The 57,671-nt window shown below is 70.4% G+C and carries 44 protein-coding genes, 1 tRNA gene and 1 pseudogene (2 of these 46 cut by a window edge); 32 read left to right on the top strand and 14 right to left on the bottom strand.

The genetic code is table 11. The features are described from left to right. The 14 genes from ACIQI8_RS06155 to ACIQI8_RS06090 form a co-directional block, all read left to right on the top strand. Nucleotides 1-425: the 3' end of an ABC transporter permease gene (locus tag ACIQI8_RS06155; protein ID WP_402345399.1), read on the top strand. Its footprint begins 595 nt before the window's first position; only the last 425 of its 1,020 coding nucleotides appear in the window; the start codon falls outside the window, past its left edge; it ends in the stop codon at nucleotides 423-425. A 17-nt stretch (nucleotides 426-442) separates the two neighbouring features. After that, a complete protein-coding gene (locus ACIQI8_RS06150) occupies nucleotides 443-1,492 on the top strand; it encodes a substrate-binding domain-containing protein (protein ID WP_124001823.1) in 1,050 nt (349 codons plus the stop codon). A 59-nt stretch (nucleotides 1,493-1,551) separates the two neighbouring features. Then, the gene (locus ACIQI8_RS06145; protein ID WP_402345397.1) at nucleotides 1,552-2,760 is read left to right on the top strand and encodes a Gfo/Idh/MocA family protein; all 1,209 of its coding nucleotides are present in this window, start codon (nucleotides 1,552-1,554) and stop codon (nucleotides 2,758-2,760) included. 36 nt (nucleotides 2,761-2,796) lie between these two features. Continuing rightward, a complete protein-coding gene (locus tag ACIQI8_RS06140) occupies nucleotides 2,797-3,795 on the top strand; it encodes a sugar phosphate isomerase/epimerase family protein (protein WP_402345396.1) in 999 nt (332 codons plus the stop codon). A 133-nt stretch (nucleotides 3,796-3,928) separates the two neighbouring features. Next, nucleotides 3,929-6,436 carry a carbohydrate-binding protein gene (locus ACIQI8_RS06135; protein ID WP_402346723.1) on the top strand — a complete coding sequence of 836 codons (2,508 nt, stop codon included), beginning with the start codon at nucleotides 3,929-3,931 and terminating at the stop codon, nucleotides 6,434-6,436. Nucleotides 6,437-6,450: 14 nt separating this feature from the next. After that, entirely contained in the window at nucleotides 6,451-7,815 is a 1,365-nt protein-coding gene (locus ACIQI8_RS06130) for a ThuA domain-containing protein (protein WP_402346721.1), read from the top strand. Nucleotides 7,816-7,950: 135 nt separating this feature from the next. Continuing rightward, entirely contained in the window at nucleotides 7,951-9,312 is a 1,362-nt protein-coding gene (locus ACIQI8_RS06125; RefSeq protein WP_402345394.1) for an inositol-3-phosphate synthase, read from the top strand. Nucleotides 9,313-9,365: 53 nt separating this feature from the next. Further along, the gene (locus ACIQI8_RS06120) at nucleotides 9,366-10,373 is read left to right on the top strand and encodes an SCO3242 family prenyltransferase (RefSeq protein WP_402346719.1); all 1,008 of its coding nucleotides are present in this window, start codon (nucleotides 9,366-9,368) and stop codon (nucleotides 10,371-10,373) included. Beyond that, complete coding sequence (locus ACIQI8_RS06115) at nucleotides 10,370-11,527, top strand: sugar phosphate isomerase/epimerase family protein (RefSeq protein WP_402345392.1); 1,158 nt, start codon at nucleotides 10,370-10,372, stop codon at nucleotides 11,525-11,527. Before ACIQI8_RS06120 ends, ACIQI8_RS06115 begins: the two co-directional genes overlap by 4 nt. Before the next feature lie 281 nt (nucleotides 11,528-11,808). After that, nucleotides 11,809-12,513, top strand: a complete 705-nt coding sequence (locus tag ACIQI8_RS06110; protein ID WP_402346717.1) for an EboA domain-containing protein — start codon at nucleotides 11,809-11,811, stop codon at nucleotides 12,511-12,513. Further along, entirely contained in the window at nucleotides 12,513-13,367 is an 855-nt protein-coding gene (locus ACIQI8_RS06105) for a TatD family hydrolase (protein ID WP_402345389.1), read from the top strand. The genes ACIQI8_RS06110 and ACIQI8_RS06105 overlap by 1 nt, the downstream gene beginning before the upstream one ends. Before the next feature lie 3 nt (nucleotides 13,368-13,370). Next, entirely contained in the window at nucleotides 13,371-14,540 is a 1,170-nt protein-coding gene (gene eboE, locus ACIQI8_RS06100; RefSeq protein ID WP_402345387.1) for a metabolite traffic protein EboE, read from the top strand. Continuing rightward, the gene (locus ACIQI8_RS06095; protein WP_402345385.1) at nucleotides 14,537-16,030 is read left to right on the top strand and encodes a nucleotide pyrophosphatase/phosphodiesterase family protein; all 1,494 of its coding nucleotides are present in this window, start codon (nucleotides 14,537-14,539) and stop codon (nucleotides 16,028-16,030) included. Before eboE ends, ACIQI8_RS06095 begins: the two co-directional genes overlap by 4 nt. 100 nt (nucleotides 16,031-16,130) lie before the next feature. Next, nucleotides 16,131-17,180: a sugar phosphate isomerase/epimerase family protein gene (locus ACIQI8_RS06090; protein WP_402345383.1), complete on the top strand. Its 1,050-nt coding sequence runs from the start codon at nucleotides 16,131-16,133 to the stop codon at nucleotides 17,178-17,180. Nucleotides 17,181-17,250: 70 nt separating this feature from the next. Here the strand turns inward: ACIQI8_RS06090 and ACIQI8_RS06085 are convergent, their stop codons facing one another. From ACIQI8_RS06085 to ACIQI8_RS06065, 5 genes are all read right to left on the bottom strand, one after another. Beyond that, nucleotides 17,251-18,657: an OFA family MFS transporter gene (locus ACIQI8_RS06085; protein WP_402345382.1), complete on the bottom strand. Its 1,407-nt coding sequence runs from the start codon at nucleotides 18,655-18,657 to the stop codon at nucleotides 17,251-17,253. 1 nt (nucleotide 18,658) lies between these two features. After that, on the bottom strand, nucleotides 18,659-20,047 hold the full coding sequence (locus ACIQI8_RS06080) for an OFA family MFS transporter (protein ID WP_402345380.1): 1,389 nt from the start codon (nucleotides 20,045-20,047) through the stop codon (nucleotides 18,659-18,661). Nucleotides 20,048-20,167: 120 nt separating this feature from the next. Next, nucleotides 20,168-22,312 (bottom strand): acetate--CoA ligase family protein, encoded by a 2,145-nt coding sequence (locus ACIQI8_RS06075; protein WP_402346715.1) that lies wholly within the window; start codon nucleotides 22,310-22,312, stop codon nucleotides 20,168-20,170. Nucleotides 22,313-22,316: 4 nt separating this feature from the next. After that, nucleotides 22,317-23,546, bottom strand: coding sequence for a formyl-CoA transferase (gene frc, locus ACIQI8_RS06070; RefSeq protein WP_124001835.1), 1,230 nt, complete (start codon nucleotides 23,544-23,546; stop codon nucleotides 22,317-22,319). A gap of 12 nt (nucleotides 23,547-23,558) precedes the next feature. Further along, nucleotides 23,559-25,241, bottom strand: a complete 1,683-nt coding sequence (locus ACIQI8_RS06065; RefSeq protein ID WP_402345377.1) for a thiamine pyrophosphate-binding protein — start codon at nucleotides 25,239-25,241, stop codon at nucleotides 23,559-23,561. A 144-nt stretch (nucleotides 25,242-25,385) separates the two neighbouring features. Between ACIQI8_RS06065 and sucC the strand changes: the two genes are divergently transcribed. The 3 genes from sucC (at nucleotide 25,386) to ACIQI8_RS06050 (ending at nucleotide 29,108) form a co-directional block, all read left to right on the top strand. Continuing rightward, nucleotides 25,386-26,516 (top strand): ADP-forming succinate--CoA ligase subunit beta, encoded by a 1,131-nt coding sequence (gene sucC / locus ACIQI8_RS06060; protein WP_402345376.1) that lies wholly within the window; start codon nucleotides 25,386-25,388, stop codon nucleotides 26,514-26,516. An 11-nt stretch (nucleotides 26,517-26,527) separates the two neighbouring features. After that, nucleotides 26,528-27,427 carry a succinate--CoA ligase subunit alpha gene (gene sucD / locus ACIQI8_RS06055; protein ID WP_402345374.1) on the top strand — a complete coding sequence of 300 codons (900 nt, stop codon included), beginning with the start codon at nucleotides 26,528-26,530 and terminating at the stop codon, nucleotides 27,425-27,427. 112 nt (nucleotides 27,428-27,539) lie between these two features. Further along, complete coding sequence (locus ACIQI8_RS06050; RefSeq protein ID WP_402345372.1) at nucleotides 27,540-29,108, top strand: aldehyde dehydrogenase family protein; 1,569 nt, start codon at nucleotides 27,540-27,542, stop codon at nucleotides 29,106-29,108. Between the two features lie 34 nt (nucleotides 29,109-29,142). On the opposite strand, the gene ACIQI8_RS06045 is transcribed toward ACIQI8_RS06050, so the two are convergent. Next, nucleotides 29,143-30,036, bottom strand: coding sequence for an LLM class flavin-dependent oxidoreductase (locus ACIQI8_RS06045; protein WP_402345370.1), 894 nt, complete (start codon nucleotides 30,034-30,036; stop codon nucleotides 29,143-29,145). A 71-nt stretch (nucleotides 30,037-30,107) separates the two neighbouring features. On the opposite strand from ACIQI8_RS06045, the gene ACIQI8_RS06040 reads away from it, so the two are divergent. From ACIQI8_RS06040 to ACIQI8_RS06015, 6 genes are all read left to right on the top strand, one after another. Further along, nucleotides 30,108-30,584: a MarR family winged helix-turn-helix transcriptional regulator gene (locus ACIQI8_RS06040; RefSeq protein WP_402345368.1), complete on the top strand. Its 477-nt coding sequence runs from the start codon at nucleotides 30,108-30,110 to the stop codon at nucleotides 30,582-30,584. A gap of 157 nt (nucleotides 30,585-30,741) precedes the next feature. Continuing rightward, nucleotides 30,742-30,826: transfer RNA gene (locus ACIQI8_RS06035), tRNA-Leu, on the top strand. Between the two features lie 280 nt (nucleotides 30,827-31,106). After that, on the top strand, nucleotides 31,107-31,610 hold the full coding sequence (locus ACIQI8_RS06030) for a DUF4365 domain-containing protein (protein ID WP_402345366.1): 504 nt from the start codon (nucleotides 31,107-31,109) through the stop codon (nucleotides 31,608-31,610). Nucleotides 31,611-31,618: 8 nt separating this feature from the next. Further along, nucleotides 31,619-32,704, top strand: a complete 1,086-nt coding sequence (locus ACIQI8_RS06025; RefSeq protein ID WP_402345364.1) for a hypothetical protein — start codon at nucleotides 31,619-31,621, stop codon at nucleotides 32,702-32,704. A gap of 42 nt (nucleotides 32,705-32,746) precedes the next feature. After that, nucleotides 32,747-33,346, top strand: a complete 600-nt coding sequence (locus ACIQI8_RS06020; protein WP_402345362.1) for a hypothetical protein — start codon at nucleotides 32,747-32,749, stop codon at nucleotides 33,344-33,346. Further along, nucleotides 33,343-36,462, top strand: coding sequence for an ATP-binding protein (locus ACIQI8_RS06015; RefSeq protein WP_402345360.1), 3,120 nt, complete (start codon nucleotides 33,343-33,345; stop codon nucleotides 36,460-36,462). The genes ACIQI8_RS06020 and ACIQI8_RS06015 overlap by 4 nt, the downstream gene beginning before the upstream one ends. 194 nt (nucleotides 36,463-36,656) lie before the next feature. Here the strand turns inward: ACIQI8_RS06015 and ACIQI8_RS06010 are convergent, their stop codons facing one another. The 4 genes from ACIQI8_RS06010 to ACIQI8_RS05995 all read right to left on the bottom strand — a co-directional run bounded on the left by ACIQI8_RS06010 (nucleotide 36,657) and on the right by ACIQI8_RS05995 (nucleotide 43,405). Further along, the gene (locus tag ACIQI8_RS06010; RefSeq protein WP_402345359.1) at nucleotides 36,657-38,279 is read right to left on the bottom strand and encodes a cellulose binding domain-containing protein; all 1,623 of its coding nucleotides are present in this window, start codon (nucleotides 38,277-38,279) and stop codon (nucleotides 36,657-36,659) included. A gap of 170 nt (nucleotides 38,280-38,449) precedes the next feature. Next, complete coding sequence (locus tag ACIQI8_RS06005) at nucleotides 38,450-39,604, bottom strand: acyl-CoA dehydrogenase family protein (RefSeq protein WP_402345357.1); 1,155 nt, start codon at nucleotides 39,602-39,604, stop codon at nucleotides 38,450-38,452. Beyond that, entirely contained in the window at nucleotides 39,588-41,756 is a 2,169-nt protein-coding gene (locus ACIQI8_RS06000; RefSeq protein ID WP_402345355.1) for an acetate--CoA ligase family protein, read from the bottom strand. Before ACIQI8_RS06000 ends, ACIQI8_RS06005 begins: the two co-directional genes overlap by 17 nt. Nucleotides 41,757-41,866: 110 nt before the next feature. Further along, the gene (locus tag ACIQI8_RS05995) at nucleotides 41,867-43,405 is read right to left on the bottom strand and encodes an APC family permease (protein ID WP_402345353.1); all 1,539 of its coding nucleotides are present in this window, start codon (nucleotides 43,403-43,405) and stop codon (nucleotides 41,867-41,869) included. A 149-nt stretch (nucleotides 43,406-43,554) separates the two neighbouring features. Between ACIQI8_RS05995 and ACIQI8_RS05990 the strand changes: the two genes are divergently transcribed. The 3 genes from ACIQI8_RS05990 to ACIQI8_RS05980 all read left to right on the top strand — a co-directional run bounded on the left by ACIQI8_RS05990 (nucleotide 43,555) and on the right by ACIQI8_RS05980 (nucleotide 46,768). Then, on the top strand, nucleotides 43,555-44,958 hold the full coding sequence (locus ACIQI8_RS05990) for a flavin monoamine oxidase family protein (protein WP_402345351.1): 1,404 nt from the start codon (nucleotides 43,555-43,557) through the stop codon (nucleotides 44,956-44,958). A 29-nt stretch (nucleotides 44,959-44,987) separates the two neighbouring features. Then, nucleotides 44,988-45,902 (top strand): TetR family transcriptional regulator C-terminal domain-containing protein, encoded by a 915-nt coding sequence (locus ACIQI8_RS05985; protein WP_402345349.1) that lies wholly within the window; start codon nucleotides 44,988-44,990, stop codon nucleotides 45,900-45,902. A 68-nt stretch (nucleotides 45,903-45,970) separates the two neighbouring features. Further along, on the top strand, nucleotides 45,971-46,768 hold the full coding sequence (locus tag ACIQI8_RS05980) for an SAM-dependent methyltransferase (protein ID WP_402345348.1): 798 nt from the start codon (nucleotides 45,971-45,973) through the stop codon (nucleotides 46,766-46,768). Nucleotides 46,769-46,822: 54 nt separating this feature from the next. Here ACIQI8_RS05980 and ACIQI8_RS05975 read toward each other — a convergent pair whose 3' ends face one another. After that, complete coding sequence (locus tag ACIQI8_RS05975) at nucleotides 46,823-48,124, bottom strand: MFS transporter (protein ID WP_402345347.1); 1,302 nt, start codon at nucleotides 48,122-48,124, stop codon at nucleotides 46,823-46,825. 127 nt (nucleotides 48,125-48,251) lie between these two features. Between ACIQI8_RS05975 and ACIQI8_RS05970 the strand changes: the two genes are divergently transcribed. Then, a complete protein-coding gene (locus tag ACIQI8_RS05970; RefSeq protein ID WP_402345345.1) occupies nucleotides 48,252-48,611 on the top strand; it encodes an ArsR/SmtB family transcription factor in 360 nt (119 codons plus the stop codon). 17 nt (nucleotides 48,612-48,628) lie between these two features. Here ACIQI8_RS05970 and ACIQI8_RS05965 read toward each other — a convergent pair whose 3' ends face one another. Continuing rightward, nucleotides 48,629-49,744: an acyltransferase family protein gene (locus ACIQI8_RS05965; RefSeq protein WP_402345343.1), complete on the bottom strand. Its 1,116-nt coding sequence runs from the start codon at nucleotides 49,742-49,744 to the stop codon at nucleotides 48,629-48,631. A 129-nt stretch (nucleotides 49,745-49,873) separates the two neighbouring features. Next, nucleotides 49,874-50,329, bottom strand: coding sequence for a TerB family tellurite resistance protein (locus ACIQI8_RS05960; protein WP_124002293.1), 456 nt, complete (start codon nucleotides 50,327-50,329; stop codon nucleotides 49,874-49,876). Between the two features lie 186 nt (nucleotides 50,330-50,515). Between ACIQI8_RS05960 and ACIQI8_RS05955 the strand changes: the two genes are divergently transcribed. From ACIQI8_RS05955 to ACIQI8_RS05945, 3 genes and pseudogenes are all read left to right on the top strand, one after another. After that, the gene (locus ACIQI8_RS05955; protein WP_402345341.1) at nucleotides 50,516-51,262 is read left to right on the top strand and encodes an alpha/beta hydrolase family protein; all 747 of its coding nucleotides are present in this window, start codon (nucleotides 50,516-50,518) and stop codon (nucleotides 51,260-51,262) included. Nucleotides 51,263-51,578: 316 nt separating this feature from the next. Beyond that, nucleotides 51,579-53,633 carry an elongation factor G gene (fusA, locus tag ACIQI8_RS05950; protein ID WP_402345339.1) on the top strand — a complete coding sequence of 685 codons (2,055 nt, stop codon included), beginning with the start codon at nucleotides 51,579-51,581 and terminating at the stop codon, nucleotides 53,631-53,633. Between the two features lie 257 nt (nucleotides 53,634-53,890). Then, nucleotides 53,891-54,087: pseudogene (locus ACIQI8_RS05945) on the top strand (hypothetical protein); the annotation flags it as partial. Nucleotides 54,088-54,201: 114 nt separating this feature from the next. Here the strand turns inward: ACIQI8_RS05945 and ACIQI8_RS05940 are convergent. Continuing rightward, nucleotides 54,202-55,992: a coagulation factor 5/8 type domain-containing protein gene (locus ACIQI8_RS05940; protein WP_402345337.1), complete on the bottom strand. Its 1,791-nt coding sequence runs from the start codon at nucleotides 55,990-55,992 to the stop codon at nucleotides 54,202-54,204. Nucleotides 55,993-56,203: 211 nt separating this feature from the next. On the opposite strand from ACIQI8_RS05940, the gene ACIQI8_RS05935 reads away from it, so the two are divergent. Together ACIQI8_RS05935 and ACIQI8_RS05930 are read left to right on the top strand one after the other, a co-directional pair. Further along, nucleotides 56,204-57,520 (top strand): ABC transporter substrate-binding protein, encoded by a 1,317-nt coding sequence (locus ACIQI8_RS05935; protein WP_402345335.1) that lies wholly within the window; start codon nucleotides 56,204-56,206, stop codon nucleotides 57,518-57,520. Between the two features lie 8 nt (nucleotides 57,521-57,528). Further along, nucleotides 57,529-57,671 carry the 5' end (the start) of a carbohydrate ABC transporter permease gene (locus tag ACIQI8_RS05930; RefSeq protein ID WP_402345333.1) on the top strand. It continues 850 nt past the right edge of the window, so the window shows 143 of its 993 coding nt (coding positions 1-143); it begins with the start codon at nucleotides 57,529-57,531; its stop codon lies beyond the right edge, outside the window.

The raw sequence follows: 57,671 nt of genomic DNA, 5'->3' as shown, positions 1-57,671 counted from the left end.
TCATCGGCTGGCTGATCCTCAACCGCACCACCTTCGGCCGCCGCACGGTCGCCGTCGGCGGCAACTCGGAGGCCGCCCGCCTTGCCGGCATCGACGTCCGCAGGCAGCGCCTCTACCTGTACCTGCTGTCCGGACTGTGCTGCGGCATCGCCGCGTTCCTGCTGATCATCCTGTCCGGCTCGGGCCAGAACACCAACGGCAACCTCTACGAACTCGACGCCATCGCCGCCGCGATCATCGGCGGCACGCTGCTCAGCGGCGGCCGGGGCACCATCACCGGCTCCGTGCTCGGCGTCCTCATCTTCACCACGATCACCAACATCTTCGCCCTGAACAACCTGCAGAGCGACGTCCAGCAGATCGCCAAGGGCGCGATCATCGTCGCCGCCGTGCTGGTCCAGCGCCGTACCGCGAGCACGACCTGAGGAAAGGGTTCACCGCCATGCCAGAGCCGACGCCTTTCACGAGCCGCAGAGGACTCCTCTTCGGGGCCGCCGCCGTATCCACCGGTGCCCTCCTCGTGGGCTGCACGAGCAACGATCCCAAGGACGAGGCCGCCGCCTCCGACAACCAGCCGGCCGCCTCGGACACCCCCGGCAAGCACGTCACCATCGGCTTCGCCGGACCGCAGGCCGACCACGGCTGGCTCAACGCGATCAACGACAACGCCAAGAGCCGCGCGAAGAAGTACTCGGACGTCTCCCTGGAGATCACCGAGGGCTCCAACGACACCGCCCAGCAGATCGGGCAGATCGAGACCCTCATCAACAAGAAGGTCGACGTCCTGGTGGTGCTGCCCGCCGACGGCAAGGCGCTCACCCAGGTCGGGCTCAAGGCGATGCGCGCGGGCATCCCGGTGGTCAACCTCGACCGGATCTTCAACTCCCCGCAGGCCTACCGCTGCTGGATCGGCGGCGACAACTACGGCATGGGCCTCAACGCCGGCACCTACATCGGCGAGCAGCTCAAGGACACCAAGAACGCCCGGGTCATCGAACTCGCCGGTCTCGACAACCTGGAGCTGACCAAGCAGCGCACCCAGGGCTTCGACGACGCCCTGAAGAACTACCCCAACGTCAAGAAGGTGGCCCGCCAGGCCGCCGAGTTCACGGTCGAGTCGGGCCAGGCCAAGATGGCCCAACTCCTGCAGGCGCAGCCCAAGTTCGACGCCCTGTGGAACCACGACGACGACCAGGGCGTGGGCGCGCTGCGCGCCATCGAGCAGGCCGGGCGCGACGACTTCCTGATGGTCGGCGGCGCGGGCGCGCTCTCCGCGTTCCAGGCCATCAAGCAGGACAACGGCGTCCTCAAGGCGACGGTCCTGTACCCGCCGACGATGGCCTCCTCCGCGATCGACCTGGCCCGCGCGCTCGGTCAGGGCAAGGGCATCGGCGGTCTCTCCGAGTTCGAGATCCCGGCCTCGCTGACGCTCTACTCCGCCGTCGTCGACAAGGACAACGTCGACCAGTACATGTCCACCGGCTTCCGCTGACCGTGCCCACCCCGCACCCCCCACGGCGCATTCACCACGAGGACGAGGAGGACATCCGTATGGGACAGCCGCAGCAGTCGGACGGGTCACCGGGAGAACAGCCGCCGCTACGGGTCGGCATGGTCGGCTACGCCTTCATGGGTGCCGCCCACTCCCAGGGCTGGCGCACCGTGGGCCGGGTCTTCGACCTGCCGCGCCGCCCGGTCCTGGCCGCCATCTGCGGGCGCGACGCCGCCGCCGTACGGGCGGCGGCCGACCGGCACGGCTGGGCGGCGGCCGAGACCGACTGGCGGGACCTGGTCGCGCGGGACGACGTCGACCTCGTCGACATCTGCACGCCGGGCGACAGCCATGCCGAGATCGCCCTCGCGGCCCTCGCCGCCGGCAAGCACGTGCTGTGCGAGAAGCCCCTCGCCAACACCGTCGAGGAGGCCGAGTCGATGACGGCGGCGGCCGAAGCAGCCTACGCACGCGGGCAGTTGGCGATGGTCGGCTTCAACTACCGCCGGGTGCCGGCCACCGCACTCGCCCGGAACATGGTGGCGGAGGGCCGGCTCGGCGCACTGCGGCACGTGCGGGTGACGTACCTTCAGGACTGGCTGGTGGACCCCGAGTTCCCGCTCACCTGGCGGCTGCGCAAGGAGACGGCGGGCTCCGGATCGCTCGGCGACCTGGGCGCGCACATCATCGACCTCGCGCAGTACCTCGCGGGCGAGCCGCTGGCCGGGGTCTCGGCCCTGACCGAGACCTTCGTACGACAACGACCGCTGCCCGGCGGTCCCACCAGCGGCCTGTCCGCCGTGTCGACCACGGGCACCGGCACGGTCACCGTCGACGACGCCGCCCTGTTCACCGGCCGCTTCGCCTCCGGCGCCCTCGCCTCCTTCGAGGCCACCCGCTACGCGACCGGCCGCAAGAACGCCCTGCGCATCGAACTCAACGGCGAGCACGGCTCGTTGGCCTTCGACCTGGAGCGCCTGAACGAACTCTCGTACCACGACGGTACGGAGCCCGGAGCGCACGCAGGCTTCCGCCGCATCCTCGTCACCGAACCCGACCATCCCTACCTGGAGGCCTGGTGGCCGCCGGGGCACGGACTCGGCTACGAGCACACGTTCATCCATCAAGCCCGCGACCTCGTCCACGCGATCGCCGAGGGACGACAGCCCCGGCCCTCGTTCGCCGACGGGCTGCAGGTGCAGCGGGTGCTGGCGGCGGTCGAGGAGAGCGCCGAGAAGAACTCCGTCTTCACGCCCATCGCCGTCTGACACACGCTCGTCGCAGTCCGAGGAGGATTGAGGGAAATGCCGCGTCAGTTCACGCTCTTCACCGGTCAGTGGGCCGACCTTCCGCTGGAGGAGGTCTGCCGCCTCGCCCGCGACTTCGGCTACGACGGGCTCGAACTCGCCTGCTGGGGAGACCACTTCGAGGTCGACAAGGCGCTCGCCGACTCGTCGTACATCGAGTCCAGGAAGCAACTCCTCGACAAGTACGGCCTCAAGTGCTGGGCCATCTCCAACCACCTGACCGGCCAGGCCGTCTGCGACGCCATCATCGACGAACGCCACCAGGGCATTCTGCCCGCCGAGGTGTGGGGCGACGGCGACCCGGAGGGCGTACGGCAACGCGCGGCGGAGCGGATCAAGGACACCGCGCGCGCCGCCGCGGCCTTCGGCGTCGACACCGTCATCGGCTTCACCGGCTCCGCGATCTGGCACCTGGTCGCCATGTTCCCGCCGGCCCCCGAGTCGATGATCGAGCGCGGCTACGAGGACTTCGCGGAGCGCTGGAACCCGATCCTCGACGTCTTCGACGCGGAGGGCGTCCGCTTCGCCCACGAGGTCCACCCCAGCGAGATCGCCTACGACTACTGGACAACCCACCGTGCCCTGGAGGCGGTTGGCGGACGAGCGGCCTTCGGCCTCAACTTCGACCCCTCGCACTTCGTCTGGCAGGACCTCGACCCCGTGGGCTTCCTGTGGGACTTCCGCGACCGGATCTACCACGTCGACTGCAAGGAGGCCCGCAAGCGCCTCGACGGACGCAACGGCCGGCTCGGCTCCCACCTGCCGTGGGGCGACCCGCGCCGCGGCTGGGACTTCGTCTCAGCCGGCCACGGTGACGTGCCCTGGGAGGACGTCTTCCGGATGCTGCGCTCCATCGACTACAAGGGCCCCATCTCGGTCGAGTGGGAGGACGCCGGCATGGACCGGCTCCAGGGCGCACCCGAGGCCCTGACCCGGCTCAAGGCCTTCGACTTCGAGCCGCCGACGGCGTCCTTCGACGCCGCGTTCGGTAACTGAGCCATCTGAGCCGCCCCCGCGTCAACTGACCAACCCCCCACATCAACTGAGTACTCATCAGCTCTCCGGGATGACGGCGCATCCCGGCGTACCCGCACCCGCCCGTACAACCAGCCCCACTCTGGAGGCATTCGTGCACGGGAACGACCGCACCACCAGCACCGACAGAATCGAGACCCACAGACGACGCCCGTCCTTCCGCAAGGCGGTGGCCCTCTTCAGCGGGGCACTCCTGGCGGGCGCCACCCTCACCCTCACCGCCCCGCAGGCCGGCGCAGCCGTCGCCGACCCGGGAGCCGCCCCGGCTGTTGCCGCCGAGGACTTCCAGCAGGTCACCCTCGCCAAGGGCGAGCCCGAGGTCGGCGAGCCCATGTCGCTCGCCGTCCTCCCGGACCGCTCGGTCCTGCACACCTCGCGCGACGGCGAGTTGAGGCTGACGGACGCCGCAGGCAACACGCGGCTGATCGGCAAGCTCGACGTCTACTCCCACGACGAGGAGGGCCTCCAAGGCGTCGGCGTGGACCCGGACTTCGCGACCAACCGGGCCATCTACCTCTACTACGCGCCCCCGTTGAACACCCCGGCGGGCGACGCCCCCGAGACCGGCACCGCGGCCGACTTCGCGCCCTTCGACGGCGTCAACCGCCTCTCCCGCTTCGTCCTGAACGCGGACGGCACGCTCGACAACGCCAGCGAGAAGAAGGTCCTCGACGTCCCGGCCTCCCGCGGCCTGTGCTGCCACGTCGGTGGCGACATCGACTTCGACGCGGCGGGCAACCTGTACCTGTCGACGGGCGACGACACCAACCCCTTCCAGTCCGACGGCTACAGCCCCCTCGACGAGCGCGCCGACCGCAACCCGGCCTTCGACGCCCAGCGTTCGGCCGGCAACACCAACGACCTGCGCGGCAAGATCCTGCGCGTCAAGGTCGCCGCCGACGGCTCGTACACCGTCCCCGACGGCAACCTCTTCGCCCCCGGCACGGACAGGACGCGGCCCGAGATCTACGCGATGGGCTTCCGCAACCCGTTCCGCTTCAGCGTCGACAAGAAGACCGGCATCCTCTACGTCGGCGAGTACGGTCCCGACGCGGGTGCCGCCGACCCGGCGCGCGGTCCGGCCGGGCAGGTCGAGTTCGCCCGCGTCACCGGCCCCGGCAACTTCGGCTGGCCGTACTGCACCGGCGCCAACGACGCCTACGTGGACTACGACTTCGCGACCAGGACGTCCGGCGCGTCCTTCGACTGCGCGGCCCCGAAGAACAACTCCCCGCACAACACCGGGCTCACCGACCTTCCTCCGGCGCAGCCCGCCTGGATCCCCTACAACGGCCCGTCCGTACCGGAGTTGGGCGACGGATCCGAGTCCCCGATGGGCGGACCGGTCTACCACTACGACGCCACGCTCGACTCGCCGGTCAAGTTCCCCGAGGCGTACGACGGGAACTTCTTCGCGGGTGAGTTCGGCCGGCGCTGGATCAAGCGGATCGTGAGCGACGGCAGCGGGAGCGTGCAGTCGATCAACGCCTTTCCGTGGACCGGCACCCAGGTGATGGACATGGCCTTCGGTCCGGACGGCGCGCTGTACGTCCTCGACTACGGCACCGCGTGGTTCGGCGGCGACGAGAACTCGGGTCTCTACCGCATCGAGAACGCGACCGACGGGCACTCCCCGGTGGCGCAGGCCGCGGCCGACCGCACGTCCGGACAGGCCCCGTTGAAGGTCACGTTCTCCTCCGCGGGCAGCAGTGACCAGGACGGCGACGCGCTCACGTACAGCTGGGACTTCGGCGACGGCGGCACGTCCACGGCGGCGAACCCGACGCACAAGTACAAGAAGAACGGGACCTACACCGCGACCCTGACCGCCAAGGACGCCTCCGGCCGCACCGGCGGCGCCAGTGTGCAGGTCGTCGTCGGCAACACCGCGCCGACGGTGGTCCTCGAAACGCCCAAGGACGGGCAGCTGTTCAGCTTCGGGGACGCCATCCCGTTCAAGGTGAAGGTCACCGACCCCGAGGACCGCAGGACCATCGACTGCGCCAAGGTGAAGGTCACCTTCGTCCTCGGCCACGACACCCACGGCCACCCGCAGACCTCGGCCACCGGCTGCACCGGCACCATCCAGACCAGCGCCGACGGCGGCCACGACGAGGACGCCAACATCTTCGGTGTGCTGGACGCCGAGTACACCGACAACGGAGGCGGCGGGCAGGCCCCGCTCACCTCGCACGACCAGAGCGTCCTGGAGCCCCGGCACCGCCAGGCCGAGCACTTCGGCGCCGGCTCCGGCGTCGACATCATCACCAAGGACACCGCGCACGGCGGGAAGACCGTCGGCAACATCGACAGCGGCGACTGGATCTCCTTCACGCCGTACGTCCTCAGCAACGCCAAGTCGGTTACTGCCCGCGTCTCTTCGGGCGGCGCCGGCGGCACGCTGGAGATCAGGTCGGGCTCCGCGAAGGGCACCCTGCTCGGCAAGGCGACCGTCCCGGTGACCGGCGGCTGGGAGACCTTCCAGGACGTCACCGCGAACCTGTCCCGCGCACCGAAGGGCACGACCACGCTCTACCTGGTCTTCAAGGGCGGCACGGGCGCGCTGTTCGACGTGGACGACTTCACCTTCACGACGAGTTGAGGGGAGGCGACATGATGCGCTCAACAAGCCGACTGGCGACCGCAGCCGTAGGCGCCGCCCTGCTCCTCGGCTGCGTCTCGGGCCCGGCCTCCTCGCACCCCGGTGGCGGGGGGCACGGCACCGACGCCGAAAAGCGGGTGCTGGTCTTCTCCAAGACGGCCGGCTTCCGGCACGACTCCATCCCGGAGGGCATCGAGGCGGTACGGCAACTCGGCGCGAGCGGCGGCTTCACGGTCGACGCGACCGAGGACGCGGGCAAGTTCACCGACCGCACCCTGCGGCGGTACGACGCGGTCGTCTTCCTCTCCACCACCGGTGACGTCCTCGACGCGGCCCAACAGCGGGCGTTCGAGGGCTACATCAGGCACGGCGGCGGCTATGTCGGCGTCCACGCCGCCGCCGACACCGAGTACGACTGGGCGTTCTACGGCGGCCTCGCCGGCGCGTACTTCCAGTCGCACCCGGCGATCCAGCCCGCGACCGTGGACGTCGAGGACCGCGCCCACCCGGCGACCTCAGGTCTCGCCGACACCTGGACCCGGACCGACGAGTGGTACAACTACCGCTCGAATCCACGGGACCGGGCCCATGTCCTGGCCTCGCTCGACGAGTCGTCGTACACCGGCGGCACGATGAACGGCGATCACCCGATCGCCTGGTGCCAGGACTACCAGGGCGGCCGCGCCTTCTACACCGGCGCCGGACACACCAAGGAGTCCTACGCCGAACCCGCCTTCCGCGCCCACCTGTTGGGCGGGATCCGCTGGGCTGTCGGCGACGCCCAGGCCGACTGCCGCCCGGAGAACGGCTATCGCCCGCTCTTCGACGGCACGGCCGTGTCGCTGGCGGACTGGCGGCAGGCGGGCCCGGGCTCCTTCACCCTCTCCGACGACGGCACGCTGACGTCGTCGGGCGGGATGGGCCTGCTCTGGTACGCGACGTCGGGCTTCACCTCGTACTCCCTGAAGCTCGACTGGAAGATGGCCGGCGCCTCGGGCGACGACAACTCCGGTGTGTTCGTGGGCTTCCCGCCCTCGGACGACCCGTGGTCGGCCGTGGACAAGGGCTACGAGATCCAGATCGACGCCACGGACGTGCCCGAGAAGACCACGGGTTCCGTCTACGGCTTCCGCTCCGCCGACCTCAAGAAGCGCGACCGCGCGCTGAATCCGCCGGGGGAGTGGAACACGTACGAGATCCGCGTGGAGGGCGAACGACTCCGCGTCTATCTCAACGGCGTGAAGATCAACGATTTCCGCAACACCGACCCGGCCCGGAGCCTGCGGGACGGACACCTCGGCATCCAGAACCACGGAGCCGACGACCAGGTGTCCTTCCGCGACATCCGGCTCAAGGAACTGCCCGCCAAGGGCAATTGAGCGGCGGTGGGCGGGAGACGCCGGACTCTCGCCCACCGTCTTCCGGCCGGCCCTTCCCAGGGCCGGCCGGCCGCCCCGTCCCGGGGTGCGCGCACGAGGCGTTCGATGCCGACGCGTTCGACAAGGAGGCTGCCCATGTCCGCGTCCCATTCCGTTTCCGACTCCGTCTCCTCACCACGCGTCGGCGTCTGGCTGATCGGGGCCCGCGGCTCCGTCGCCACCACGGTCGTCGCGGGCTGCGCCGCCATGACCGCGGGCCTGCATCCACCGACGGGCCTGGTCACCGAGACACCCGCGTTCGCGGAGAGCGGCCTGCCGGCCCTGACCTCCCTCGTCTTCGGCGGCCACGACACGATGGACTGCCCTCTCCCCAAACGCGCCGAGGCCCTCGCCGCCGGCGGCGTCCTCCCACCCGGCCTCCCCACCGCGATCGCGGCCGAACTGGCCGCCGCCGACCGGGAGATCAGATCCGGCGGGCCGGCCCCGGGCGACACCCGCACCGAACAGGAACTGATCCAGGCCTTCGCGGCGGACATCGACGACTTCGTACGACGGCTGGGCCTGGCGCGGGCGGTAGTGGTGAACGTCGCGTCGACCGAACCCTCTGCCGCGGGGCCCGAACTCCCGCCCAGCTCCCTGTACGCGGCGGCGGCCCTGCGCGCCGGCTGCCCGTACGTCAACTTCACCCCGTCGACGGGCCTGCACCACCCGGCACTCGCCGAGTTGGCCGAGTTGAGCGGGCTGCCGTACGCCGGCCGCGACGGCAAGACCGGCCAGACGCTGCTCCGTTCCGTGCTCGGCCCGATGTTCACCCAGCGCGCCCTCGCGGTCCGCGCCTGGTCCGGCGCCAACCTCCTCGGCGGAGGCGACGGCGCCGCCCTCGCCGACCCGGCCGCGGCAGCGGCCAAGAACGCCGGCAAGGAACGCGTCCTCGCCGACACCCTAGGTACGACCCCCGAGGGCGAGGTCCACATCGACGACGTCCCGGCGCTCGGCGACTGGAAGACCGCCTGGGACCACATCGCCTTCGACGGTTTCCTCGGCACCCGAATGATCCTCCAGACCATCTGGCAGGGCTGCGACTCGGCGTTGGCCGCTCCGCTGGTCCTGGACCTGGCGCGACTGACGGCCAGGGCCCAGGAGGCGGGCCTGTCCGGTCCGCTGGGTGAACTCGGCTTCTTCTTCAAGGATCCGGTGGGGGAGGGGCTCGCGGGATTGGGGGAGCAGTACGAGGCGCTGGTGAGGTTCGCGGGGCGGCTCAGGGAGACCGGGCGGGGCGCGAGGGGTGTGGGTGCGCGAACCGAGGGCGTTGACGGGCGAACTGAGGCTGTCGGTGGGCGAGTCGAAGCTGCCGGTGGGGGAGCCGAGGGTGCCGGTGGGGGAGCCGAGGGCGCCGGTGGGGGAGCCGAGGGTGCCCGTGGGCGAGCCGAGGCCGAGGGTCGGCCCGGGCGTGAGAAGGGCTCGTCCGGGGCGGGCCGTTCGGGGGAGCTGTGGTGACCGCCGGGCCCGCACTGACGGACGGGTCCACAACTCGGGGCGCGAAGAGGCCGATCGCCACAGCGACTTCAGGGCGTGACAACGCGGATCGCCGCCCGAGCCGTCGCCTCGCCTGGGCCGAACTCCTGCGCCTGCCCGCCCTGTTCACCGTCCCCGGCGACGCCCTCGCCGGAGCCGCGGCAACCGCCGTCACCCCCAACTCCCGCACCCTGCTGGCCATCGGCTCCTCCATCTGCCTCTACTCAGCCGGCATGGCCCTCAACGACTGGGCGGACCGCGAGGAGGACGCCGCCGAACGCCCCCACCGCCCCCTGCCATCGGGCCGCATCCACCCGGTCGCCGCCGTGACGACGGCCGGCGTCCTCACCGGCGCCGGTCTGGCTCTGGCCGCTCGTGCGGGCCGCCCGGCGCTCGCGGTCGCCGTACCTCTGGCGGCCACGGTCTGGGCGTACGACCTCACCCTCAAGCACACCGCCACGGGCCCCTCGGCCATGGCCGTCGCGCGCGGCCTCGACCTCCTCCTGGGCGCCGCCGCGACAGCGGGCCGCGTCCGCGAGGCGCTCCCCTCCGCGGCCCTGCTCGGCACGCACACCTTCGCGGTGACGACGGTGTCCCGCCAGGAGACGACGGGCGGTTCCCCCGTGCCTCCGCTGGCGGCTCTGGCCACCACGACCCTGGTGACCTCGGCCCTGGTGACCCGACTGCTCGCCCACCGACCTCCGGCAGGCGCGCGGGCAGCAGCCGCCCATGGCCTGCCGGGCACTGGAACGCACACGGCTCCGCCCACCCGGGCGGCCAACCACCCGTCCCGCTCCGCCACGGACACCCTGCGCCTGGCCCTGGCCGCCGGCTACGCAGCCACCGCCGGTCGCCGCTACTTCCACGCGGCCCTCAACCCATCACCCCCACTCGTCCAACGCGCCGTCGGCGGCGGCATCCGAGCCACCATCCCTCTCCAGGCCGCCCTCACCGCCCGCTCCGGCGCCGGCGCCACGGCCGTGCTCGTCGCGGCCCTCGCCCCACTCGGCAGAAGGTTCGCGAGGAAGGTGAGTGTCACGTGACCTCGCCCATGCCCCCCGGGACGCGACAACCGCACGGCCCCGACACCGCGGCGCTCGCCTCCCTGCCTCCCGCGACTGGTACCACGGCGGTCACCTCCGTACCTCCCGCGACCGGCACCACGGCGCTCGCCTCCCTGCCTCCCGCGACCGGCACCGCCCCGCTCGCCTCCCTGCCTCCCGCGACCGAGACCACGCCCACCCCCCTCCGTTTCGGCTACGGCACCAACGGCCTGGCCGACCTCCGCCTCGACGACGCCCTCTGCCTCCTCGCCGACCTCGGTTACGACGGCGTCGGGCTGACCCTCGACCACATGCATTTGGACCCGCTGGCGCCCGACCTCGCCGCCCGCACCCGGCGCCTCGCCGGCCGCCTGGACGCGCTCGGTCTGGACGTCACCGTGGAGACCGGCGCCCGGTACGTGTTGGACCCGCGCCGCAAGCACGGCCCGTCCCTCCTCGACCCGGACCCCGACGACCGCGCCCGACGCACCGACCTGCTGATCCGCGCGGTCCAGGTCGCCGCCGACCTCGGTGCGCACGCCGTCCACTGCTTCAGCGGCGTCACCCCGCCCGGAACCGATCCGGACACCGCGTGGAAGCGACTGGCCGAGGCGCTCACGCCCGTCCTGGAGGCCGCCGCCGACGCCGGCGTCCCCCTCGCCGTCGAGCCCGAACCCGGCCACCTCCTTGGCTCACTCGCCGACTTCCACCGGCTCCGCCACACCCTCGGCGACCCGGTGAACCTCGGTCTGACCCTCGACATCGGCCACTGCCAGTGCCTCGAACCCCTGTCTCCCGCCGACTGCGTACGCGCCGCCGCCCCCTGGCTGCGGCACGTCCAGATCGAGGACATGCGCCGGGGTGTCCATGAGCACCTCCCCTTCGGAGACGGCGAGATCGACTTCCCGCCCGTCCTCGCGGCCCTCGCCGCGACCGGCTACCAGGGCCTGACGGTCGTCGAACTGCCCCGCCACTCCCACGCGGGCCCCCACTTCGCCGAACACTCCCTCCCGTTCCTCCGCCGGGCGGCGATCCAGGCAGCGGCGCTTCGCGAACAGCAGCCCGACTCAGCGCTCGCCGTCGATCCCGGTCCCGACCCCGCCCCACCTCCCGGCGATCCCTCCGCCACCCCCGAAGGGAGCAGCACCTCATGAGACAGCCGACGAGCCGACCCATGAGCCAACCCGTGGAAGACCCCACGACGGACCCGACGACGAGCCCGGCGACGAGCCCGACGACGGTCCCCACCCCGCACCCCGACTCCGCACCGGAGACCCCGGCCGCAGACGTCACGACCCCTGGCCCCACGCCCCCCGGCCTCATGACCCCCGAACCCACGCCCCCCGACCCATCGATGCCCGCCTCCACGCCCGCCTCCACGACCTCCACCCCCAGCGAACCCGCCCCCACCACCCCCGATCTCCCGGCCACCGACATGACGACCCCCGACCTCACGGGCGCCCCCCTCGCCCGTACCCCACCCGCCGACCTGCACCGCCTCCTCACCGCCCGGCTCGGCGGAGCCGCCCGTGCCTGGCTGGACCAGGCTCTCGAAGAGGCCGCCACCCATCCCGGCATCCACGGACCCATCTCCGTCTGGGAGTTGCGCCTCGCCGAGGCCGGTCGACGATGCGGTCCTGAACACGCCGACGTCGCCCGCGTGCTGATCCTGCACGCCGCCCGCGCCGGCACGGACGCCGTCACCCGCGTCTACTTCCAGGGCACCGCCGCCGAACGCCGCGCCGTCCTGCACGCGTTGCCCCATCTCATCGCCGGCCCCGACGCCCTCCCGCTCGTCGAGGACGCCCTGCGCACCAACGACACGCGGCTCGTCGCCGCCGCGGTCGGCCCGTACGCCGCCCGGCACCTCGCCCCCCACCACTGGCGCCACGCCGTCCTGAAGTGCCTGTTCACCGGCGTCCCCGCGGACGAGATCGCCGACCTCGACCGGCGCGCACGGGACGACGCCGAACTCGCCCGCATGCTCGGCGACTACGCCGCCGAACGCACCGCCGCGGGCCGTCCCGTGCCCGAAGACCTGCACCGCGTCCTGACCTTGACCGACCCCACGGCCACCCCACCCGCGCCCGCCGCCGCACCCGACGCCGGCCCGCGCGGAACCGACGGCGAGGAGTCCTGATGCGCATTTTCGACCCCCACATCCACATGACCTCCCGGACCACCGACGACTACGAGGCCATGCACGCCGCAGGCGTCCGCGCCGTCGTCGAACCCTCCTTCTGGCTCGGCCAGCCCCGCACCTCACCGGCCTCCTTCCTCGACTACTTCGACTCCCTCCTGGGCTGGGAGCCCTTCCGCGCCGCCCAGTACGGGATCGCCCACCACTGCACGCTCGCTCTCAACCCGAAGGAGGCGAACGACCCGCGCTGCGCGCCCGTCCTCGACGAGCTGCCCCGCTATCTCGTCAAGGACCAGGTCGTCGCCGTCGGCGAGATCGGCTACGACTCGATGACCCCCGCCGAGGACACCGCCCTCGCCGCCCAGCTCCAACTCGCCGCCGACCACGGGCTGCCCGCGCTCGTCCACACCCCGCACCGGGACAAGCTCGCCGGCCTGCGCCGCACCCTCGACGTGGTGCGCGAGTCCGCGCTGGCCCCGGACCGCGTCCTCGTCGACCACCTCAACGAGACGACCGTCAAGGAGGCCAAGGACAGCGGCTGTTGGCTGGGCTTCTCCGTCTATCCCGACACCAAGATGGACGAGGAGCGGATGATCACGATCCTGCGCGAGTACGGGCCCGAGCAGGTATTGGTGAACTCCGCCGCCGACTGGGGCAGGAGCGACCCGCTGAAGACCCGCGGGGTCGGCGACCTGATGCTGGCCGAGGGCTTCTCGGACGACGACGTCGACCGGGTGCTGTGGCGCAACCCCGTCGCCTTCTACGGACTCAGCGGCCGGCTGGACCTGGATCTGGACGTCACGGCCACGGGTGCCACCCACGAGGGCAACTCCATCCTCCGCGGCGGGGCGTGAACCATGCGCTTCCGCCACCCTGACGGCTCCACCGTCCACCTCGCCTACTGCACCAACGTCCACCCGGCCGAGACCCTGGACGGCGTCCTCGCCCAACTCCGCGACCACTGCGAGCCGGTCCGTCGCCGCCTGGGCCGCGATCGCCTCGGCATCGGGCTCTGGCTCGCGAAGGACGCCGCCCACGCCCTCGTCACCGACCCCTCCGCCCTGCGCGGCCTGCGCACCGAACTCGACCGACGCGGCCTCGAAGTCGTCACCCTCAACGGCTTCCCCTACGAGGGCTTCGGCGCCGAAGAGGTCAAGTACCGCGTCTACAAGCCGGACTGGGCCGACCCCGAACGCCTGGAGCACACCACCGCCCTGGCCCGCGTGCTCGCCGGACTCCTGCCCGACGACGTCACCGAGGGCAGCATCTCGACTCTGCCGCTCGCCTGGCGCTCCGTCTATGACGTGAGCCGCGCCGAGAAGGCCGGCACCGCCCTCGCCACCCTCGCCGAACGCCTCGACGCCCTCGCCGAGTTGACCGGACGCTCCATCCGCGTCGGCTTGGAACCCGAACCCGGCTGTGTCGTCGAGACCACCGGCGACGCGATCGCCCCGCTGACCGCGATCGCCCACGACCGCATCGGCATCTGCGTCGACACCTGCCACCTCGCCACCTCCTTCGAAGATCCGCACACCGCCCTGGACGCGCTCGCCGAAGCCGGCATCCCCGTCGTCAAGTCCCAGCTGTCGGCGGCCCTGCACGCCGAACACCCCCATCTCCCCGAGGTCCGCACCGCCCTCGCCGCCTTCGACGAACCCCGCTTCCTGCATCAGACCCGCACCGCCTCGGCCGCCGGCCTGCGCGGCACCGACGACCTCGGCGTGGCGCTCCGGTCCGACGCCCTGCCCGACGCGACCCCTTGGCGCGCCCACTTCCACGTCCCGCTGCACGCGGCCCCCGCCGCGCCCCTCACCTCCACGCTCCCCGTGCTCAAGGCGGCCCTCACCCGGCTGGTCGGCGGCCCGCACCCGCTCACCCGCCATCTGGAGGTGGAGACCTACACCTGGCAGGCCCTCCCGCCCGAACTGCGCCCTCGCGGCCGAGCCCAGCTCGCCGACGGCATCGCCGCCGAACTCACCCTCGCCCGCGACCTGTTGACCGACCTCGGCCTGAAGGAACTCCCATGAGCGACCGACCGGCCGACCCACATGTCACCCCGGACTCCGTTCCCCCGGTCACCGCGGACCGTGCCGCGCACACCACCCCGCTGCCTGTCCCGCTGCCTGTCCCGCACAGGGCATCGCGCCCCGCCCCCCTCCTCGTCCTCGACGTCGTAGGCCTCACCCCCCGTCTCCTCGACCACATGCCCCACCTCAAGACGCTCGCCCAGTCCGGCTCCCGCGCCGCACTCGGCACCGTCCTGCCCGCCGTCACCTGCGCCGCCCAGTCCACCTTCCTGACCGGCACCCACCCCTCCGAGCACGGCATCGTCGGCAACGGCTGGTACTTCCGCGAACTCGGCGACGTACTGCTGTGGCGTCAGCACAACGGTCTCGTCACCGGCGACAAACTCTGGGACGCCGCCCGCCGCGCGCACCCCGGCTACACCGTCGCCAACATCTGCTGGTGGTACGCCATGGGCGCCGACACCGACTTCACCGTCACCCCCCGTCCCGTCTACTACGCCGACGGCCGCAAGGAACCCGACTGCTACACCCGGCCCCCGGCCCTGCACGACGAACTCACCGAGAAACTCGGCACCTTCCCCCTCTTCCACTTCTGGGGACCCGGCGCGGACCTGGTCTCCAGCCGGTGGATCGTCGACGCCACCCGCCACATCCTGCGCACCCGCCATCCCGATCTGGCGCTCTGCTACCTCCCTCACCTCGACTACGACCTGCAGCGTTTCGGCCCCGACGACCCGCGCTCCCTGAAAGCGGCCGCCGACCTGGACGCCGCGATGGCCCCGCTCCTGGACGACGCCCGCGCCGAGGGCCGTACCGTCGTCGCGCTGTCCGAGTACGGCATCACCCGCGTGGACCGCCCCGTCGACATCAACCGGGCCCTGCGCCGCGCCGGACTCCTCGAAGTGCACACGCAGGACGGCATGGAGTACCTCGACCCGATGGCCTCCCGTGCCTTCGCGGTCGCCGACCACCAGATCGCCCATGTCTACGTGCGCCGCCCGGAGGATCTCGACGCCGCACGGGCAGCACTGGCCGACCTGCCCGGCATCGAGCAACTCCTGGACGACGAGGGCAAGAAGACCCACCACCTCGACCACCCGCGCTCAGGCGAACTCGTCGCCGTCGCGGAGCCGGACGCCTGGTTCACGTACTACTACTGGCTCGACGACGAGCGCGCGCCCGACTTCGCGCAGCTCGTCGAGATCCACCGCAAACCCGGCTACGACCCGGTCGAGTTGTTCATGGATCCGCTCGACCCCTACGTCAAGGTCAAAGCGGCGACGGCACTGGCCCGCAAGAAGCTCGGCATGCGCTATCGCATGGCGGTCGTGCCGTTGGACCCGTCACCTATTCGCGGCAGCCACGGCCGCCTTCCGGCGAGCGACGACGACGGTCCGCTCCTCATCTGCTCCACCCCCCGTGCTGTCGGCGACCGTCTCGCGGCCACCGATGTGAAGTCACTGCTGCTCCAACTCGCCGGTCTCACCTGACCGACCGGCCCCACCGACCCGTCCGATCGCTGTGATCCGACTGGTACCGAGTGAAGCACTCACCACTGACAACGCCCTCCGAATCCGAGGAGTTCCAGGCATGAGCCGCATCTCCCAGCCCGATCCCGAACTCACCCACCGCCTCAGCAGACGAGGCATGCTCGGCGTGGCCGCGGGCGCCACCGCCGCGGCGCTGCTGGGCGCCGCGGCGACCCCGGCGACGGCCGCCGAGAGCACGTCCGCCGCTGCCGCGTCCGGTGGCCGTGGCCGTCCCGTCCTGCCGCCCGGCCGGCTCGGCATCCAGCTCTACAGCCTGCGCGACAAGGTCTCCACGCTCGGCTTCGCCCCCGTCTTCGCCGAGTTGGAGAAGTACGGGTACGACGAGGTCGAGTTCGCCGGATACACGCAGGGCTCGGCGGGACCCATCACTCTCGCCCAGCTCAAGCGGCTGGCGCACAGCCACGGACTGAACCCGATCGGCAGCCACGTCGGCTACTACTCGGACGACCCGAACGCGTACACCTTCGCGCAGAACCTGACCAAGGTCCTCGACGACGCCCAGGCCCTCGGCCTCAAGCACATCGGCACCGCGTCCGGTCCCTTCCGCTACGGCTCGACCGTCGACGCGTGGAAGCGCGCCGCCGCGGAGTTCAACACGTACGGGGCGGCCGCCAAGAAGCGCGGCATGAAGTTCTACCAGCACAACCACTCCGACGAGTTCGGCTTCGCCTCCGACAATCCCAAGGTCCGGCTCTACGACGTGCTGCTCGCCGAGACCGACCCCGACCTGGTGTTCCTGGAGATGGACATCTTCTGGGCGTACGCGGGCCAGTTCCGCTTCTCGACGCGGCCCGACGGCAAGCCGGCGCCGTTCGACCCCCTGCGCTACGTGCTCAAGCAGCCGCACCGCTACCCGCTCTTCCACGTCAAGGACGGGGTGAGCGACCCCACGAACCAGTTCGGCTACCGGATGGTGGACGTCGGCGACGGCGACATCGACTACGAGAAGTTCATCTCCGCCGTGACCCGGCTGCGTGGTGAGCGCCTCGCCCACCACTGGCAGACCGAGCACGACCAGCCGACCGAGTCCTTCACGTTCGCGCGCCGCTCCAGCGCCTATCTGCACTCCCTGCGCGAGAAGAAGTGCTGAACCACCGCTAGACACACGTGAGGAGGCCCTCCCCGCAGCCGGGGAGGGCCTCCTCACGCGCGCGTGGCCGTCAACCGGCCGGCTGCGGCTGGGGAGTCGACGTCACCTCCCGGCTGCGACCCGGCTGCCGCAACAGCAGCGCTATCGCCGCCGCGGCCATCGAGACGCCGCCGGCCAGCGCGTACGCGCCGTCGTAGCCCCAGGAAGCGACCACCATGGAGCCGAGGCCGCCGCCGAACAGACCGCTGATCAGCTTTCCGCTGTACACCAGGCCGTAGTTGGTGGCGTTGTAGTTCTCGCCGAAGTAGTCCGGGGTCAGCGCCGCGAACATCGGGTAGAACGCGCCGCCGCCGAAGCCGGACAGGAAGGCGAAGAACAGGAACAGCCACTCGCTCTTCAACTCGCCCGCCAGGATCACGCCGAACTGCGCGAGCCCGAGCACCAGGATGACGAACACCAGGGTCGGCTTGCGGCCCCACTTGTCGGACAGCCAGCCCACGACACCGCGCCCGATGCCGTTGATGACCGCCATGACGCCCATGGAGGACGCGGCCACCAGTGGCCCGAAGCCGACCTCCTTGGCGTAGTCGACCTGGAAGGAGATCCCGAAGATCGACACGCCGGCGGTCATCACGATGGCCACCCACATCAGGGGCAGCATGCCTGTCCTGATGGCCTCCTTGGGCGTGTACTGCTTGGTCGCCGGAGGGTTCTTGGCGAGGCTCTGCCCGTTCTTCTCGTTGCCGGCGAACGTCAGCGGGTCGATGTCCGCGGGCCACCAGTTCTTCGGCGGGTCCTTGAAGAAGAACGCGCACCCGAAGACCACGATCATGATGTAGCAGCCGATCAGGTCCAGGACGCGGTGGTAGTTCCCGGTGTCGAAGGCGTAGTTGAAGATGAAGATGAACGGCAGCGACCCGTACGCGAAGCCGCCGTTGACGAAACCGGTCCGGGCGCCCCGGCGTTCGGGGAACCACTTGCCGACCATGTTGATGCAGGTCGCGTAGACCAGGCCGGCACCGATGCCGCCGATGACACCGAAGCCGAGGATCGCCAGCAGCACGTTGCTCAGGTGCGACAGGGCGAAGAACCCGATCAGGCACATCACGGAGCCGATGTACATGGCCTTGCGGGCCGTCAGGATGCCCTTCTCGCGCATCCATCCCGCCGGGAAGGCGATGCCGGCCTGGAAGAACACCCAGACGCTGAGGATCCAGAAGGTGTTGCTCTGCGTCCAGCCGTGCGCGCTGGACAGGGTGTCCTCCGCGGAGCCGTACGCGTACTCGAAGACACTGATCGCCATCATGGCGATCCAGGGCAGGTAGATCATGAACTTGCGGGAGTGGCCGAGGATCGCCCGGTCGGTCTCGCCCACGCGGTAGACGCGGCCTCGGGCATCGGTCACTTCACGGTAGGGACGGTGTGCGGCGTCGGGGTCTGCCGACGAGCTGCCGGCTGCGATGGGGTCCGCCGTCATGTCAGGCCATCTCCTCGCCGAGCGGTTGCGGGTTGGGGACGATGCGCCGGGCCTTGGGGCGGCCCGGGGACTTCAGGAAGAGCGCGAGCACGGCGGAGGCCAGCCCGATGGAGCCGGCGAGCACGAAGGCTCCGTGGTAGTCCCACACGTCGACGACGACCGCGCCCACGCCGGAGCCGACGAGACCGGAGATCAGCTTCGAGCTGTAGACCATGCCGTAGTTGGAGGCGTTGTTGTTCTCACCGAAGTAGTCCGCCGTCATGGCGGCGAACAGCGGGAAGATCGCGCCGCCGCCGAAGCCGGAGACCATGGAGCAGAACAGGAAGAACGGCATGCTGCCCATCTGTCCGGACACCAGTACGCCGAACTGCGCCGTACCGAGCACCAGACACACGATGACCAGCGTGTTGCGGCGCCCGCAGCGGTCGGAGATCCAGCCGATGACACCACGCCCGGTGCCGTTGACGATCGCCTTGAGCGACATCGCGGTGGCCACGATTCCGCCGGCGAATCCCATGTCCTTGCCGAACGGGACCTGGAAGGCGATACCAAAGATGTTGATGCCTGCGGTGCACAGGAGACAGAACCACATCATCCACAGCACTGGCTGACGGGCGGCCTCCTTGGGGGTGTACTGCTTGACGGCCGGCGGGTTCTTCTCCAGCGCCCGCCGGATCTTCGGGTCGTCGGTCTGCAGCAGCGGGTCGACGTTCGCCGGCCACCAGTTCTTCGGCGGGTCCTTGAAGAACCAGCCCGCCGACGCCACCACGAGGCACAGCCCGACACCCACACAGGCCAGCACGACCTCGTAGTTGCTCAGGTCCATGTACGAGGTGAACAGGAACACGAAGGGCACGGATCCGTAGGCGAAACCGCCGTTGACGAAGCCCGTCTTGCCGCCCTTGCGCTCCGGATACCACTTGCCGACCATGTTCACGCAGGTCGCGTAGACGAGGCCGGCGCCGATGCCGCTGCACATGCCGAAGCCGAAGTAGGCGACGAGCACGTTCGGCGCGTACGCCAGTGACAGATAGCCCAGCAACGTCCCGACGGCGCCGATCATCATCGCCGTACGGGCCGGCAGCCTGCCGCTCTCCCGCAGCTGCCCGGCGGGGAAGGCCACGGCCGCCTGGAAGAAGATCCAGACGCCCATCAGCCAGAAGATGTGTCCGCTGCTCCACAGATGCGCCTCGTGGAGCGTGTCCTCCGCCGACGTGAACGCGTATTCGGCGGAGCTGATGCCCATCATGCCCACCCACGGCAGGATGACCATCCACTTCCGTGGTCGGCCCATGATGTCGACGTCCGACTCGCCGATCCGGTACACGCGGCCGTTTCGGTCCGTCACCTCCCTGTAGGGGACGGACGCCGAGAAATCGGTGGTTGTCATCGCTCAGTACCCCTTGCGTCGAAAGCTCTGGCCAGCGCCCCCTGTCCAATGCCTTTCGTGCGCGCACGGGTCCCGGGGCCGGCCGACGCGCACCGTCGGCCGGCCCCTCCTCCGGCTAGGTCATGAGCCGCCCCCCAACAGCCCCGCCGCACGGGCCCAGCGGTACTTCGCCCCGAGCACGGCCACCGGCTTCTCGGTCGTGTACGGGTACGCCACGACCCCTCGCTCGTAGAGGTACTGGCAGGCCTCCTCGACCTCGACATCGCCCGCGAGAGAGGCCACCACGGGCTTCTCGATGCCGCGCTCCCGGAACTCGGCCACCACGCGTGCGGTGAGCTCCGCGAAGACCATCGGGGGAGTGACGATCGTGTGCCAGTAACCGAGGACGAGCGCGTGGATGCGCGGGTCCTCCAGACCGAGCCGGATCGTCGCCTCGTACGTCGACGGCGGCTCGCCCCCGGTGATGTCCACCGGGTTGCCCGCGGCCCCGAAGGGCGGGATGAACTTGCGGAAGGCCTCGTCGAGGTCCGGGGGGATCTCCATCAGGGTCAGGCCGTTGTCGGTCACCGCGTCCGACAGCAGCACACCGCTGCCGCCCGCCCCGGTGATGATCACGACGTTGTCGCCCTTCGGAGCGGGCAGCACCGGCAGCCCGCGCGCGTACTCCAGCATGTCGTTGAGACCCGGCGCCCGGATCACCCCGGCCTGCTTGAGGATGTCGTCGTACACGGCGTCGTCGCCCGCCAGGGCGCCGGTGTGCGAGCCCGCGGCCTTCGCGCCGGCCGCCGTACGGCCCGCCTTGAGGACCACGACCGGCTTCTTCGGCACGGTCGCCCGCGCGGCCTCCACGAAGGCGCGGCCGTCCTTGAGGTCCTCCAGGTGCATCGCGATGCAGTCGGTGTGCGGGTCCTCGCCGAACCAGGTCAGCAGGTCGTCCTCGTCCAGGTCCGACTTGTTGCCGAGGCCGACGATCGCCGACACACCCGTCTTCGTGGTGCGCGCGAAGCCCAGGATGGCCATCCCGATGCCACCGGACTGCGAGGTCAGCGCGACCCCGCCCTTGACGTCGTACGGCGTGCAGAACGTGGCGCACAGGTCCTGCCACGTCGAGTAGTAGCCGTAGATGTTCGGGCCGAGCAGGCGGATGCCGTACCGCTCGGCGATCGCCACGATCTCGTCCTGGAGCGCGACTTCACCGGTCTCCGCGAACCCTGAGGGGATCAGTACGGCGTTGGGGATGTTCTTGCGTCCCACCTCCTCCAGGGCCGCGGCCACGAACTTGGCGGGGATCGCGAAGACCGCCACATCCACCTCACCGGGAACGTCGGTGACACTCTTGTACGCCTTGCGGCCCAGAATGTCATCGGCCTTGGGGTTCACCGGATGGATCTCCCCGGCGAAGCCGCCGTCGACGAGGTTGCGCATCACCGAATTGCCGATCTTGCCCTGCTCGTTGGAGGCACCGATCACGGCGACCGAGGAGGGCTCCATCAGACGCCGCATCGAGGTGAGGATCTCCGCGCGCGTGTACGTGCGCCGGGGCGGCGGCTGCTTCTCGGCGAGGATCACGCGGATGTCGGCGGCGACCGCGCCCTGAGGCGTGGCGATCACCGGGTTGAGGTCGACCTCCGCGATCTCCGGGAAGTCCGCGACCAGTTGGGACACCCGCCGGATCTGCTCGGCGATCGCCCACCGGTCCACGCCCGCCTGGCCGCGCACCCCGCGCAGGATCTCCGCCGACCGGATCGAGTCCAGCATCGACAGGGCCTCGTCCGGACTCACCGGCGCGAGCCGGAAGGTGACGTCCTTGAAGACCTCGACCAGTACCCCGCCGAGCCCGAACGCGACGATCTTCCCGAACGTCGGGTCCGTCACCGCGCCGACGATGACCTCCTGCCCCTGCGGCAGCAGCTCCTGCACCTGCACGCCCTCGATACGGGCGTTCGCGTCGTACGCGCGCGCGTTCTCGATGATCCTGCAGAACGCGGCCCGCACGTCCGCGGCGCCCTCGACACCGACGACCACTCCGCCGGCGTCTGTCTTGTGCAGGATGTCCGGCGAGACGATCTTCATCACCACCGGCCCGCCGAAACGGGCCGCATACGCCACCGCCTCGTCGACGTCGGTCGCCAACTCCTCACCCGGTACGGCGATCCCGTACGCGTCGGCGAGGATCTTGCCCTCGGGCGCGGTCAGCGCCGCCCGTCCCTCGGCGCGCACGGCGTCGAGGAGCGAGCGCACCGTCAGCTCCCGGTCTTCGGCCATCACGTCAGATCACTCCGTTCGACTTGAGCAGGCGCAGTTCCTCGTCGCCGAGGCCCAGTTCGCCGACGTAGACCTCTTCGTTGTGCTCGCCGAGCAGCGGCGAACTGGTCACGTCCACGGGGGAGTCGGAGAGTTTCAGCGGGCTGCCCACGGTCACGAACTCGCCGCGCTCGGGGTGCGGCACGGTGACGACCATCTCGTTGGCGACCAGCGAGTCGTCCTCGATGATCTCCCTGGTGGACAGGATCGGTCCGCACGGGATGTTGTGGGCGTTGAGCCGCTCCAGCACCTCCCACTTGGGCAGGGTGGCGGACCACTCCTCGATCAGCTGGAACATCTTGCCGAGCTTGGGGAGCCGGGCTTCCGGGGTCGCCCACTCGGGGTCGGCCGCCAGCTCGGGCCGGCCGATCAGCTCGCTGAGCGGCTGCCAGCCGACGGGCTGCACGATGACGTACACGTAGTCGTTCGGGCCGCCCGGCGCGCACCGGACCGCCCAGCCCGGCTGACCGCCGCCGGACGCGTTGCCCGAGCGGGGAACTTCCGTGCCGAAGTCCTCGTTCGGATATTCAGCGAGCGGTCCATGTGCCAGGCGTTGCTGATCCCGCAGCTTCACCCGGCACAGGTTGAGTACGGCGTGCTGCATGGCCACGTTGACCCGCTGCCCACGCCCGGTGTTCTCCCGCTGGAACAGCGCCGCGAGAATCCCCGCCACGGCGTGCACACCCGTCCCGGAGTCCCCGATCTGGGCCCCCGTCGCCAGCGGCGGCCCGTCCTCGAAACCGGTGGTCGACATCGACCCGCCCATGGCTTGAGCGACGACCTCGTACGCCTTGAAGTTGGTGTACGGGCCGTCCCCGAACCCCTTGATGGAGGCATAGACGATCCGCGGATTGATCTCCTGGATGCGGTCCCAGGTGAAGCCCATGCGGTCGACCGCGCCCGGTCCGAAGTTCTCGACCATGACGTCCGAGCGCCGGATCAGCTCGGTGAGGATCTCCTTGCCGCGCTCGGTCTTGGTGTTGAGGGTGATGCTCCGCTTGTTGCAGTTGAGCATCGTGAAGTAGAGGGAGTCGACGTCCGGGAGGTCGCGCAGCTGCTTGCGCGTGATGTCACCGGTCGGGGCCTCCAGTTTGACCACGTCCGCACCGAGCCAGGCGAGCAGCTGGGTGGCGGAGGGCCCGGACTGGACGTGCGTCATGTCGAGGACACGGATGCCTTCGAGAGCCTTGGTCATGGCCGGCTCACCTCACTTGTACATCGTCTGGTTCATGGTTCCGGGGGCGTACGCGTCCGGGTCGACCCAGACGTTGATCAGCGACGGCTTGCCCGACTCGCGGGCGCGCTGCAGGGCCGGGGAGATGTCGGCGGGGTCGCGGACCTCCTCGCCGTAACCGCCCAGCATCTGGGCGAACTTGTCGTAGTGGACGTCGCCGAGGGTGTTGCCGACCCGCTCGCGCTCCAGGCCGTACTTCTGGGCCTGGCCGTAACGGATCTGGTTCATCGAGGAGTTGTTGCCGACGATGCCGACGAAGGGGAGGTCGTAGCGGACGAGGGTCTCGAAGTCCCAGCCGGTCAGGGAGAACGCGCCGTCGCCGAAGAGGGCGACGACCTCCTTGTCGGGCCGTGCCTGCTTGGCGGCGAGCACGAAGGGGACGCCGACGCCGAGGGTGCCGAGCGGGCCCGGGTCCATCCAGTGCCCGGGCGACTTGGGCTGCACCACCTGTCCGGAGAAGGTGACGATGTCGCCGCCGTCGCCGATGTAGATGGAGTCCTCGGTGAGGAAGTCGTTGATCTCGCTCACCAGGCGGTACGGGTGGATCGGCGAGGCGTCCGACTTCAGGCTGGGCAGCCGCTTCTCCAGGGCGGTCTGCTCGGCGGCACGCAGCTCGTCGAGCCACTCCTTGCGCTTGGCGGCCCCGCCGTTGACGCGCCCGGAGGCGGCCTCGGTGACCGACTTCAGCACGAGCCCGGCGTCGCCCACGATCCCGAGGTCGATGTCGCGGTTCTTGCCGACGGTCCGGTAGTCGAGGTCGATCTGCACGACGGTCGCCTCCGGCGACAGCCGCTTGCCGTAGCCCATGCGGAAGTCGAAGGGCGTGCCGACGATGACGATGACGTCGGCGTTGGAGAAGGCGTACCGGCGCGACAGCTGGAAGTGGTGCGGGTCGCCCGGCGGGAGGGTGCCGCGTCCGGCGCCGTTCATGTAGGCGGGGATGTTGAGGGTGCGTACGAGGTCGATGGCCGACTCGGTGCCGCGCGTCGTCCACACCTGGCTGCCGAGCAGGATGGCCGGCTTCTCGGCGTGGACCAGGAGGTCGGCGAGCTTCTCGATCGCCTCGGGGTCACCGGCCGAGCGGGTCGAGGCACGGTAGGCGCCGGGCTTGGGCACGCGCGCCTTGCTCACCGGGACCTTGGCGTCGAGCACGTCGCGCGGGATCTCCAGGAAGGAGGGGCCGGGCGCGCCGTGGTAGCACTCGCGAAACGCCATCGACACCATGTCGGCGGCGCGCGCGGTGTCCGGTACGGCCGCCGCGAACTTGGTGATCGGCGTCATCATGTCCACGTGCGGCAGATCCTGCAGTGACCCCATCTTGTGCTGGGTGAGAGCCCCTTGGCCGCCGATCAGCAGCATCGGGGACTCCGCGCGGAAGGCGTTGGCGACACCGGTGACGGCGTCGGTCGTCCCCGGTCCCGCGGTGACTACCGCGCAGCCCGGCTTGCCGGTGATGCGGGCGTAGCCGTCGGCGGCGTGGGCGGCGACCTGCTCGTGGCGGACGTCGACGACCTCTATGCCCTCGTCGACGCAGCCGTCGTAGATGTCGATGATGTGGCCACCGCACAAGGTGTAGATGCGGTCGACGCCCTCGGCCTTGAGCGCCTTGGCAACGAGATGACCACCGGAAATCACATCCTGGGTGTCGTCGGGCATGGCGAAGTCCTGTCCCTTCGTAGGGGGTTGGAACGCTCTCGCGGTACATTGCATACAGTCGACGAATACTGTATGAAGCTTGTTATCCCGCATCCAGTGGGTGGTGTCCAGGGGGCGTGCGGCACTTTTAAGACGGGAGCCGAGATGGACCTGTACGAACACCAGGCAAGGGAACTCTTCGAGGAACACGGCATCTTGGTGCCGAGGGCGGAGGTCACCGACTCGTCCAAGGAGGCACGCGAGATCGCCCGCAGGCTCGGTGGGCGGGTCGTGGTGAAGGCCCAGGTGAAGACCGGCGGACGCGGCAAGGCGGGCGGGGTCAAACTCGCCGCCGACCCGGCCGCCGCCGAGCTCACGGCACGGCAGATCCTCGGCATGGACATCAAGGGCCACCGGGTCGGCAAGGTAATGCTGGCCCAACCGGTCGACATCGAGAGCGAGTTCTACGTCTCCTACGTGCTCGACCGCGCGGCGGGCACGTTCCTCGCCATCGCCTCCGCCGAGGGCGGCATGGACATCGAGGAGGTCGCCGCGACCCGCCCCGAGGCCGTGGCCCGTATCCCCGTCGACCCGGCCGAGGGCGTCACCTCGGCGAAGGCGGGCGAGATCGCCCAGGCGGCCGGGCTGCCGCCGCAGACGGTCGACGTCCTCGTACGGCTGTGGGACGTGCTCGTGCGCGAGGACGCCCTGCTCGTCGAGGTCAACCCGCTCGTGCGCACCGCACAAGGCCAGATCCTCGCCCTCGACGGCAAGGTCACCCTCGACGACAACGCCCGCTTCCGCCAGGCCCGTTGGGGCGCCGACGACGTCGAGCACGACGACGCGCTGGAGGCCAAGGCCGCCGCCAAGGGCCTCAACTACGTCAAGCTCGACGGCGAGGTCGGCATCATCGGCAACGGTGCCGGCCTCGTCATGTCCACCCTCGACGTGGTGGCCGGCTGCGGCGCCCGCCCCGCCAACTTCCTGGACATCGGCGGCGGGGCCTCGGCCCAGATCATGGCGGACGGCCTGTCCGTCATCCTCTCCGACCCGGCCGTGAAGTCGGTCTTCGTCAACGTCTTCGGTGGCATCACCGCCTGCGACGCGGTCGCCGAGGGCATCGTCCAGGCCCTGGACGCGGTGCAGTTGACCAAGCCTCTGGTGGTCCGGCTCGACGGCAACAACGCGGCCCGCGGCCGGGCCGTCCTCGACGACCGCGGACACCCGCTGGTCCAGCAGGCCACCACCATGGACGGCGCCGCCCGCCGCGCCGCCGACCTCGCCAACGCACGCTGAGGAGCAGGGACATGGCGATCTACCTCACCAAGGAGAGCAAGGTCCTCGTCCAGGGCATGACCGGTGGCGAGGGCATGAAGCACACCCGCCGCATGCTCGCGGCCGGCACGGACGTCGTCGGCGGAGTCAACCCGCGAAAGGCGGGCTCCACGGTCGACTTCGACGACCGGATCGTCCCGGTCTTCGGCTCGGTCCGCGAAGGCATCGAGGCCACCGGCGCCGACGTCACCGTCGTCTTCGTGCCGCCGGCCTTCGCGAAGGCGGCCGTGATCGAGGCGGCGGACGCCGGCATCGGCCTCGCCGTCGTCATCACCGAGGGCATCCCGGTCCACGACTCCGTCGCCTTCACGGGGTACGCGAAGTCGAAGGGCACCCGGATCATCGGCCCCAACTGCCCCGGCCTGATCACCCCAGGGCAGTCCAACGCGGGCATCATCCCCGCCGACATCACCAAGCCCGGCCGCATCGGCCTGGTGTCCAAGTCCGGCACGCTCACCTACCAACTCATGTACGAACTCCGGGACATCGGCTTCTCGACCTGTGTCGGCATCGGCGGCGACCCCGTCGTCGGCACCACGCACATCGACTGCCTGGCCGCGTTCCAGGAGGACCCCGACACCGAACTGATCGTCCTCATCGGCGAGATCGGCGGCGACGCGGAGGAACGGGCCGCCGCCTACGTCCGCGAGCACGTGACCAAGCCCGTCGTCGGTTACATCGCCGGCTTCACCGCGCCCGAGGGCAAGACCATGGGGCACGCGGGCGCGATCGTCTCCGGCTCGTCCGGTACGGCCTCGGCGAAGAAGGAGGCGCTGGAGGCGGTGGGCGTCAAGGTCGGAAGCACCCCGACGGAGACCGCACGGCTGGTGCTGGACCACCTCGAAGCGGTACGTGACGTCACTCATAGTTGACGCGCCGTGACTGTCGCGCTCCAGTGAGCGTAACTAGCCTCATCTGTAAGTCAGTTGTAGGTCACTTCCTGCCTCACCCCGCCCCGACTGTGCACCGAGAGCGGAGCAGAGCATGGCATCAACCCTCAACCCCGCAACCGTCCCGCCCCACTTGACCCTCAAGGCGGGCACGTCCTGGACCGACGCCTGGCAGCGTTGCCTCGTCGTCGCCCCCGAGGCCTTCCAGGACGACCGTGTCCTCAACCTGTGGGGCTCCGCCTGGCGGGCCGACGGCCGGGCGCTGCCCGCCACCAGCCCCGTCGACGGCAGCCCCATCGCAGGGCCGCCCCGCCTGGACCGGGACACCGCCCACCAGGCCGTCCGCGCCTCCCTCGACCAGCACCGCGCCTGGCGGCACGTCCCCCTCGACGAACGCCGGGCAAGGGTCGCCGCCACGCTCGACGCCCTCACCGAACACCGCGAACTCCTCGCTCTGCTGCTGGTGTGGGAGATCGGCAAGCCCTGGCGGCTGGCGCAGGCCGACGTCGACCGGGCCATCGACGGCGTGCGCTGGTACGTCGACGGCATCGAGCCGATGCTTGCCGAACGGGCCCCGCTGGACGGCCCGGTGTCCAACATCGCGAGCTGGAACTATCCGATGAGCGTGCTCGTTCACGCAATGCTGGTACAGGCACTGGCAGGCAACGCGGTGATCGCCAAGACCCCGACCGACGGCGGCCTCGCATGTCTGACCCTGGCTTCCGCGCTGGCCGCCCGCGAGGGAATCCCCGCCACCCTCGTCAGCGGCAGTGGAGGCGAGCTGTCCCACGCGCTCGTGCGGGCGCCCGAGATCGGCTGCGTCTCCTTCGTCGGCGGCCGCGACACCGGCGCCGCCGTGGCCACGGCCGTCGCCGACCTCGGCAAGCGGCATGTACTCGAACAGGAGGGACTCAACACCTGGGGCATCTGGAACTACTCGGACTGGGACGCGCTCACGGCCGTCGTCCCCAAGCTCTTCGACTACGGCAAACAGCGCTGCACGGCGTACCCGCGCTTCGTCGTCCAACGGCAGCTGTTCGACGAGTTCCTCGCGGCGTACCTCCCGGCGGTCCGCACGCTCAGGATCGGCCACCCGCTGGCCGTCGAGAAGCCCGACGACCCGTACCCGGAGCTGGACTTCGGCCCCGTGATCAACGCGGCCAAGGCCAAGGAACTGCACGACCAGGTCGCCGAGGCCATCGACCGCGGCGCCGTCCCCCTGCACCGCGGCCACGAGGCCGACGCCCGCCTCCTGCCCGGCCAGGACACCTCGGCCTACGTCCACCCCGTCACGCTCCTCAACCCGCCGCCGTCCTCACCGCTGCACCACGCGGAACCCTTCGGCCCGGTCGACACCATCGTCCTGGTCGACACCGAGGCGGAACTGCTCGCCGCGATGAACGCCTCCAACGGCGCGCTGGTCGCCACGCTGTCCACCGACGACCGGGCCACCTTCGACCGACTGGCCCCGCAGATACGCGCGTTCAAGGTCGGCCACGGCAAACCCCGCTCCCGCGGCGACCGGGACGAACTGTTCGGCGGCTTCGGCGCGTCCTGGAGCGGGGCGTTCGTCGGCGGCGAACTCCTCGTGCGGGCCGTGACGCGGGGCCCGGAGGGGGAGCGGTTGCCGGGGAACTTCCCGGACTACCACCTCATGGCGTGACTGACGGCCGGGTGACGTCACCGCTCCGGTGGCGTCACCCGGCGATCACCTCATCGGCCAACCACCGTGCCACGCCCCGCGGATAGGGGCGCGGCAGGCTGAGCACGACGTGGTTCACGCCGGCGTCGACGAGCGCACCCACCGTGGCACGCGTCGACGCCGGGTCGTCGTAGGACACCAGGACCTGGACGGACCGGGTGATCTCTGCGGGGTCGCGGCCGAGGTCGGCACAGTGGCCGTCCAGGACGCGGGCGCGCTCGGCGACGAACTCCACGCTGTTGTGCGGCGGTCCGGGCACGTTCCACACGTCGGCGTGCTCGGCGACCAGCCGCAGCAGACGGGTGCCCCAGCCGCCGATCAGCAGCGGGGGACCGGGGCGCTGCACGGGCTTGGGCTCGTTCCGGGTGTTCGTCAGCCGGTGGTGGCGACCCGAGAAGTCGAACACGTCCTTCGTCCACATCAGCTTCAGGATCTCGACCGTCTCGGCGAGGCGCGCGACGCCCTCGCCCGGCGGCACCAGCGTCAACCCGTACGCCTCGTACTCCTCGATCGCAGGATTGGCGCCGGCGATCCCGCCCGCGCCCGGCGGCTGATGGGTGCCGCCGACCCCGAGCCCCATGATCAGGCGGCCACCCGAGATCACGTCCACGGTGGACGCCATCTTCCCCAGCACGGCCGGGGGTCGGGTGCGGTTGCTCGTCACCAGGAGCCCGAGCCGCAGCCGCCGGGTCTGCGCGGCCAGCGCGCTCAGCAGGGTCCACCCCTCGTGTATCTGTCCGTCCTTCGGCCCGGCGACCGGCAGCAGGTGGTCCCACAACCAGGCGTCCTCGATCTCCGGCACGGCGTCGGCCTCCAGCCAGACGCGGCGGATGTCCTCGTAGGAGACGTGCATGGGGGTGGTCTTGATGCCGAAGCGCACTCTCGTCATATTCGTCAGCATACTAAACCATCAGCAAGACTGACGATCAGTCGTCGATACGGCGCGGATACAGTCGGGGGATGGCTACTGAGGCGAGACCCGCACCCCTCGAATCCCGGCTCGGATACCTCCTCAAGCACGCGCAGGCCAGGTTCGCCCGGACGTCCGCCGAGGCGCTCGCCCCGCACGGAGTGGACGGGCACGAGCTGGCCGTGCTGGTGGTGCTCTCCGGCGACGAGCCGCTGTCGCAGGTCGAGGCGGCCGGACGGCTCGGCGTCGACCGGACCACGATGGTGTCCCTGATCGACGGACTGGAGGACCACGGTCTGGTGGAGCGCCGGCGCAGTCAGCGGGACCGGCGCAAGAACATCGTCGAGCTGACCTCCGACGGAACGGAGTGCCTGCGGCAGGCGGAGAAGGCCCGCCGGGCCGCCGAGGCCCGGTTCCTCGCACCGCTGGGGGAGGAGACCGCGGCGGTGCTGGTCCGGGCCCTGCAGACGCTGGTCGCGGACGAGCACCCGGCTCCCGGGACGGCCGGAACCGACCGGCGGGTGTAGTGGCCGGGTCACCTCCGGTGACGGCCGGCGGCCTCTCCGCGCGGGTGCTCCGGGCCTCCGCCCGGGGGCGGATATGCAGGTGAAAGGCACCCCGAAACCTTGGTATTGTTGTGCACGTCGCCGCGGGGAACACCCCCGGCCAGGCGGCAGACACCTGGTCCGGGTGGCGGAATGGCAGACGCGCTAGCTTGAGGTGCTAGTGCCCTTTAACGGGCGTGGGGGTTCAAGTCCCCCCTCGGACACAGACCATAACCCCAACTTGTGCGGGTCGAGCTGAGCCTCGGCCCGCACCAGCTGTTTTGCGGGGTCGTAGGTGTGCATGAGGCTCAGATTCCGGTAGACGTCGGCCTTGTCCTGGGCTCCGGCGTCGGCATGAGCATCAGAGCGAGGGCGGTGGCTCCGATACCGGCCATCGTTTCGCAGCCTGTCGGAAGGTCCGTTACAGGGCCCTGACAGTCGTTGGCGCGTGCCGTAAGCTTCCGACTACTGTCCGCCACACCCGGGGGCTTTTGGGGGGCTTTCGTGCTCGATGCGAAGCAGCATCAGGGCAAGTTCGGCGAAGACTACGTCCGTGTGCTGGCCTCTGCGGCAGGCCTGATCGTCCTGCAAGGCGATCTCGACGCGGACGGGGTCGACCTCGGGTTCCGCGCCACCGGCCGCTACGGACGGACGCTGTCACCCACTGTCGAGGCTCAGATCAAGACATGGTCGAAGCCGTCCGTGTCGTCCGGCCACCTCAACTACCGCGGGCTCAATGAGTGGCAGTTCAACAGGCTCGCCGGGCCCGACTTCACCGTGCCCCGCTTTCTGTTCGTCATCTGTGTCCCCGCCGACAACCAGGCGTACGCGGCCATGAGCACCGACGGCGTGATGCTCCGTCACCTCGGCTACTTCGTCTCGCTTCGCTCCGAGGAGCCGATCAAGGACCCCGACCGTCACCGAAAACGTCCGGTCAGAGTTCCGACAGCGAACGTGCTCACCGCCGCCTCACTGCGCCGGCTCGCCGAGACGCAGTCCGACTGGTAGGGGAACCGATGACGATTCCGCTGAAGGTCGACGACATCGCCAGTTATCTGGCGGACACGGGCTGGGAGCGGGATCCACAAGGCTGGCGCGGAGCGAGTGTGTGGCAACACCCGGGCGACTACGAGGTGTTGGTACCCGCTCGCGACGGCATGGGCGACAACGACCGTCGATTACGGGAGATCCTGCGCTGTCTGTGCGCGCTGGAGGACCGGCCGGCGAGCGACATCGCCCTGGAGATCGCCAGACCGCAGCTGGACAAGCAGTCCTTCCGCACGTTTCCCACCGGCCACGACCCCGGCTACACCTCGCTGCTCCGGGGTACGCGGACGGTGCTGGGTGTCCGCAACCTCCTGACGGCGGCGGCGCGCACCGTCGTGCAGGGCCCGCACTTCGCCTTCGCCGGCCGGCAACCGGGCGTGGTGGGCGACCTCTTGCGCGCAGCCGAACTCGGCCCCTCCCGCGCCGGGAGCTACGTCGTCGAGATCCGGGTGGCGGCGGACGCGACGGCCCGCACCCCGAGCGGGGAGCAGGTCACCGGCCGGGCCGTGCTGGTCCAGATGCTGGACGCGGTGAGCGCGGCCCAGGCAGCCGTGGCGGCGGACACGCCCGCCGCCTTCGACGAGACCGTCACGGCCGGCGTCTCCGCGGATCTGTGCAAGGCGCTCAGTGAACTCTCCGGCCACGACCGGAGCGAGCCCTTCGAGATCGGCTTCCGGTGGGCGCGCTCGCAGCCACTCGATGTGCCGTCACACGTCGTCGCGTTCCCGGAGACCTCCGGATCACTTCTGCGCGCCGCGTCCGTGCGGTTTCGCGGCCTCAACGCCACCGGTGCAGCCACGGTCTCCGGTGTGGTCGAGGGGCTGCACGACGACTCCTCCGGCAACGACCGGTGGCGGATCAAGGTCCGCGGTGAGCTGCGCGCCGACCACGCCGAACTGGTCGGGAAGGTGGTCTGGGTGCGGCTCCCGGACCAGGCCTCGTACGACCGTGCGATCACCGCGCATCGGGAACGGCAGGTGATCACCGTCATGGGCGAGTTGTCCAGCACGACCGGCCGGGTGGAACTGGTGCCCGGGCGGGGGTTCGACATCTGACCGGATTTCAGCTCATCGAGGAGGGGTACTGTGCCGACGGCGTTGACTGTACGGGATCATGCATCGCTGTTCGCCCTGATGGTGGTCGCACGGCCGGTGACCAACCGTGAACTGCGCGAACTCGCCGGCCTGGAGATCACCGCTGCGGTGCGACGGCGAGTGAACCAGGATGCCGAGCGGATCCTGACGAGGAAGCACGGTGCGGTCAACACGCACCGGCTCACGACCGCGGGCCGGACCTGGTGCGAGTCCGCTCTGGTGGCCGGACGCCCGGACGGAGCGAAGTTTCCGGCCGGGGTGCTCTATGCGGTGCTGGACAACGTCGGACAGTACCTGGCCCGCTCAGGCACCAAGTTCGGCGAGTTCTTCCAGCCCGACGCCGAGGCCTGGATCCGCGCGGTCTACACGGAACTCACCGTCCGCCGGAAACCGGGCAGTTGGGTCAGACTGTCAACGCTGCGCCCATGGCTCGAGGACCTGCCGCGAGGGGCAGTCGACGCCGAACTCGACCGGATGATCGAGCAGCCCGACGTACAGCTGATGGGCGAGCTCAACCGGCGCACGCTCAGTGACGAGGACCGCAGGGCCGCGGTCGACATCGGCGGCGAGCCCCGCCACCTGCTGCGGATCGGACCGGCGTGAACGGGGAACTCGCCGCCCTGGAGACGCTGTACATCAACACCGCGCTGACCCAGGAAGAGATCTGGACACCGGTGACCTCCTACCACGTCGACGGCCTTCATCCCGAGGTGTTCCGGCGGCTGGGAAGGTCGATGAGCGCCGTCGAGCGCGCCCGCTCGCCGGTTGCGAGCGTGGTGCGGGGCGAGAGCGGCTCGGGCAAGACGCATCTCCTCGGCTGGACCCGCCACGAGATCCAGGAACGCGGCGGCTCCTTCTTCTACATCAAGCTCGTCACCGGCCGGAACTTCTGGGAGAGCGCCGCCGACAGTCTCGTCGACAGTCTCTACCGGGAGGACGAGGGTGGCCAGGAACAACTGACTCGCCTGCTCGACAAGCTCTCGCGCCGGGCTCGCCTCGACACGGACACCCACGCCGCCGTCACGGGACGACGCGAGGTGACGCGCGCCCATGTCGACGCGTTCGTTCGCGGGATCCGGACCATCGACCGACAGGTGGGCAACGAGGCCGCGGACACGGCCCGCGCGCTGGTGCTCATCGCCTCCACCGGTGATCCCGTGGAGATCGGCAGGGCCTACTTCGCGTTCAACGACGACGACGAGGACAAGCGCGCCGCCTGGGGGATGTCGCCGGGCGGGCGACCGGCCCAACGCGTCCTGCGCGATCTGACGCGCCTGTTCGCCCTGGTCGGACCGCTGGTGTTCGCCTTCGACCAGCTCGACCCCCTGGTGTCCGCCGCGGAGACGTCGTCGCTGACGTCGGCCCCTTCAGGCGAGGGCCGGGCCGCCAAGCGGCTGAGCAGTGAGATCGCCACCGGCCTGATGGAACTGCGGGAGGAAGCCCGCCGGACCCTGATCGTCGTGGCGTGCCACGAGGACACCTGGGAGCAGATCTCCCGGGCGGCAGTCCGGTCCGCCCTGGACCGGTTCGAGGTGCTGCCGCCCCTCGGCGCGATTCCCGACGAGGCCACCGCCGCCGCCATCGTCAGCAGCCGCTTTCGGCCCTACTACGAGTCGGTGGGGTTCACCCCGCCGTATCCCACCTGGCCGGTCACCTCGGCGGCGCTGGCCGAAGCCCCGCACCGTCACACCGCACGGCGGCTGCTCGTCCGGATCCAGAAGCACATCGAGGCGTGCCTGCAGACGGGCACGGCGACCGAACTGACCTCCCTGGCAGGCGCGGAGCCCACGCCGGCCGCACCGCCCGCACCGGCGAGGGCCGTCAACCTGAGCACCCTCACCGAGCCCTTCGACAAACTCCGTGCCGAGGCGGACGACCTCGGGCCGCTCGACCCCACGACCGAGGACGGGCTGATGCCCGCTCTGCTGGGCGCGGGGCTGCGGAGTCTGCTCAGGGAACTGGGCGCCGACGAGACGCGGTTCTCCATCGAGACCGACTTCGGCCGCAAGGCGGCGTTGCACGCCCGGTTGCGCTATGTCGTGGACGAGGCCAGCGAGAACGAATTCCACTGGTCCTTCCGGGCGATCGCCGCGAACAACGCCATCGCCGCCCAGAACCGGATCCGCAACGCGGCCGTGGAGGCGGGCCTGACGGCCGGCCTGGCGAGTCGCCGGCTGATCCTGCTGCGGAACATGCCGTACCCGAGCGGCCCCAGGACCAAGGGCATCAAGGACGACTTCGAGGCGCGGGGTGGTGTGTCGTTACCGATCGGCGCCGCCGACCTCCGGACCCTGGCCGCCCTCCGGGTCATGCTCGACGACCGTACGTCAGGCCTGGACGAATGGCTGCGACAGGAGCGCCCCGCTTCCCGCATCGAGGTCTTCGCGCCGGTGCTGGGAGACTTACGGCAGCATCTCGGCATCGCGACCACGGAAGTCGGCTCCAGGGTGGCGGCGGATGCGGCGGGCATACCGGAGGACGCCGCCGAGCCCGCTCGTAACGAGATCGTCGTCGGAACCACGGTCCGGGGCGGCCGTTCGTTCGCGGTACCCATGGAAAAGCTCCGGATGCACACCGCGGTGGTGGGCGCTGCGGGATCGGGCAAGACCGTCCTGGTCAAGCGACTTGTCGAGCAGTGCGCTCTGCGCGGCGTCTCGGCGATCGTGCTGGATCCGAACGGCGACCTCGCACGGCTCGGCGACCCCTGGTCACGCCCGCCGGAGCGTTGGACGGACGACCATGAGCGCGACGCCCGACGCTATTTCACGGATGTCGAAGTGGTGGTGTGGACACCGGGCCTGAACCGGGGACGTCCGATCTCCTTCCATCCGCTTCCCGACTTCGGTCCCGTCCTTGACGACGAGGACGACTTCCCGCGTCTGGTCAGGTCGACCGTGACCTCGCTCGCGCCACATGCCGGTGTACGCGGCGGCAGTGCTCGCGCGATCCAGCAGCTGGGGGTCCTCAAACGTGCCCTCGAACGGTACGCGCGCGAAGGCGGCAAGAACCTGGCCGGCTTCGTCGAGCTGCTCGCCGAACCCCCGAGCGACATCGTGAACAGCAGGACCAGTCGCTTCGCGGTGCAGATGGCGGACACGCTGGAAGCCGCGATGGAGACCGACCCGCTGTTCGGGGAGTCCGGCGCACCCGCCGATCCCGGCATGCTCCTGATCCCGTCGCCGGGGAAGGCCGCCCGTATCTCGGTGATCAGCTTCGTCGGCCTGTCCGGCGACGGACCGGCCCAATTCGTCAGCCGCCTCCAGGCGACCCTGTTCTCGTGGTTCAGGGCATACCCGGTCGGCGACCGCCCCCTGGGCGGACTGCTGGTGATGGACGAGGCGCAGAACTTCGTGCCCTCCGGTGCGTCGAATCCGAGTACGGAGAGCACGGTCGAACTCATCCGCCAGATACGCAAGTACGGCCTCGGGATAGTCCTCGCCTCACAACTCCCCAGGGGGATCCACAACCAGGCGCTGGGCAACACCGCGAACCAGTTCATCGGCCGACTCACCCAACCCGCGCACATCGAGGCCGCCACGATCATGGCCCAGGCGCGGAACGCGGTCCTCGACAACCTCGCCGGTCTCAAGGCCGGGACGTTCAACGCCGCAGGCGAGGGGACCGGATTCAGCAAGATCGAGGTGCCGATCTGCCTCAGTCACCACGATGTGCCGCTCACGGAGGACGAGATCGTCGAGCGAGCCCGCCGGGGTTCCTGAGCGGTCGCGAGGTGGTGAGCGCGTCCTGGCCCGTGCCGAGACCCTGACCTGCACGGACAGGGTTTCAGGCGCGGATTGGCCTCCGTCGAGCCAGTACCTCACGGCGGGCCTGCTGACGAATTTCAGCGGTGGCGGCGACGTCCGTCGCGTCGGCCCCGCCTACCCGGAGCTGCGCCGTTGCCGGCCGACGGCGCTCAACCCGCGTACGTCGCGAACAGTTTGGAGAACTGGTACGGGGTCTGCGGGATGTTCGTGCACTGACTCAGCGCGCCGGTGCAGGCGTTCCCGTCGCGGGTGACGTCCCAGAAGCCCAGTTCGCCCAGGTGGTTCTGCTGGGCGAAGGTGAGGACCTGCTGCGCGTCGGCGGCGGTGAAGACCTCGCCGGCGGTGTCGTTCTGGCCGAGCATCGGGGTGAGGCCGACCATCGCCCAGGTCTGGGCGGTGGTGAGGTTGGGCCACACCGCGGCGATCTGGGCGCGGGTCGAGGTCGCGGCCTGGATGGCGTAACTGCCCATCTTCCCGGACGGGTTGGGCGCGGCGCTGTCGCCGTAGTCCATGGCCATCAAGTTGACGGTGTCGACGTTCAGGTTGTGCGACTTGGCGGAGTTGAGGATGTAGACGCCGTCCGCGGTCAGGCCACTGGGCAGGACCGGGAGAGTGAGCGTGACCTTGAGGTCGCGGCCCTTGGCGCGCTGTGCGGCCTGGACGGCGGCGACGGCCGTCGAGCGCCGGTCGATCGAGGCGTGGTCGACCGCCGCGGTCCCCTCGATGTCGAAGTCCACGCGGTCCAGGGCGTAGGCGTCCACGACCTTCTGGTACTGCGCCTGGAGCGCGGTCGTGCTGGTGCAGGCGAGGGCCAGTTCGGTGCCCGACGCGCCACCGAAGGACGGCCGGACGTCACCGCCCATCGCACGCAGCGAGTCGAAGTCCGCCCGGTCCCAAGCCGCCCCCGGATCATAGGAGTTGAACCAGCTCGCCGAGCAGCCGGTCGACCCGGCGGTGATGAAGCCGAGCGAGAACTGCCGCAGCCCGGTGTTCGTCGCGATCTGTGTGAGGTTCGGCGTCGGGTAGGCGCCGAGGTCGACAAAGGGGGCCGCCACGCCGGGAGTTGTGCCGCTGCCCGCGGTCGTGGTGAGTGTCGCGGAGCGCGCCGACTGGTTGCCCGAGTCGTCGAGCGCGGTCACCGAGAAGCTGTGACTGCTGCCGGCGAGCAGGCCGATCACCTTGAAGGTGGTGCCGGTGCCCGAGGTGGTGGCGATGACGTCGTTGCCCTCGTAGACCCGGTAGCCGACCACGCCGACGTTGTCGGTCGAGGCGTTCCAGCCCAGCGTGACGCTGCCGGGGCCGGTGGCCCGGACGGCGAGGCCGGAGGGGACCGAGGGTGCGGCGGTGTCGGCGGGGACGCCGGCGCAGGGGCCGTTGTTGATCAGACAGGCGCTCGGCAGGACGACCGAGCCGGTGTAGCTGAAGTCCAGGCCGACGACGGGCGCGGACTCACCGGGGGCGAGCGGGGCCTCCCAGGTGGGGGAGGTGATGGTGTACTGCGTCCCGCTGTGGGTGACCGTGCCGTTCCACGAGCTGGTGACGGCCTCGGTGGCGGGCAGGGTGAAGGTGATGGTCCATGAAGTGACCGTGTGGGTCGACCTGTTGGTGACCGTGTAGCCGCCCTCGAAGCCGGCACCCCAGGTGGAGGTGACGCCGAAGGAGGCGATCAGCCCGGTGTTGTCGGCCGCCTGGGAGGCCGGGGCGGCGATCGTGGCCATGCCGCCGACCATCAGGGCGGCGGACAGCGCGGCGCGCGACAACGCACGTCTCATGAGGGTGCTCCTCCTGGGGGGCGAGGTCGCGTAGCGCGCCGGGCCGGATCGGAAACGTTCCTTACAGACGCTTGCGTAGGGAAGAGTGACGGGCGGTGTCGGACGGCGTCAAGAGATCGGCGCACAATTCGTCTAGACCAATTCGAGGTCCGGTCGGCCCGGCGCAGGCGTCACAGCCGTCGCGAGATGATCAGCCGCATGATGTCCGAGGTGCCCTCCTCGATCTCCTCCAACTTCGCGTCCCGCATCCACTGTTCGACCGGGAACTCGCGCGAGTAGCCCCATCCGCCGAGGGTCTGGACGGCACCCCAGGTCACCGCCATCGCGGTCTCCGAGGCCTGGAGCTTGGCCATCGCGGCGAGCTTCGTGGCATCCGCCCCGGCGTCCATCCGACGTGCCGCGTGCAGGGTCAGCAGCCACGCGGACTCGATCCGGGTCGCCATGTCGGCCAGCCGGAACGCCACGGCCTGGTGCTCGATGATCGGCTTCCCGAACTGCTTGCGGTCCCGGGCGTACGTGAGCGCGTACTCGTAGGCCGCACGGGCCGCTCCGGTCGCCGCGGCGGCCAGCACGATCCGTGAGATGTCGAACGTCCTCATCAGCCCGCGGAAGCCCTGCCCCTCGTCCCCGAGGCGGTCGGAGTCGGGCACGAACACCTTGTCGAAGAAGATCTCCCGGCAGACGATCGCGCGCTGGCCCATCTTCCGCATGGGCTCGCCGAACGTCATCCCCTCGGCGCCCTTGCGCAGCAGGAAGGCGGTGACCCCGGAGGAGCCCCGGGTGGGATCGGTCTTGGCGAAGACCACGTACTGGTCGGCCAGGCCCGCGTTGGAGATCCACGCCTTCTGTCCGGTGATCGCGTAGCCGCCCTCGGTGCGGACGGCGGTGGTGGAGATGGACGCGGCGTCGGAACCCGCCTCCGGTTCGGTCGTCGCCAGTGCGGTGTACAGGGGGTTCGGACCGGCGAGCGGACGCAGCCACTCCGCCTTCTGCTCCTCGGTGCCGAGCGCGAGCAGCGGGTCGGCGAAGAACCCGTTGGAGCACACGAAGTTGCCGATGCCCGGGTCGCCCCAGCACATCTGCTCCTGGACCAGGCACTGGGTCACGACATCGGTGAAACCGCCCCCGCCGTACTCCTCGGGCAGCATGAAGTCGGTGATGCCGACCTTGGCCGCGGCCCGGAAGATGTCCAGCGGCGACTCGATGTCCCGCTCGTCGACCTCGCGTCCGCGCGGCCGGATCTCGTGCGCGGCGAACTCCCGGCACAGTTCGACGATCGCCCGCTGCTCATCGGTCAGCGGCCAGGGCTCAGTGGACGTGCTCACGCGATATCTCCTGCTCCTCGGTGGATTCCCGGCGGCCGTTCGCCCCGGTCGCCTCACATGCGGATTCCGGTACGACGTCGGCGGTACGGGGGACGACGAGCGCGTCCACGGCCAAGGCACCCTCGGGCCCGACCCGGATCGGGTTGACCTCGATGTCCGCCACACCGGGGGTCGCCGCGATCGCCTCGGACACGGCGACGATCGCGTCGATCAACGCGTCGACGTCCACCGCCGGTTGACCCCGCCAGCCCTCCAGCAACCGGCGCGAGCGCAGACGGTCGAGCATCCCGGCCGCCGTGCGCCGGTCGACCGGCGCCAGCTCCACGGACACGTCACGCCAGAGTTCGGCGTGGACCCCGCCGTGGCCCACGGCCACGGTCGGACCGAAGTCGCGGTCCCGGCGGGCGCCGATCAGCATCTCGACGACGCCGGGCCGGGTGTCCTGCTCCTCGACGACGTACTCGCCCGGTCCGAGCCGCTCGTACATCTCGCGGAACACCGCGGCGGCCGTGTCCGGTCCGAGCCCGGTGCTGACGGCCTGGTGCTCGCTCTTGTGCTCGATCCAGCCGGCCTTGAGCACCAGGGGCGGTCTCAGGGACCCGCAGGCATCCGCGAACCCGGCCGCGTCGGTGACCCGTCTCGCCTCCGGCATCGCGATGCCGAGGGCCGTGAGGAACGTACGGGCAGCCCAGTAGCCGGGAAGGGGGACGGCCGCCTCGGTCCGTACGGTCGCCGGAGCGGGGCGGGGCCGCGCACCAAGCCGGGTCACATGACCCAGCGCACCCACGGCCGCGTCGACGGTGTCGAAGACCGGGACGCCGTGTTCCCGCAGCCGGACGACCGCGGGCGAGGCGGCGCTCATGCTGTGCACGACCAGGGGCACGCGCACCGCGTCCGTCCGATGGCGGCTACCCAGGCGATCCAGGCGATCCAGGCGCTCCAGGCGGCCGAAGCGGCCGAGGCGGTCGATCACGGCCGACTCGGCGTCCACGAGGCTCGGTGAGTCCTCGCCGTAGCAACCGAGATACCCGGACAGGACGATCGAGTCGACCTCGCCGGATGCGGCCACCAGCTCGGCGACCCGTGCGTACACCTGGAGGTCCGCTTCCCCCGCGCCCGCGAGGTCCACCGGATTGGACACCGCCGCGGCATCGGGGAGCAGTTCACGCAGGCCGGACCGGAGTCGCTCGGTGAAGACCGGCGCCCGCAGTCCCCGGCTGGTGGCGAGGTCGGCGGCGATCCCGCCCTGCCCGCCGCTGTCGCTGATGATCGCGACCCGGCGTCCGCCCGGTGCGGTGGTCGTGTCCAACACCCGTGCCGTGTCGACGAGTTCGCGCGGAGATGTGACCCGGAGGGCTCCGGCGGCGCGGCAGGCCGCGTCGACGACGTCGAGCGCCGAGGTCATCGAACCGGTGTGGGACCGCGCGAGCCGGCGGCTGCCCTCGCTGGCACCGGTGGTGAGCACCAGCGCGTGCTTGCCGGCGCGGCGGAGGGCTTCGAGGGCGGTGACGATCCGCGCTCCGTCCGCGAAGCTCTCCAGGTAGAGCGCCACCGTGGTGGTGTGCTCGTCACCGACGAGGGATTCGAGTACGTCGACGGCTCCCACGTCGAGCTGGTTGCCGACCGAGCAGAAGCGCGACACACCGAGTCCGGCCCGTGCGCCGAGGCCGGCGATCTCGGAGCCGAGCTGACCGCTCTGCGAGACGATCGCCAGGCTCCCGGGTGTGAAGTTCCCCCAGGCGAGCCGGAGTTGGGTGGCGGCGTTGAACAACCCGAGGCTGTTCGGCCCGATCATCCGCGCGCCCGACTCCCTCAGCAGCGCGGCGAGTCGGGCCTCGTCGGCGCCGAGTCCCGTGGTGATCGCGAGGAACGCGCGGCACCCCTTGGCGAGGGCGTCCCGGACGACGGGGAGGACATGTCGCGGCGGCACGCACACGACCACGAGATCGGGTGCCTGCGGCAGGTCGCCCACCGTCGGACGGCAGGGCTGACCGAGGACCTGTGCGGCACGGCGGTTGACCAGCAGCACCTGGCGCCGGTCGGCTCCCGCGAGGGCGCCGGTGGCGAGCCAGTAGCCCCATTTGGCGCGGTCCTCGGTGGCACCGACGACGGCGACGGACGAGGGGTCGACGAAGGCCTGGGGGAAGGACACGGACGATCTCCCGGTGACGGGGCGCTGGTGCGCAAGTCCCTGGTGGGCGGCGGAAGTTCGAGTGGGAGGCGGACGTTCGAGCGGAAGGCGGAACGGAGAACGGCCCGCACTCAGCTCTGGGCCACTGCGGTCGGCCGACGTTCGAAGAACGCGGGACACAGGCGCCGGGAGACCAGTAGGGCGAGCAGTCCCAGCAGAGCCGTACCGGTGCCGATCACGAACGTGCCGCCGACGCGGGATCCCGAGGAGAACGGGAGGGTCCAACTCGTACCGCTGTTGATGGGATCCCACGCCTGCACCAGGCTCCAGGCGCCCGCGCCGAGCAGGACGACCCCGCCGATCGCGGGGAGGACGACGGTCAGCCAGAGGTCCGAGGACTTGGCACGCGGCCCGGCGCGGTGCACCCAGGCCGAGGTGAGCCCGGTGAGCCCGTAGTAGAACGCGATCAGCAGTCCGCAGGCGGACACCGCGTCGCCCAGGACGAGTCCGTGGCCGAGGAAGTTCAGCGCCACGTACACCACCGCGCCGATGACCCCGACCGCGATCGTGCCCACGTGCGGGATGCGGAAGCGCGGGTGGACGCGGGCCAGTGCGCGGGGGAGCGCGCCCTGGTCGCCCATCGACAGCATCGTGCGGCTGAGGGTCAGCACGGTCGTCTCCGTCGAGGCGGCGGCCGAGGTGAGGACCATGAGGATCAGCAGGTGCCACAGCACCGAGCCGAAGCCGCTCGACCCGAACACCGCGGTGCCGAAGCCGTAGAGGACGTCCCCGGAGTTGTCCGGGTTGTTCAGGCCGATCCCGGAGTCGCCGATGCCGGCGAAGGAGATCGCGGCGAACGTGGCGAGAAGGTACAGCGCCACAAGCAGCACGGTGGACCAGGTCGCGGCGCGGCCCGGGACGCGGTGCCGGTCGATGGTCTCCTCGTTGACGGTGAGCGCCGTCTCCCAGCCCCAGTAGATGAACAGCATCAACACCAGCGCGCTGACGAACGAACTCAGGGACGCGCCCTCGAAGGGGTTCAGCCAGGACAGGCTCGGCCGCCGGGTCCCGGTCGGCGCGCTGCCGGCGTACACCTTGACGAGCGCGACGACGGACAGGGCCACGAGCATGCCGAACTCCAGGAAGAGCAGGGCGCGTTGGACGGCCGCCGCGATCTCGATGCCGCGATAGCAGACCAGGGTCATCAGCGCGAGCCAGCCGAGTCCGGCGAGCAGCACCCGCCAGTTGGCCGGATCGGAACCGATGTTCTCCGCGCCGAACAGCAGGAACACGTACTGCCCCGCGACCTGCGCGAGGCTGCCGATCACGAGGACGAAGGACGCGATGATCGCCCAGCCGCCGAGGAAGCCGAGGCTCGGGTTCAGTGAGCGCGTGGCCCAGGTGAAGATCGTGCCGCAGTCCGGGTCGCGCCGGTTGAGCGCCGCGTAGCCGAAGGAGACGAACAGGATCGGGACGAAGGCGAGGACCACCACGGCCGGGGCCTGGAAGCCGACGTATCCGACGACGAAGGCCAGGGTCGCGGTGAGGCTGTAGGCGGGCGCCGCGGAGGCCACGGCGAGGATCAGGCTGGTGGCCATGGAGAGCGCGCCGGAGCGCAGACCCTTGTCCGTCTGGGCCTCACGCACCTGGAGTTGCGAATCCGAGGTCATTGCCACTCCCGATCTAGTGGTCTACGGGTACCAGCAAGAAAACGCAATGACTGATTGGCGAGTCAGACTGGCTGCGGCGGGAAGCGCTGTCAAGGCTTCGATCGCAATTGTGTGGCGCATCTTGACTGGCGAGTCAATCTTGCGACACGGTGGCCGGCGTGACACCACTCGAAACTTCTGCCGTCGACACCGAGGTCCTGGTCGTGGGCGCCGGATACGCGGGGCTCACCACCGCGTGGCGGCTGGCCGCCGCCGGGGTCGACGTCGTCGTGTTGGAGGCCGCCGACCGTGTGGGCGGCCGCGTGTTCAGCCAGGTGAGCCCGTCCGGCGTACGGATCGACCACGGAGGTCAGTGGATCGGGCCGAGCCAGCGGCGGTTCCGCGCGCTGGCGGACCACTTCGGTTGCCGGACGTTCCCGACCTGGGAGACCGGGCGGCACGTCGAGATCCGTGCCGACGGCACCCGCGTGGACTTCGCGGGCGGCGCCCCGGACACCGGACCGGGCATCGAGGAGTACGAACGCGTCACCGCCCTGCTCGACGACCTCGCCCGTACCGTCGACCTCGAACTGCCGTGGTCCACCCCGCGGTTCGCGGAGTTCGACGCCCGGTCGGCCGAGGACTTCTTCCGCGCGCAGACCGACGACGAGGACGCCCTCCGGCGACTGGCGCTGGCGATCCAGGGCGTGTGGTGCGCCGAACCGCGCGAGATCTCCTTCTTCCACGTGCTGTTCTACCTGGCCTCGGGCGGCGGCTACGAACAGCTGATGGAGACCCGCGGCTGCGCCCAGGACGCCCGCTTCTGCGACGGGGCGGACGCGGTGGCCCACGCGCTCGCGAAGGAACTGGGCGGGCGGGTCCGGCTCGGCGAACCGGTGCTGTCCCTGCGGCAGACCGCGCACGGAGTGGAGGCGTACACCGGCCACACCGTCGTCCGTGCGAGGCGAGCGGTCGTCGCCGTACCCCCGGCGGCGGTCGAGCGGATCGCCTTCGACCCGGTGCTGCCCACCGCGCGGCGCGGCTGGGTGCGCCACGCGCCGATGGGACGCGTCGCCAAGGTGCACGCCGTGTACGACGAACCCTTCTGGCGCACGGCCGGACGCTCCGGGATCGCGACGCTCTACGGCGACGGTCCGGTCGGCGTGGTCTTCGACAACTCCCCGGAGGACGCCTCGCGCGGCGTGCTCGTCGCGTTCGTCTACGGCGACCGGCTCGACCGCTGGTCCGCCACAACCGACGCCGAGCGCCGCCACGAGGTGCTGACCGCGCTGTCCGCGGTGGCCGGACCCCGGGCCGCGGCGCCGATCGACTACGTCGAAAAGATCTGGCCGCGGACGGGCTGGACCATCGGAGGCTACGAGTGCTTCGTGACCCCGGGCGGCTGGACCCGGCACGGCAGGGACGGCTGGCGGCAGCCGTCCGGGCTCGTCCACTGGGCGGGGACCGAGACCGCCTCGGTGTGGAACGGCTACATCGACGGGGCGATCTCGTCGGGCGAGCGCGCCGCGGCCGAGGTGATCAGCGCCCTGACGGCCGTCGGACACCTGGGGTGAATCGCCTTGGCTGACATACTGACCCGGTTATGACCAGCACCGAAGAGCGGCCGGCCGTGACCGCCGCCGAGCTGCCGGAACGCGTACGGACGGCGATCCGCGCGGCCTCCGTCTCCCAGCGCGAGGTCGCCCACCGGATCGGCATGGACCCGACCGCGCTGTCCAAGGCGCTGCGCGGGACGCGGCGGCTGCGCGACGAGGAGATCGCCGCCCTCGCGAAGGTCTGCGGGGTGTCCACGGCGTATCTGGTCGAGGGCGTCGGTCCGGAGCCGGTGCTCCCGCCCGAGACCGGACGGGACCGGGCGCAGCCGGTGACGGCGCAGGAGCGCCGGGACCAGATCCTGGAGGCCGCGACCGTCCTCATCGCCCGCCGCGGCTACCACAACGTGCGCGTCTCGGACATCGCACGCTACTGCGGGACCAGCACGGCGACGGTGCACTACCACTTCCCCAGCAAGGAAGCCACGCTGCACGCGGCGCTCGAGTACTACGCGCGGCGGTTCCGCGCGCGGCTCGACGAGGAGTTCGGCCGGGCGACGTCCGCGCGGGACAAGCTGCGCCGCCTGATCGAGGTGCAACTGCCCCTCACCGCCGACGACATCGACGAATGGTCGGTGTGGATCCAGTTCTGGAACCAGGCGATGCTCGAACCCCGCTTGCGGGCCGCGCAGCGGCGGATCTACTCGGGCTGGTACGGGGTCGTGGTGGACGTGCTGAACGAGTGCCGGTCCGAGGGCCTGGCGCCGGAGGCGGACGTGGAAGCCCTCGCCGACCGGTTCACCGCGATGGTCGACGGCCTGGCGATGCAGATCCTCGCCGGCTCGACCGAGATGCGGCCGGACCGCATGCGTTCGCTCCTGCTCGGGGCCTTCGAACCGCACCTCGACCTGACGGATCGCTTCCGTGCTTCCAGCGTCGACTCCGGTCACGCGGAGCCAAGTTGATATGCGAAGCTGTCGTCAACCGATCACGGGTCCGTTGGCCGTGGCGGTCGTGGAGAGGGGAGCCCAGGGTGGGCAAGGACGGCTTCCGCGCCGAGGAGATCGACACCAGCAGGCCGCATCCCGCGCGGATCTACGACTACCTGCTGGGCGGCAAGGACCACTACGAGGTGGACCGCAAGGCCGGTGACGCACTCGCCGCCGCGGCGCCCGAGGCGCGGATCGGTGTGCGGGCCAACCGCGACTTCATGCGGCGCGCCGTCCGTCACGTCGTCGAGGCCGGCGTCCACCAACTCCTCGACATCGGCACCGGCCTGCCCACCTCGCCGAACGTGCACGAGACCGCCCAGGCCACCGCGCCGGACGTGCGGGTCGCGTACGTCGACAACGACCCGATCGTCAAGGTCCACGGCGACGCGCTGCTCAGCGACACCAGCGCGACCAGCATCGTGCTCGGCGACCTGCGCGAGCCGCGGGCCGTCCTGGACCACCCCGACGTCCGCAAGGTCATCGACTTCGACCAGCCGGTCGCCGTACTCCTCGTCGCCGTCGTCCACTTCCTCACCGAGGCGGACGAGCCCGAGCAGATCGTGGCCACCCTGCGCGACGCGCTCGCGCCCGGCAGCTACCTCGTTCTCTCCCACGCCACCGGTGACTTCGCCGACCGCCGCGACGCGCAGGCCGTCTACAACAACGCCAGCGCCACCCTGAACCTGCGCTCCCGCGCCCAGGTGGAGCGGTTCTTCGACGGCTTCGAACTGGTCGAGCCGGGACTGGCTCAGGTGCCGTTCTGGCGCCCGGACGCCACGCCACCGGCGCGCTCCGAGGAGATCGGCTTCTACGGGGGCGTGGCGCGCAAGCTGGGCTGAACCCGCCCGCGGGCGGCCCGTTGAGGGAGCGGCCGGCGGTCCGGACGGCGCGTGCTAGGCGTGGCTGTGCCGCCAGCCCGCCCCCATCCGGACCGCGCCCACGAGATGCGGGTGACCCTCGTGCAGGTCCGTGTGCTCGTGCTCGACCGTCGGCCGAGGCTGCCGCCACAGGCGGACGGCGAGCAGGGACGCGGCCGACGTGAGGGCGCCCAGGGCGACTACGGCCCCCTGCAGCCCAACTGCCGCGCCCAGCAGGCCCGCCAGCGGATAGGTCAGCAGCCAGCAGCCGTGCGACAGCGAGAACTGCGCGGCGAACGCCGCCGTCCGTTCCTGTGCCGGGACCGAGCGCCGGATCAGCCGGGCGGTCGGCGTGAGGATCGTCGAGCAGCCCGCGCCGAACGCGGCCCACAGGACCAGGAGCGCCGGCGCACGCCAACTCCCGTACCGCGCGGCCGTGATGGCGCCGAGCCCGGCGAAGACGACACCGAGCAGCAGAGCCCCGCGCAGCATCACCGTCCGGTCCGCCACCCGGTCCAGCACGCGTGGCAGCGCCAGCGCGACGGCCATCGAGCCCGCGCCGTACGCGCCGAGTGCCGCCGCCACGGCGTGGGCCGACAGGCCGAGGAACTCGCGTACGTAGAGGACGGAGTTGACGGTCACCATCGCGCTCGCGCAGGCCACCGCGAGGTTCAGCGCGAGCAGGGCGCGCAGTCGCGGGACGGCGAGGAAGAGACGCGTGCCCGCCGTCGCCTTGGCGTAGGCGCGGCCCGCCGGGCGCGTCCAGGACGGCCTCGGCAGCGTCGTCGAGAGCACGAGTGCTGCCGAGGCGAGGAAGCCCAACACCGTTCCGCTGAAGAGCCAGTTGTACGTGATCACCGACAGCAGCGCGGCGGCCAGGGCGGGCGAGAACAGGCTCTCAAGGTCGTACGCCAGCCGGGACATGGACAGCGCCCGCGTGTAGTCGCGCTCCGCCGGCAGCACGTCCGGGATCACGGCCTGGAACGTGGGGGTGAACGCGGCCGACGCGGACTGGAGCAGGAAGACCAGGACGTAGACCTGCCAGACCTGGTCGACGAAGGGGAGCAGCGAGGCGACACCGGCCCGCGTGAGGTCGGCGGCCACCATCAGCGTCCGGCGCGGCACCCGGTCGGCCACGGCAGCGACGAGCGGCGCGATCGCCACGTACGCCACCATCTTGATCGCGAGCGCGGTGCCGAGCACCGAACCGGCGTCGGCGCCCGCGATGTCGTATGCCAGCAGGCCGAGCGCCACGGTGGCCAGGCCGGTGCCGACCAGGGCGACGACCTGGGCGGTGAAGAGCCGGCGATAGGTGCGGTTGCGCAGGACGGCGAGCATGCGGACGGCTCCCTGGGGAGGGGCGGTCGGTTCGACGCCGTCAGCATAGTCGTCATGTGCGCATCTGCGCATATGACGATCAGGTTTTGAGGCGTGGTTCGTGTCGGACTGGCCCTAGGCTGACCCCATGCCCTCACGCGAGCCCCTGCCACCTGCGGCCGATACGCATCTGCGGGCCCCGGACGGCGCGCGGCTGGCTGAGGCGACCGAGGTCTTCGCGCTGCTCTCCGATGCGACCCGGCTGCATCTGCTGTGGCTGCTCGCGCAGGGCGAGTCGGATGTGGGTTCACTGGCCGAGCGGTGCGAGGCGTCCCGGACCGCCGTCAGTCAGCACCTGGCCAAACTGCGGCTCGCGGGTCTGGTGGAGACGCGGCGTGAAGGACGGCACGTCCACTACAGCCTGCGCGACGGGCATCTGCGACGCCTTGTCATGGAGGCGCTCAGCCATGCGGACCACCGGGTCACCGGCAAGGCACCGCACGACTGAGACGACTCAGGCAGTGGTCACGTACGCGACCTGAACGCCCATTCCATCCTCGGCTCCATGGCGAACCGGAAGACCCGTCGGACCGGCGGTGTGCACAGCAGGGTCACGACCACCGCGGCGAAGAGGGTGACGACGATCTCGCCGACCGGCCGGTAGATCCAGTCGGGGGAGTACCAGCCCCAGGGCTTCGATGCCTGGGCGATGAAACCGTGCAGGAGATAGCCGTACAGCGTGCCCGCGCCCAGCACGGTGAACCACGTCCGGCGCCCCGGCACCCAGGACAGGAAGCAGGCGACCAGCACGGTCGAGCAGCCGAAGATGGCCAGCGTCATCAGCGGTCCGGCCCAACCGGGCGAGCCCAACTGCTCGGCGCTGTCGCGGTGGAAGAACCACGCGCCCGTCATGTGGGGCGCCGACCAGTACGCCACCGCGAGCCCGCACAGGGCCACCGGTACGGCGAGCAGGCGCACCTTCCACTGGCGCAGCAGCCGGAAGTGCTCGGGCCGTAGACACAGGCCGAGCACGAAGTACGGCAGGAACTGCAGCAGGCGCTGCATGTCGAGGTCCTCGCCGATGGACGGTGACATGGTCGCCAGCATCGCGATGACCAGCGCGATCGGCAGCGGCCAGCGCACCTGCCGCCAGATCGGGGTGGTCAGCCGCCAGACGAACAGGGCGGCGAGGAACCAGGTCAGATACAGCGGGTCCAGCAGGCTGACCGCGCGGTCCGGCTCGTGGTCGGTCCACCGGGTGAACAGGGTGTACGCCGTCTCGAAGAGGACGTACGGGACGGCGACGCCCGTCACCAGGCGCCGGATCCGCTGCGGGCTCGCGTCGAAGGAACGCGAGAAGTAGCCCGAGATCACGATGAACGCCGGCATGTGGAAGGCGTAGACGAACGTGTAGACAGCGGTGACGGTACGGCTGCCGTCCCGCAGCGGCTCCCATGCGTGACCCATCGCGACCAGCACGATCGCCAGGTACTTGGCGTTGTCGAAGTAGGAGTCGCGGGACTTCGCCGGTCGGGGCGTGGGCGTGCCCGGCTGGGCGGTGCCGGGTTCGGGCCTGGTCCGCGTGGGGGCGGGAACAGGGGCGGGGACGGGAGCGGGCTCGGTGCGTGTGGTCTGGCTCACCACATCACCCGCAAACGGTGTGGAGGGGATGACACATCCCACGCGCCTCACCGGTTCTGGACGACGTAAACCCGGCCCGGGAAAATCCGGACCGGGTCAGCGGCACAGCCGCCCGTCAGGGCGGGACGCTCAGAGGTCGAACTCGTGCGGCGGCAGGTCGAGCGCGAAGCACGCCTCCCGTACGACGGCCTGCTCCGTCTTGTCGAAGTCGCCGTCGGCGCCGCCGATGACGATGCCGATCTGGATGACGGCACGGGCCTCGGCCGGCTTCTTCTTGGCCTTGGCGATCTCCTGGAGCACGGTGACCTTTCCGAAGGCGAAGTCGGCGGTCAGCTTGTTCAGGTTCTCCTCGAAGCGGCGGCGGAGGTCGTCCGCGGGGAAGTTCTGCAGGACCTCGTTGGTGGAGATGAGCTGGGCCACGCGCTGGCGCTCGGCCGGGTCGATGGTGCCGTCCGCCGCCGCGACGAGCGCGCACATCGCCATGCTGGCGTCACGGAACGCACCGCTCTTGAGGTCGTTCTTCTTCGACACCAGCTGGGTCTGCATCGTCGATGCGGATTCCTTGATGCGGTCCCACAGGGCCATGCGCACTCCTGGTACTCGGGTCGGATGTCCGTCGGACATCTACAACATCGTGGAAACTGCCGGTCCGGTGGATAAGTTCCCATCGTTCCTTCGATGTTCACGGCGGTCACGCGGGCCGTGTGCGATGCATTGACCGGACCTGGTCCGGACGTTAGCTTGCGGCAGATTCTCGACGGGGGAGGACGCGTGAACTCAGCGATGCGGGCTGCCGTGATGCTGGTCGGTACAGGGATGCTGGCGCTCGTCGCGTGCGGCGGCGACGGTGACGGAGGCAGGGCGGCCGGTCCGTCCACGACACCGGAGGCCGAAGCCACCGCCAACGACTTCGGCTGTCTGTCGGGCAAGCAGCTCAAGAAGTCGATCACCTTCAAGGACAGCGCGGGCGCCGACGTCGACGGCTACGAGACGGGCACCGGCGCGACCGGCGTCATCCTGTCCCACCAGTCCGACAACAACATCTGCTCCTGGGTCGCCGGCGCGGAGGAGCTCGCGTCCGACGGCTACCGCGTGATCGCCGTCGACAGCAACGGTTCCGAGGTGGAGGAGATCCAAGGGGCCGCCGAACGGCTGCGCGGCGAAGGGGCCGGGAAGATCGTCCTGATCGGTGCCTCCAAGGGCGGCACCGCCTCACTGGTCGCCGCGTCGGAGGTGCGGCCGGCGGTCGTGGCGGTGGTGTCGGTGTCCGGTCCCGGGCTGTACCAGGACATGGACGCGACCGCCGCCGTACCGAAGTTGACCATGCCGGCGTATTTCATCGCCGCGAAGGGAGACGGTGAATTCGCCTCCGACGCGCAGGAGTTGGCGAAGCTGGCCAAGAAGTCCCCGGGGAAGAAACTGGAGTTGGTGGACGGTGCCCAGCACGGCAACGACCTGCTGAACCAGCAGCCGTCCGTGTGGGACGAGGTGAAGGCGTTCATCGCGAAGCACAGTTAATTCCGGTGACTGACACCCACCGATCTCCCTACACTCGGCAGGTCACGTCAGACCGGATGAGGGGAGCCCGACCGTGCGTCACCGCGCCGCTGTCGTCGTTTCCCGTTCCCGGTATCAGGTGATCCTGGTGTCTTCGGCCGTCCGGTGCTCGCTGCGCGGCCGGCACCGGATGCCCGTGACGAACGTCTGACACGTATCTTCCCGTCCACTTTCTCGTCCACCGACGAGCCTTCGTGGCGCCCGTCGTCGTGGCGTTCCGTCCGGGAATCGCGCTGCCCTTTTCCGATCGCGAGATCACCAGAAAGGCCCATGGGCCGTGCGCACTCACCTCAACCCCCTGACCCTCGTCCGCAACTTCGGCATCCTCGCCCACGTCGACGCGGGCAAGACCACCGTCACCGAGCGGATCCTGTTCGCCACCGGCACCACGCACCGGCGCGGTGAGGTCCACGACGGCACCACCGTCACCGACTTCGACCCGCAGGAGCGCGACCGCGGGATCACCATCTTCGCGGCGGCGGTGAGCTGCACGTGGGACGGTCACCGGATCAACCTGATCGACACTCCCGGGCACGTGGACTTCGCCGACGAGGTGGAGCGCGCGCTCAGGGTGCTCGACGGGGCGGTCGCGGTGTTCGACGCCGTCGCGGGCGTGGAACCGCAGAGCGAGTCCGTGTGGCGGCAGGCCGATCGGCACGGCGTGCCCAGGATCGCCTTCGTCAACAAGCTGGACCGCGCGGGCGCGGACCTCGACAGCGCCGTCGACTCGATCCGGGAACGACTGCATCCGGCGCCGCTGGTCGTGCAGTTGCCCATCGGTGTCGAGGGCGGTTTCGCCGGCGTCGTCGACCTGCTGCGGATGCGCGCGCTGGTGTGGGTCGACGGTGCCGAGACGGCCGAACTCGTGCCCGTGCCCGGGGAGTTGCACGAGGAGGCGCATCGGCGTCGGCGGCTGCTGGAGGAGGCCGTCGCCGAACTCCATCCGGCGGCGCTGGAGGAGTTCTGCGCCCACGGCAGGCTGTCCGCCGAGACGCTGGCCGCCGCTCTGCGGGACCTCACCCGCAGCGGGGACGGACTGGTCGTGCTCTGCGGCTCGGCCTACCGCAACCGCGGGATCGAGCCGCTGCTCGACGCCGTCGTGTCCTACCTGCCGTCGCCGCTCGACGTGCCCGCCGTACGGGGCACGGCCGACGGCACGGCGGAGGGCGCGACGGAGGAACGGCCCGCGGATCCGGCGGCGCCCTTCGCGGCACTGGCGTTCAAGGTGAACGCCACTCCGACGGGACGGCTGACGTATCTGCGGGTGTATTCGGGAACGGTCGAGAAGGGAGACACCGTGTGGGACGCGGTCGCACACCGTACCGAGCGCGTCGGGCGGATCCTGCGCGTCCGGGCGGACCGGCACGCCCAGGTCGACCGCGCGGTCGCCGGGGACATCGTCGCGGTGGCCGGGCTGAAGGCCGCCCGGGCGGGTGCGACGCTGTGCGCGCCCGGCGCTCCGCTGGTGCTGGAACCGCCCGGTGTCGCCGAACCCGTGGTCTCCGTGGCGGTCGAGGCCAGCAGGTCGATCGAGACCGGCCGGCTGGCGTCGGCGCTCGCGCGACTGGTCGAGGAGGACCCCTCGCTGGTCGTGCGGACGGATCCCGAGACGGGTCAGACGGTGCTGTCGGGCATGGGTGAACTGCATCTGGAGGTGGCGACGGAGCAGCTGCGGCGCGTCCACGGCGTGGAGGTCAACGTCGGCCGTCCGAGGGTGAGTTACCGCGAGACGGTCGGGCGCGGGGTGTCCGGTCTTGTCTTCCGGCACGTCAAACAGGACGGCGGGGCAGGGCAGTTCGCCCATGTCGTCCTCGATGTCGAACCGGCGGACAGCGGCTTCGAGTTCCGCTCCGCGGTCGTCGGCGGGCGGGTCCCGCAGGAGTACGTCCGCGCGGTCGAGGCCGGCTGCCGGGACGCCCTTGCCGAAGGACCGCTGGGCGGGCACCCGGTGACCGGGCTGCGCGTCACGCTCACCGACGGATCGACCCACGTGAAGGACTCCTCCGACACGGCCTTCCGCACGGCGGGCCGGCTCGGACTGCGGGAGGCCCTGCGCGCCTGCGCGATGGTCCTCCTGGAGCCGGTCGTCGAGGTCACGGTCACCGTGCCCGACGAGTCTGTCGGCGGAGTCCTCGGCGACCTCGCCGCCCGCCGCGGCCGAGTCTCCGGCTCGACCACACGCGGCGGCTCGGCCATCGTGACGGCGACCGTGCCCCTGTCCGAACTCTTCGGCTACGCGACGAGGTTGCGCAGCCGGAGCCAGGGCCGCGGCACGTTCACGGCCCGGCCCACCGGGTACGCGCCGGCGCCCGCGGGGATGTCGGCACGGTGACTCGGTGGGCTGGGGGTCTGGTGGCTCGGTGGTCGTGATGGCGACCGAGCCTCCGGCTGGACTCTGCGGCTGCGCAACCCGGTTGCCCAACCGGAGCCGGAGCTGGACCCGCAGCCGCAGCCGCAGGTAGAGCCAGGGCCGCGGCACGTTCACGGCCCGGCCCGGCCCGGCCCACCGGGTATGCGACGGCGCCCGCGGGGATGTCGGCACGGTGACTCGGTGGGCCGGGGTCTGGTGGCTCGGGGCACCGGCGGATCGGGGGCTCGGTGGTCGTGATGGCGACCGAGCCTCCGGCTGGACTCTCCGGCTGCGCAACCCGGTTGCCCAGCCGGAGCCGGAGCCGGAGCCGGAGCTGGAGCTGGACCGCAGCCGTAGGTAGAGCCAGGGCCGCGGCACGTTCACGGCCCGGCCCACCGGGTATGCGACGGCGCCCGCCGGAACGTCGACGTGGTGACCCGGTGAGCCGGGGGTTCGGTGAGTCGGGAACCGGTGGTTCGCCGACTCGTCGGCTCCGTGACCGACCGGTACGGCGGCCCCGCTCCTCAACCGGCGCGGGGCCGCCCCCGGTTCACGGGTACGACACCACCGTGGACGGGATGGTCGACGTGCCCGAGGTCGGCGAACCGGTCTCGTTGATGACGTGCTCGTACTGGCCCTGGCCGCCGAGCGAGACCACGAGCAGGTCGTGGAACTTCACCCCCGACCGGATCGGCGCCGCGAAGCCGTTGTGCTGCACGATCGCCGGGTTGACGTTGTAGTAGCAGTAGCTGCCCAGACCCCAGCCCTCGTGCACGGTGACGTTGTCGCCGACCTTGTAGGCGGCGTACCCCTTGATCGAGCCGTTCTGGATCGCGGCCTGGTTGGGCGCGTCGTACGCCTTCTCGTTCTGGAAGAAGATCGTGCGGCCGCGCTCGCCGTTCCACTGCACGTCGTACTTGTTGAAGTGCTCCACGAACAGGCCGGTCGCCAGCACGTCGGCGCCGTTGACGAGGAGGCCGTAGTCGGCCCGGTTGGTGTCCCAGCCGATGCCCGAGCCGTGGTCGGCGCGCCACAGCCAGGTGTGGTCGACGATGGTGTGGCGGTTGTTGATGACCATGCTGGTGGTCGCCTTGCCCGCGCCCGCGCCGCCGATGCGGACGAACACGTCCTGGACGGTGGTGGGGTTGGCGGAGTGGTCCGTCGTCGTGCCCGCGGGCCCGACCTCCAGCAGGGTGGCCGAGTTGACCGTGCCCGCGTCGATGAGGAAGCCCGCGAGCCGCACACCGTCGACGTCGGCGACCTTGAGGGCCGTGACTCCGTTGTCGGGGACGAGCGTCGCGTAACCCAGGCCCAGCACCACGGTGTTGGCGCGGTTCACCTGGATCGGCGCATTCAGGTGGTAGATGCCCGGCGTCAGCAGGAGGTGCAGCCCCTGCGTGAGTGCCTCATTCAGCGTGGCCGCGCTGACGCCCGGCTTGGCGACGTAGAACTGCGACAGGGACAGCGAGGTGCCGCGCGGTGTGCCGTTGCCCCAGGTCACCCCGCTCGCGTTGGTGCGCTTCTCCGGGAGGAAGATCCGGTACTCGGTGCCGTTCAGGTACAGGAAGGGCTTCTCGCGGGAGACCGGTGTCGTGCCGAGGGTGGTGTACACCGGGTTCGGGAAGCCCTGCGGGGGCGCGCCCTGCACGCCCGAGAACACCATGTTCCAGACGCCGTTGAGCCAGCTGCCGATCACGCTGTCTCGCGTGTACCACTGCTGCTGCGAGTACGGCTGGACCTGGCCGTCGATCCGGCTGTCGGCGATGTAGCCGCCGGAGGCCCAACCGTAGCCGTTGGGCGAGAGGTTGAGGTTCCCGCGCACGTGCATCCGACGGAAGGGGGCCGCCTGAGCCACGGCCCACCTGTTCGTGCCGTTCACGGGCACCAGCGCGAGGTTCTCCGCCGAACGCCAGAAGTTCTGGGTGGCGTTGCCGTTGAACCAGCCGGCGTCGACGGTGATGTCGCCGTTGATGGTGGTGTTGTCGGGGGACAGACCGAGGCCCGAGATCGAGGTGTAGAAGCCGAGTTGGGCGTTGAGCCCGCTGTAGGTGCCGGGCTTGAAGAGCAGCTGGTAGCGGCCGGTACCGAACTGCGCCGTCTCCTGCTGCTGGAAGATCTGGTCCAGCCTGGACTGGATGCTGGCGGACGACATCGACGGGTCGAAGACGATCACGTTGGCGCCGAGGTCGCCGCCGCCGGGGAGGGCGGCCGCACTCGGGGCAGCGGCGGAGGCGGACGTGGGGGCGGCCTCCGCGCGGGCGGACAGGCCGAGCACCACCGGAGCGGCAGCGGCGGCCGCGGCACCGAGGACAGTTCTGCGAGGTAGGGCGGGTAGGGACATGGGGCGGCTCTCCTGTTCAGGAAGTGAACACGGTGGGGTTTGGGAGCGCTCTCTTGTCCTTGAATGCTTCAACTGCCTGAACGGATGCGTCAAGAGGTGCGACCGGAGTTCCACGATGGTTGCCGTACCCCTTGACGAGGGCATCTCTTGAGGTTTAACTCACGTCCTAAATTAAGTCATGACTGTAATCCCTGAAGGGACACCGGGAGCCATGCGCAGCATCCGAGCCGCGGCCGTAGGCGCCGTCACCATGTCACTCGCCCTCGCCGCCACGGCCTGCGGAGGCGGTTCGTCGACGAACGGCGGGTCCAACGACTCGCCGAAGACCCTCACGTACTGGGCCTCCAACCAGGGCGCGAGCATCGCCATCGACAAGAAGGTCCTCCAGCCGGAGCTGGACAAGTTCCAGAAGCAGACCGGCATCAAGGTCAAGCTGGAGGTCGTCCCCTGGTCGGACCTGCTGAACCGCATCCTGACCGCGACCACCTCGGGCCAGGGCCCCGACGTCCTGAACATCGGCAACACCTGGAGCGCCTCGCTCCAGGCCACCGGCGCCCTGCTGCCGTGGGACGCGACGAACTTCGGCAAGATCGGCGGCAAGGACCGCTTCGTCGACTCCGCGCTCGGCTCGACCGGCGCCGAGGGCAAGGACCCGGCCGCGGTCCCGCTGTACTCGATGGCGTACGCCCTCTACTACAACAAGGAGATCTTCGCCGACGCCGGCATCAGCAAGCCCCCGGCCACCTGGGCCGAGCTGGTCGCCGACGGCAAGAAGATCCAGGCGAAGGGCAAGTCGGCGCTCGGCGCCGAGGGCGCCAACGTCTCCGAGAACATCCACCACACCTTCGTCTTCGCCAAGCAGCACGGCGGTGAGTTCTTCACCCCCGACGGCAAGGCCGACTTCACCAACGACGCGGTGGTCGCCGGCGTGAAGCAGTACGTCGACCTGATGGCCAAGGACAAGGTCATTCCGACCGGTGACGCCGAGTACGCGCAGAACCAGTCCGTGAGCGACTTCGCCAAGGGCAAGCAGGCGATGCTGCTGTGGCAGTCCGCCTCCGCCAACCTCAAGTCGCAGGGCATGGACGAGTCCAAGTACGGCATCGCCCCGGTGCCCGTGCAGTCCGGCACCCCCGGCACCGGCGCGCAGGTCAACTCGATGGTCGCGGGCATCAACCTCGCCGTCTTCAAGAACACCGACAACCTCGACGGCGCCACCAAGTTCGTGAAGTTCATGACCAGCGACGCCGAGCAGAAGATCCTCAACACCGCCTACAGCTCCATCCCACCGGTCAAGGCCGCCCAGGAGGACGCCGCCTTCAACACCGCCTCGAACTCCGTCCTCAAGAACACCCTCGCCACCAGCGCCGCGGCCCTGCCGCAGGTCGCCGACGAGTCGCAGTTCGAGACCGCGGTCGGCACCGCCGTCAAGGACCTGTTCGCGGACGTCGCCGCCGGCCGCGCGGTGACCACCGCATCGGTCAAGGCGAAGCTCGAGAAGGCCCAGCAGCAGATGCCGGCGAAGTGAGAGAAACAATGACGACCACTGCACCCGCAGAGGCCGCCGTGCACAAGAACTCTCCCGGGTCGGCGGAGAAAGCGCCCCGCCGCCGTCCCGGGAGGATCCGCCGCATCGCACTGCCGTATCTGCTGCTCCTGCCCGCCCTGTTCCTCGAACT

The sequence above is a fragment of the Streptomyces sp. NPDC092369 genome, assembly GCF_044755245.1.
Taxonomy (GTDB): Bacteria; Actinomycetota; Actinomycetes; order Streptomycetales; family Streptomycetaceae; genus Streptomyces.
This window is presented reverse-complemented; position numbering and strand designations above follow the sequence as displayed.

What these genes read in the sequence shown, in the direction of transcription:
- ACIQI8_RS06150 (WP_124001823.1), top strand. Translation starts at nt 443, where the DNA reads ATGCCAGAGCCGACGCCTTTCACGAGCCGCAGAGGACTCCTCTTCGGG.
- ACIQI8_RS06145 (WP_402345397.1), top strand. Translation starts at nt 1,552, where the DNA reads ATGGGACAGCCGCAGCAGTCGGACGGGTCACCGGGAGAACAGCCGCCG.
- ACIQI8_RS06140 (WP_402345396.1), top strand. Translation starts at nt 2,797, where the DNA reads ATGCCGCGTCAGTTCACGCTCTTCACCGGTCAGTGGGCCGACCTTCCG.
- ACIQI8_RS06130 (WP_402346721.1), top strand. Translation starts at nt 6,451, where the DNA reads ATGCGCTCAACAAGCCGACTGGCGACCGCAGCCGTAGGCGCCGCCCTG.
- ACIQI8_RS06125 (WP_402345394.1), top strand. Translation starts at nt 7,951, where the DNA reads ATGTCCGCGTCCCATTCCGTTTCCGACTCCGTCTCCTCACCACGCGTC.
- ACIQI8_RS06110 (WP_402346717.1), top strand. Translation starts at nt 11,809, where the DNA reads ATGACGACCCCCGACCTCACGGGCGCCCCCCTCGCCCGTACCCCACCC.
- ACIQI8_RS06105 (WP_402345389.1), top strand. Translation starts at nt 12,513, where the DNA reads ATGCGCATTTTCGACCCCCACATCCACATGACCTCCCGGACCACCGAC.
- eboE (WP_402345387.1), top strand. Translation starts at nt 13,371, where the DNA reads ATGCGCTTCCGCCACCCTGACGGCTCCACCGTCCACCTCGCCTACTGC.
- ACIQI8_RS06095 (WP_402345385.1), top strand. Translation starts at nt 14,537, where the DNA reads ATGAGCGACCGACCGGCCGACCCACATGTCACCCCGGACTCCGTTCCC.
- ACIQI8_RS06090 (WP_402345383.1), top strand. Translation starts at nt 16,131, where the DNA reads ATGAGCCGCATCTCCCAGCCCGATCCCGAACTCACCCACCGCCTCAGC.
- ACIQI8_RS06085 (WP_402345382.1), bottom strand. Translation starts at nt 18,657, where the DNA reads ATGACGGCGGACCCCATCGCAGCCGGCAGCTCGTCGGCAGACCCCGAC.
- ACIQI8_RS06080 (WP_402345380.1), bottom strand. Translation starts at nt 20,047, where the DNA reads ATGACAACCACCGATTTCTCGGCGTCCGTCCCCTACAGGGAGGTGACG.
- ACIQI8_RS06075 (WP_402346715.1), bottom strand. Translation starts at nt 22,312, where the DNA reads ATGGCCGAAGACCGGGAGCTGACGGTGCGCTCGCTCCTCGACGCCGTG.
- frc (WP_124001835.1), bottom strand. Translation starts at nt 23,546, where the DNA reads ATGACCAAGGCTCTCGAAGGCATCCGTGTCCTCGACATGACGCACGTC.
- ACIQI8_RS06065 (WP_402345377.1), bottom strand. Translation starts at nt 25,241, where the DNA reads ATGCCCGACGACACCCAGGATGTGATTTCCGGTGGTCATCTCGTTGCC.
- sucC (WP_402345376.1), top strand. Translation starts at nt 25,386, where the DNA reads ATGGACCTGTACGAACACCAGGCAAGGGAACTCTTCGAGGAACACGGC.
- sucD (WP_402345374.1), top strand. Translation starts at nt 26,528, where the DNA reads ATGGCGATCTACCTCACCAAGGAGAGCAAGGTCCTCGTCCAGGGCATG.
- ACIQI8_RS06050 (WP_402345372.1), top strand. Translation starts at nt 27,540, where the DNA reads ATGGCATCAACCCTCAACCCCGCAACCGTCCCGCCCCACTTGACCCTC.
- ACIQI8_RS06045 (WP_402345370.1), bottom strand. Translation starts at nt 30,036, where the DNA reads ATGACGAGAGTGCGCTTCGGCATCAAGACCACCCCCATGCACGTCTCC.
- ACIQI8_RS06040 (WP_402345368.1), top strand. Translation starts at nt 30,108, where the DNA reads ATGGCTACTGAGGCGAGACCCGCACCCCTCGAATCCCGGCTCGGATAC.
- ACIQI8_RS06025 (WP_402345364.1), top strand. Translation starts at nt 31,619, where the DNA reads ATGACGATTCCGCTGAAGGTCGACGACATCGCCAGTTATCTGGCGGAC.
- ACIQI8_RS06010 (WP_402345359.1), bottom strand. Translation starts at nt 38,279, where the DNA reads ATGAGACGTGCGTTGTCGCGCGCCGCGCTGTCCGCCGCCCTGATGGTC.
- ACIQI8_RS05995 (WP_402345353.1), bottom strand. Translation starts at nt 43,405, where the DNA reads ATGACCTCGGATTCGCAACTCCAGGTGCGTGAGGCCCAGACGGACAAG.
- ACIQI8_RS05985 (WP_402345349.1), top strand. Translation starts at nt 44,988, where the DNA reads ATGACCAGCACCGAAGAGCGGCCGGCCGTGACCGCCGCCGAGCTGCCG.
- ACIQI8_RS05975 (WP_402345347.1), bottom strand. Translation starts at nt 48,124, where the DNA reads ATGCTCGCCGTCCTGCGCAACCGCACCTATCGCCGGCTCTTCACCGCC.
- ACIQI8_RS05970 (WP_402345345.1), top strand. Translation starts at nt 48,252, where the DNA reads ATGCCCTCACGCGAGCCCCTGCCACCTGCGGCCGATACGCATCTGCGG.
- ACIQI8_RS05960 (WP_124002293.1), bottom strand. Translation starts at nt 50,329, where the DNA reads ATGGCCCTGTGGGACCGCATCAAGGAATCCGCATCGACGATGCAGACC.
- ACIQI8_RS05940 (WP_402345337.1), bottom strand. Translation starts at nt 55,992, where the DNA reads ATGTCCCTACCCGCCCTACCTCGCAGAACTGTCCTCGGTGCCGCGGCC.
- ACIQI8_RS05935 (WP_402345335.1), top strand. Translation starts at nt 56,204, where the DNA reads ATGCGCAGCATCCGAGCCGCGGCCGTAGGCGCCGTCACCATGTCACTC.